Origin of the sequence: Streptomyces griseorubiginosus, from assembly GCF_001514195.1 — a bacterium.
GTDB classification, from domain to species: domain Bacteria; phylum Actinomycetota; class Actinomycetes; order Streptomycetales; family Streptomycetaceae; genus Streptomyces; species Streptomyces griseorubiginosus.
The window spans coordinates 226,050-282,762 of sequence record NZ_KQ948740.1 but is presented as its reverse complement, the minus strand read 5'-3'; the positions used below and the strand labels follow the sequence as shown (position 1 = coordinate 282,762).

Genomic DNA, 56,713 nt, shown 5'->3' with positions numbered 1-56,713 from the left:
CGCCGACGGCCGCCGCGTCCACGAATGGGACGTCGGCCCCGGCAGCGTCATCCGCTTCGGCAGCCCCTCCGACGGCCCCTGCGCGGTCCTGCTGGGCCTGCCCACCCCCGAGCGCCCCTCGGCCGTGTCGATGCCCGGCCTGACCGGCACCTTCCGGCAGCCCACCGCCGTACGCCCGCTGCCCACCCGCACCGTCCGCATCGGCCGCGCCGACGACAACGACCTCGTGGTCGACGACCTCGTCGTCTCCCGCCACCACGCGGAACTGCGCGCCCTGCCCGACGGCGGCTACGAGATCGTCGACCTCGGCAGCCACAACGGCACCTACCTCAACGGCCGCCCCGTCACCAGCGCCCCCCTCGGCCCCGGAGACATCGTCGGCATCGGCCACTCGGCGTTCTGCCTCGTCGGCGACACCCTCCAGGAGTACGTCGACACCGGCGAGGTCTCCCTCGACGTACAGGACCTCACGGTCGCCGTCGACCACGGCCGCAAGACCCTCCTCGACCACGTGTCCTTCCCGGTCGGCGAGAAATGCCTGCTCGCCGTCGTCGGCCCGAGCGGCGCCGGAAAGTCCACCCTCCTGAACGCCCTCACCGGCCAGCGCCCCGCCGACCACGGCACCGTCCTCTACGACGGCCGCGACCTCTACCGGGACTACGCCGAGCTGCGCCAGCGCATCGGCCTGGTCCCGCAGGACGACATCCTGCACGCCCAGCTGACGGTCCGCAGCGCCCTGTCCTATGCCGCCGAACTGCGCTTCCCGCAGGACACCGCGAAGGCCGAACGCCGCGCACGGGTCGACGAGGTGATCCGGGAACTCGGTCTGGAGCAGCGCGCCGGTCAGCCCGTGCACAGCCTCTCCGGCGGCCAGCGCAAGCGGGTCAGCGTGGCCCTGGAGCTGCTCACGAAACCCTCCCTGCTCTTCCTGGACGAACCGACCTCCGGTCTCGACCCGGGCATGGACCGCTCGGTGATGCACATGCTGCGCGGCCTGGCCGACGACGGCCGCACGGTCATCGTGGTCACCCACAGCGTCCTGAGCCTCGACGTCTGCGACCGCCTCCTGGTCCTCGCCCCCGGCGGGCGGATCGCTTACTACGGCCCGCCCGAGGACGCCCTGTCCTACTTCGGCTTCACCCAGTGGCCCGAGGCCTTCGAGGCCTTCGAACGCGACCAGGACCGCGACTGGGCGGGCGACTTCCGGCTGTCGGCCTTCCAGCACCAGTACGTCGCCGAGGCCACCGCCCAGCCCCGCACCCCACGCTCGGAACCGGTCATCATCGCGCCGCCGCCGAGGCCCCGCAGCCGGGGCGCCCAGCTCGGCACCCTGATCCGCCGCTACGCCGCGGCCCTGAGCGCCGACCGCACCTTCCTCGCCATCATGATCGCCCTGCCGTTCGTCATGGGGGCCATGGCCCGGGCCCTCGCGGGCAGCCGGCTCACCCAGGACACCGCGATGAACGCACTGCTCATCCTCTGCGTCGGAGGCGTCCTCACCGGCGCCGCGAACGCGGTGCGCGAGCTGGTGAAGGAGCGGGTCATCTACCAGCGCGAACGAGCCGTGGGCCTGTCCAGATCGGCGTACCTGATGTCGAAGGTCGTGGTGCTGGGCACGATCACCGTCGTCCAGGCGGTCGTACTGACCCTGGTCGCCCTGCTCGGCGTCGACCTCAACGCGCCCGGCGGCGAAGGTGTGTTGATGCCGCCCCTTGTCGAAATCACGATCGCCGTCGCCCTGTTGGCGTTCACGGCGATGATGCTCGGCCTGCTGGTCTCCGCGCTGGTGCGCAAGGAGGAGGTGACGATGCCGCTGCTCGTCCTGCTCGCCATCGTCCAAGTGGTCTTCTGCGGCGCCCTGCTGAAGCTCCACGGCGTGCCGGGCCTGGAGCAGCTGTCCTGGCTGGTGCCCTCGCGCTGGGCGCTCGGCGCGATGGCCGGCACCATCGGACTCGCCCGGATCGTGCCCGGCGACCTCACCGGCGACCCGCTGTTCAAGCACTCGGCGGGTGTGTGGCTGCTGAACATCGGCATGCTCGTGGTGCTCTCCGCGCTCTTCGGATACGTCGTCTCGCGGCTGCTGCGCCGCCACGAACCCGCGGTCATGCGGAAGTAGGCCGCCCATGACGAGCCCCGCGTTCCGGCCCACCCATGTCGTCCCCGGCCCCGGCATGCCCGCCTGGGAGGTCCCCGACCCGGCCCGCCCCACCGTCCCCCTGGACCCGCTGCTGCCCGTGCAGCTGCTGGAACGGCGCGGCGACTGGGCGTACGTCCTGTGCGCCAACGGCTGGGCGGCCTGGGTCGACGGCCGCCTCCTGATCGCCGTACCGCAGGACCCGCCCGCCCCCGAGGGCCCGCTCACGCGTGCCGCCGACCCCCGCCCCCTGCTGTCCCGCGCCTCCGACGCCCTCGCCCGCTACCGGGCCGCCGTCGAGGAGCTGGCCGGCGGCGGGCTGGACGGGGAGGCGTTCCGCGGGCGCACCCGGGGGCTGCGGATCGGGGTGATCGTCGACGGGGAGGACGTGTGGCTGTACGACGCCGCACACGGGCGGTGGGTGTACGCGGAGGGCACCCGGCTCAGCACCTACGCCACCGACGAGGGGCCGCAGGCGGGCGGTCACGCCCCGACCGAGGTGGTGCAGGCCGACGGAAACCCCCCGACCGAGGTGGCGCAGCCCGGCGGGCACCCTCCGACGCAGGTCGTGACGCGCGATGGCCCGTGAGACCAGCCTCTTCTCGGGCCGTCCCTCCGAACTGGTCGGCCGACAGGTCGCGAGCTACCGGATCGAGCAGGAGATCGGCCGGGGCGGTATGGCCGTCGTCTACCGGGCCCGGGACCTGCGCCTGGACCGCACGGTGGCGCTGAAACTGCTGGCCCCCGAGCTCGCCCGCAACGACACCTTCCGCAACCGCTTCAGCCACGAGTCCCGGGTGGCGGCCGCGATCGACCACCCGCACATCGTGCCCGTCTTCGAGGCGGGCGAGACGGACGGCGTGCTGTACATCGCCATGCGGTACGTCGCCGGCAGCGACCTGCGTCATCTCCTGGACCGTCAGGGCCCGTTGGCGCTTCCCACCGCGCTGCGGATCGCCGCCCAGGTCGCCTCCGCGCTCGACGCGGCCCATGAGCACGGGCTCGTCCACCGGGATGTGAAGCCCGGCAACATCCTGGTCGCACGCGGCACCGACAGCGACCATCCCGAGCACACCTACCTCACCGACTTCGGCCTCACGAAGAAGTCCCTGTCGCTGACCGGGTTCACGACGGTCGGCCAGTTCGTCGGCACGCTCGACTACGTGGCCCCCGAGCAGATCTCCGGCCGCCCGGTCGACGGCCGCTGCGACGTCTACGGGTTCGCCTGCGTGGTCCACGAGACCCTCACCGGCCACCCGCCCTTCCGCCGCGACGACGACATGGCCCTGCTGTGGGCCCACCAGTACGACGAACCCCCGGCGATCTCCCGGTCCCGCCCCGGCCTCCCCACCGGCCTCGACGACGTCTTCGCCAGAGCCCTGGCCAAGACGCCGGCCGACCGCCACGACTCCTGCCTCTCCTTCGTCGCGGCCCTCCGTTCGGCGGCGACGGGCGACCACGGGCCCTCTGCGGCCGCCGCGCGGGTCGCGTACGCGGAGGCCGCCGTGCGGGTCGCGCAGGCGGAGGAGACACGGCCGAAGCCACCGCCCCACTGGGCCCGGCCGGTGGTCAGGGAGCGGTAGTCAGCCCTGGCCAAGGCCGTTCAGCGGCACCCGGCGGGCTCGTAGCGTGCGGTGGCTGATGCGCCAGACCCCGGTGCCGACCCGGACCACGGTGTCCTCGTAGGTCACCGACCCGCACGAGCCGTTCGCCATGACGCCCAGCCCCTTGGAACGCGCGCGGACCCGGTCGGGGGCGACCTCCTCGACCACCACGTTCGTCACGTGGTGCGCCACCGGGTTCCCCGCGCCCAGCACCAGGGCCGCCTCCCGCAGCGCGGCCAGGCCGGACAGCTCTCCCTGGCCGAAGTCGGACAGGTCGTAGCCGACGTCCTCGGTGAAGACCTCGTCCAGCCGGTCCAGTTCCCCGGCGTCCACCAGGTGTCCGTGCAGGGCGATCAACTCGGTGACGGCAAGGCGGTCCTCGAGTGTCAGCGCCATGTGTCCGTCCCTTCCTCGACTGAGCGCACCTTCCCACCTCCCGCCTCATCCGGTGCCCTGTTTGATCTCCCCTTTGCGGCGGACCGGTCGGGCCGGCAGCGCGCCCAGGAAGCCGGTGACCAGGCCCCACAGGGCCCCCAGGCCGACCGCGGTCCAGAGTTCCGGCTTCAGGAACAGCTGTCCGCCCAGGCCGCCGCCGAGGTCGCCGATGCCGAGGACCGACAGGCCGAACCGCGCGGAGATCCGGCACAGCAGGCAGATCATCAGGACGGTGAGGGCCAGGGCGACCGCCAGATGCACGGCGTGACGCCAGGCGGGGACGCGGGCGGGGGAGCGGGCCGCCATCAGGAAGGCGACCGCGAGCAGCAGGACCGCGTCGAGCACCAGGAGCCACCAGACCCGGCCGTCGTGTGCGGCGAGGGTGTGGAGATTGAGCGCCTGGGTGTCCTTGGACCGCAGCACCTCGTCCAGCACGTGCGGCATGGGCAGTCCGAAGGGCCCCTGCACCTTGCCGTTCCAGGTGGCGCCGAGACCGAGCGTCAGCGTGAGCCAGACCAGGTTCGGCATACCGAGCAGGATCACCGCGAAGGTCTCCGGCACATGGCCCCGCGTCGCGGCCACGACCAGGGCGACGAGGGTGCCGAGGACGACGTACGCGAGCAGCAGGATCACCATGGCGTGCGCCGCCGGCCGCACCGACTCCTGGAACGGCAGCAGCCGGCCGGGCAGGGGAGCCCGGCGCGACACCAGCAGTGCCAGGACCAGCACCCCGGCCAGCCACAGCAGGCCGAAGAACAGGGTCGGCGGCACGTCGGTCGTGAAGCCGACCTCGGGCGAGACCCCGAACAGATCGCCCAGGTCACCCAGCGTGTCGTCGCCGAGGGAGAGCTTGAACTTCTGCCGGGCCGTCAACGCCAGTACGACGAGTGCCACCAGCCACAGCACGGCGATCCTGGCGGCCCACCCGGCCAGTTCCCGGCCGCCGGCGACCGCGCGGTGCCGCAGCGGCCGCAGGAAACCCGCGCCGAGCACCAGGGCTCCGGTGAGGGTGACGGAGAGCGGGATCACGGTCAGTCCGGCCTTGCTGTCCGCGAGCCCTCCCGCGCTGCCGGACAGCTTCACGGTGCCGCCGACGGCCGTGACCACGGTCGCCATGACGACCCGCGGGAACGCCCCGTCCGGGAGATCCGCCGCGCCGGCCCCCCACAGCCCCAGCGCGGCCACCAGCACCATCGCGGCCAACGCGCTCAGCACCGCGGTGACGGCCTGCACCCAGCCGTGCCGAGCGACGACTGCCTGGTCGGAGGGGAAGAGGGGGCTCACCCCGCCACGCTAAGCAGCCCCGCGACCGCCCGCCTGCCGGGAGGGCCGTCCGCGTCCGCTTGCGGGCGGCGACGGACCGGTGCAGACAATAGGTATGTCGCGGAGAAATGCGGCTGAATCGGGGCATTGGATCACGCGCCGCAGGAGTCCCGCGCCGGGAAGAAGAGCTCGTGAGCGTCGAACCGCCGTCGTCGGGCCGCCCCACCGGGCCGCCCTCGGGCCCGCTGTCGGGTCCCTCGCAGCCGCCTTCGGGCCCGCCGTCACAGCCGCCTTCGGGCCCGCCCTCGCAGCCTCCGGGCGGTGGCGGAGGAACCTCCGCACCCGAGCCGCGCCGCCCCTGGTGGGGATCGGCACCCCGGGTCGCCCTGATCGCGGCCGCGGTGGTCGCCGCCGTGGTCCTCGCGGTGGTCTTCACCCGCTCCGGCGGGGGTTCCGGCACGGCCGCCGGCAAGGGCGAGATCTTCCTCCAGGCCGCCGGAAAGACCGGTCCCGAGCCGTTCACCGAGTCGACCGCGAAGGACAGCTCGATCCCGCCCGTCACCGCCTCCCCGGCCGGCTCGTCCGAGCAGGCGAACGCCGTCCGCGGCGTGGACGGCTCCGCCCCTGGTCTCTACGGCGGCACCCGCAACGTCTCCAGCTGCGACGTCGAGAAGCAGGTCAGGGCCCTCCAGGCGGACCCCGCCAAGAACGGTGCCTTCGCCGCGGTCGCCGGTGTACGGCCCTCCGAGGTCCCGGCGTTCCTGCGCGGGCTCACCCCCGTCCAGCTGCGCATGGACACCCGCGTCACCAACCACGGCTACCGCGACGGCGCCGCCACCAGCTACCAGGCCGTCCTCCAGGCCGGCACCGCCGTCCTCGTCGACGACCGCGGAGTGCCCCGCACCCGCTGCGCCTGCGGGAACCCGCTGACCCCGCCGATCGCCCAGCAGACCGCGCCGAGGACCACCGGCGACACCTGGTCGTCGTACCGCCCCTCGAACGTGGTCGTGGTCGCGCCCTCGACGACGGTCATCAACGTCTTCGTGATCTACGACGCCGACCACCACGACTGGATCGGCAGGCACCGCGGCGACACCGGTCACAAGGACCACAAGACGGAACCGCCGGTACGGCCCTCGCCCTCGGTGACCGTGACGACGCCGACCCCGCCGACGAGCCCCGGCACCTCGACCTCGCCGTCCTCCCCGCTGCCGTGTGTCTCCCTGTCGCCCGGCGTCGGCGGAACCCCGTCCGCGCCGCCCTCCGGATCCGCGAGCCCGTGCCCGCCGAGTTCCAGCGCCCCGTCCTCGTCAGCCCCGTCCTCGTCACCGCCGAGCCCGCCGTCCTTGCAGCCGCCCAGCAGTGCGTCCTCAGGAGAGCAGCCCCTCGCACCCGACTCCTCGGCACCGGAGTCCCCGGTGGTGTGACGCGTCTCCAAGACTGCGCCGCGTGGCTCGGGGTACGAGCACTGGTGCAGCAGCGTCCGGCCAGTCCGGCATCCGAGAGAGAAACGCATGATCGATCACCTGGACGGGGCAGTGATACCGACTGGTTTCGACGTGCCCGTCGAGCCGCTACGACAGGCGGCGCACTACACGGGCGAGCCGGGATGCATCGCCGAGGCCCGCGCCTTCGCCGCGGACTTCCTCGGCCGGCTCAGGACCGAGTGGTGCGCGGCCATCGACGACCGTGTGCAGGAGGAGGTGCTCCTCGTGGTGAGCGAACTCGTCACCAACGCCGACCGGCACAGCAACGGGCCGTACATCCTCGAACTGGAGGGCACCGACAGCGCGGTCGTCGTCACGGTCTACGACAGCAGCGCCGCCCTGCCGCGCCGGTTCCCCCGGGATCCCGAGCGGATCGGGCGGCACGGTCTGGAGATCGTGCACGTCCTCGCGCGGGAGGTGGCGGCGGAACGCGTACCGGTGGGCAAGCGGGTCCGCGCCGTGCTCGGCCTCGGCGAGAAGAACTGACGCTCGGCGAGAAGAGAAGAACTGACGCTCGGCGAGCAGAACTGACGAAAGACACTGAGCGGAGAACTGACAGAGCGGGTGCCGTCCGTGGACGGCACCCGCTTCGCGTGTTCTCGTCAGGCGCAGCCCAGCTCGCCCAGCATGCCCTCGCGCAGCCGCGTGATGATCCGCTTGATCAGCCGGGACACGTGCATCTGGGAGCAGCCGAGCCGCTCACCGATCTCCGACTGGGTCGCCTCCTCCACGAACCGCATGTGGATGATCTCCCGGTCGCGGTCGCTCAGCTCGGCCATCAGGGGGGCCAGCGACTGGAAGTCCTCGACGAGCCGCAGCCCGTCCTCCTCCACGCCGATGAAGTCGGCCAGCACCGATTCGCCGCCCTCGGGTCCGTCACCCGTGAGGGCCGCGTCCAGGGAGGAGGAGTTGTAGCCGTTCGAGGCGATCTGCGCCTCGACGACCTCCTTCTCGGAGATGTTCATCAGGGTGGCGAGTTCGGCCACGGACGGGTCCCGGTCCAGGCGGCTCGCGAGTTCCTCGCGCGCCTTGGCCAGCTCGACACGCAGCTCCTGGAGGCGCCGGGGGACGTGCACCGCCCAGGTGGTGTCACGGAAGAACCGCTTGATCTCGCCGACGATGTAGGGCAGCGCGAACGACGTGAACTCGACCTCGCGCGACACCTCGAACCGGTCGATGGCCTTGATCAGGCCGATCATGCCGGTCTGGACGATGTCCTCCATGTCGTCCCCGCGGCCCCGGAACCGGCCGGCCGCGAACCGCACGAGGGACATGTTCATCTCGATGAGGGTGTTGCGCGCGTACTGGTACTCGTGCGTGCCCTCCTCGAGTTCCGTGAGGCGCTGGAAGAACTGGCGGGACAGCTCCCGCGCGTCCCGCGGGGCCACGGCCCGCGGTTCCTGGACTCCCGGCAGCGGTGTCCCACCCGTCCTGGTCCCGCTTGCGTGCCCGGCGACCTCTGTCTCCGGGCGGTTCACGGCGGTGACGGCGGTATGCATTGCCTCTCCCACGAAAGTCACGGCTCGACGTCTGCCTCTTCGGCCTTGGTTGTCTCGGGTGCTGAAAGCGATCAGCGGCCTCCCGGGTACCCGGAACGCGCCGACCTATGCATCGCCGCTTCACCGGCTTCACGAAATCTACCCACAGCTCCCTCGGCCTGCGCCTACCCGGGGAGTCACCACGCATGCCCGCTGGGTTCGGAGGCGGCGCAAAATCGCTGGTCGCGGCTGGGGTGATGGGTGATCGAGGCCGTGACGGCGGGCTGTCGAGCAGCCGTTCCGGAACCACGTGGCCGGATCTCGACGCTCGGGACGGCGCCGACGGGCCGTGTCCACTCAGGGCGGAACGCCGCCCCCTTCCCCTCGTCGCCGCGCCACCTAGGCTGATCAGGTGAGCAACGAAGCGCCGAACCAAGCCCGCGTCATCCCCCTGCGCCCGCACCCCGCGCGCCCGGGGACCGCCCGCCCGGTGTCCGAACGCCCCGCCCCGGCACCGCCGCGTCCGACCGCCCCCGCGGACCCCGTCCCGAGCCGGGCCAGGGAACCCCTGTGGCGCGACCTCGTCGGGGACGTCCTGCGTCGTGAGCGCCTCGCCCAGGAGCGCACGCTCAAGGACGTCGCCGACGCGGCCCGGATCTCGATGCCCTACCTCTCCGAGGTGGAGCGCGGCCGCAAGGAGGCCTCCTCCGAGGTCCTCGCGGCCGCCGCCCACGCCCTGGGCCTCGGCCTCGGCGATCTGCTCTCCCTCGCCCAGGGCGAGCTCACCCGGCGCTCCGCCCGCACCCGGCGCACGGTACCGGGAGCGTCGTACGACGGGATGTGCCTGGCGGCCTGACGCACCTGGCGGCCTGACGCCGCAGCCGGCGCCTCAGACCCCCACGAGGCGCCGGCTCACCACCTCGTCGGCCAGCCCGTACGCCACCGCCTCCTCGGCCGTGAACACCTTGTCGCGGTCCATGTCGGCGCGCAGGGTCGCGACGTCGTGGTGGGTGTGCCGGGCCAGCACCTCCTCCACCTGGGAGCGGATGCGGACCATCTCCTTGGCCTGGAGGGCGAGGTCGGAGATCGAGCCGCGGTTGCCGCCGGAGGCGGGCTGGCCGAGCAGCACACGCGCGTGCTCCAGCACCAGCCGGCGCCCGGGATCCCCGCCGGCCAGCAGGACGGCCGCCGTGGAGGCCGCCTGCCCCACGCAGAGCGTGGAGATCGGCGCCTGCACATAGGTCATGGTGTCGTAGATCGCCATCAGTGAAGTGAACGATCCGCCGGGCGAGTTGATGTAGATCGCGATCTCGCTCTCCGGAGCCGACGCCTCCAGGTGCAGCAGCTGTGCGATCACCACGTTGGCCACGCCGTCGTCGATCTCGGTGCCGAGGAAGATGATCCGCTCGGACAGCAGGCGGCTGAACACGTCGGAGGAGCGCTCGCCGTGCGCGGTCCGCTCGACGACGTACGGAATCGTGTAGTTCGCCATGGTCACAGTCCCATCCGTCGCCTGGAGGCGGTCGGGCGGACGTCCGCGAGGGACTCCAGGACCCGGTCCACCATGCCGTACTGCCTGGCCTCCTCGGCCGTGAACCAGCGGTCGCGGTCGCCGTCCCGGGCGATCGTCTCCGGGCTCTGGCCCGTGTTCTCGGCGAGCAGCCGCTCCATCGTCCGCTTGCTGTGGTCCAGGTTCTCCGCCTGGATCTCGATGTCGGCGGTGGTGCCGCCGATGCCCGCCGAGCCCTGGTGCATCATGATCCGCGCGTGCGGCAGGGCGTACCGCTTGCCGGGTGCGCCGGCGCAGAGCAGGAACTGGCCCATGCTCGCGGCGAACCCCATGGCGAGCGTCGACACGTCGTTGGGGATGAGCCGCATCGTGTCGTAGATGGCGAGCCCGGCGTACACCGAGCCGCCGGGGCTGTTGATGTACAGGCTGATGTCGGTGCGCGGGTCCTCGGCGGACAGGATCAGCAGCTGGGAGCAGACCCGGTTCGCGGAGACCTCGTCGACCTGGGTGCCCAGCAGCACGATGCGCTGGGCGAGCAGCTGGGTCGCCAGGTGGTCGTCGAAGCGGGTGGGAGGGGTGTCCCCCTCCTCGGCCCGGATGGTGGTCATGGGCGGTCCTCGGGGTCGTAGGGATGCCGTCGGATCCACTGTTGACCTGGGACGTCGCCCCGATGCGGTTTCTCTGCCCGGAGCAGATCCGCCACGGGCAGAGCGCGGGCCCCGGCGCGTGCCCCGGGGGAGCGCTCAGTCCTTCTCGCGCAGTTGCCGGAAGAACGCCCGGATGTCCTCCACCAGCAGGTCGGGCTCCTCCATCGCCGCGAAGTGCCCGCCCCGGCCGAGCTCGGTCCAGCGCACGATGTTCTCCGTGCGCTCCGCCTTGTGCCGCAGCGGGATCTGGAGCTCCGCGGGGAACAGGGCGAGGGCGGTGGGCGCGGTCGACGGCGCGGTGGGCCGGGCCGCGCTCTCGCCCGTGGCGTGTGCCCGCTCGTAGTAGATCCGGGCGGCCGAGGCGGCGGTCCCGGTCAGCCAGTACAGCATCACGTTGGTCAGCAGGCGGTCCCGGTCCACGGCCTCCTCGGGCAGCTCTGCCGAGTCCGTCCACGCCTGGAACTTCTCGACGATCCAGGCGAGTTGGCCGACCGGGGAGTCGGTGAGCGCGTAACCGACGGTCTGCGGCCGGGTCGAGTTCAGCACGGCGTACCCGGTGCCCTCGCTCGACCAGTCCCGCCACCGGCGCCACGACTCCAGGGTCCGCTCCCGCTCGCCGGGTTCCAGCGCGGCGAGCTCCTCCTCGGTCGGTTCCCGGGTCGCCTGCGCGCCCGGCAGCAGATTGAGGTGGACGCCGACGACCCGCCCGGGGTGGGCCCGGCCCAGCTCCCGGGAGATCGCGGCGCCCCAGTCCCCGCCCTGTGCGCCGAACCGCTCGTAGCCGAGCCGGGTCATCAGCTCGGCCCAGGCTCCCGCGATCCGGCCCGCCTCCCAACCGGTGTCCGCGGGCGGCCCGGACAGTCCGAAGCCGGGGATGCTCGGCACGACGACATGGAAGGCGTCGGCCGGGTCGCCGCCGTGCGCCGCCGGATCGGTCAGGGGGCCCACCACGTCCAGGAACTCGACGATCGAGCCCGGCCAGCCGTGCGTGAGGATCAGCGCGGTGGCGTCCGGCTCGGGGGAGCGGACATGGGCGAAGTGGACGGTCGTCCCGTCGATGACGGTGGTGAACTGCGGCCACGCGTTGAGCTCGGCCTCGGCCGCGCGCCAGTCGTAGGAGTGCCGCCAGTGGTGCGCGAGTTCGCGCAGATAGGCGGCCGGGACGCCGTACGCCCAGCCGGTGGCCGAGAGATCGTCCGGCCAGCGGGTGCGGTCGAGCCGTGCGTGGAGGTCGTCGAGGTCGCGCTGCGGAATGTCGACACGGAACGGCGTGATGCTGTCGGTTGACGTCATACGGGGATGCTAGGTCGCACCGGTGTATGGGCCACCTGGATTAACCGGCCCTCCGACCGATGAGTTCCGCGCCGAGGATCGGTCCACAGAGATGACCGCACCACGACGCTTCAGGAGGAACCCATGGCGAGCAGGCCTTTCACCACATGTCTCTGGTTCGACGGCCAGGCCGAGGAGGCCGCGCACTTCTACGTCTCGGTCTTCAAGGACGCCACCGTCGGGCGCGTCACCCACTACCCCGAGGGCGCGATGCAGCCCGCCGGGACCGTCCTGACGGTCGACTTCACGGCCAACGGGCAGAATTTCGTCGCCCTCAACGGCGGACCGCAGTTCACGTTCACCGAAGCCGTCTCCTTCCAGATCTTCTGCGCGGACCAGGAGGAGATCGACTACTACTGGGCCAAGCTCACCGAGAACGGCGGCGAGCCCGGCCCCTGCGGCTGGCTCAAGGACCGCTACGGGCTGTCGTGGCAGGTCGTGCCCGAAGGGCTGGCCGACATGGTGGGCGACCCGGACCCGGAGAAGGCGGCCCGTGTCACCAAGGCGTTCATGGCGATGGGCAAGTTCGACCTCGCCGCCCTGGAGAAGGCGTACGCGGGCGAGTGAGCGTCAGCCGGCGGGTGTCCGGCCGACCACCCGGGTGATCTCCCGGGCGATCCGCAGGATGCCGGGGGAGCGGACCGGGCACGGCCGGGGCGTGGACGTCGTCGGTGCCAGGCAGAAGTGCAGGTAGTCCTTGTCCAGGTGGAGGGCGGTCCGGTCGCGCTCCGGCTGGGTGCAGTAGACCGGGTGCTCCTTCTCGTACGCGGTGCAGGGCAGGTACTGCACCCAGGACCAGCGGGCCCCGGCGGGCGCCACGGTGGCCCCCGCGTCGGCCACCGCGTCACCCGAGGCGGCCGCCTGCTCCTCGTACAGCTCGTTCACGCGCCGGACCCGGTCGGGGGTGATCGGGTCCGGGCCCTGCGCCACCCATACGATCCGCGGCCGGTGCCGCCCGCCCGCCGCGGCGATCTGGTCGGTCAGTCTCCGCAGGTCCGCCCGGTACCTGCGGAAGTACCTCTGCGGTGCGCCGGCATGACTGATGCCGTCCATGCACCAGGTGTAGCCCCACGCGTTGCCCCAGAACTGCATCACCACGTAGTCCGGGTGCAGCGCCCGGACCAGCGCGGCCGCCTTGTCCCGGTCGGGCACCAGCGACTTCTTCCCGGTGCCCTCCAGGTAGTCGCACAGGGTCGTGCCCGAGTAGGGCGCGCTCGTGTACGTCGCCCGCAGCTCGCGGCGCAGCTCCTGCCCGAGCACCCGCTGGGCCTCCATGGCGAGGGAGTCGCCGAGATAGAGCACGCGCGGGGCGACGACCTCGGGGGCGGCGCTCGGCGAGGCCTGGGAGCGCTGGTGCGTCGTGGCCGCGCGCGGGACGTCCGGGGTCGGCGGGGCCTTCTCCGGCCCGTCCGAGGGGTCGCTGCACGCGCCGAGCAGCAGCACTCCGGCCAGCACCGCCACGATCCACGGTCTGCGCATGTGCGACTGCCGTACCGCCACGATCCACGGTCTGCGCATGTGCGACTCCCGCCCCGGTCGCCGAGAAACGGTTCCCCAGGCAAGCACAGCCGCGGGCAAGGGGGAAGACGCCCGGGCCGGTTCAGTCGGCGCCCTCGCCGGGCTCCTCCAGGAACTCCAGCAGGTCGGTCAGCGGAAGCGGCTTGGTCAGATGGGCGTCGAACCCGGCCGCCCTGGACAGCGCCCGGTCCGTGCCCCGGCTGAAGCCGGAGACCGCGATCAGACGCGGTCGGCCGCCGTCGGGCCGGGCCCGCATCCGGCGGGCGACCGTGTAGCCGTCGATGTCCGGCAGTCCCAGATCGCACAGCACCACGTCGAAGGACCCGCTCTCCGTCGCGGCGAGCGCGTCCGCACCGGTGTGCACGGTCGTCACCCGGTGGCCCTGCCGCTCCAGCAGGGTGTGATACGTCGCGGCCAGGTCCGCGTTGTCCTCCACGATCAGCACGGACAGCAGCGGGGACACCGGCCGGGCCGCGGGCCGGGGCGGACGCGGGACCGCCGAGGCGAGGACCGGCAGCGCCACCGTGAACGTCGCCCCCTTGCCGGGCCCGTCGCTGTGCGCGCCGATGCGGCCCTGGTGGAGCTCCACGACGGTCCGGGCGACGGCGAGCCCGAGACCCAGGCCCTCCGGGGTGTCGGGACCGGCGGGGGCCGCCCGCATGAACACCCCGAACAGCTCCTCGGCCTGACCGGGCTCGAACCCGATGCCGTCGTCGCGCACGGTCAGCCGCGCCTCGCCGCCCCCGGCCACCAGCTCCACCTCGGTGAGCCCGCCCGGCCGGGTGTACTTGAGCGCGTTCGAAAGCAGGTTCGTCAGCACCTGCGCGAGCCGCAGCCGGTCGCCGTCCACGAGCAGCGGCGCCCCGGGCAGCCGTACGTCGAGCGTGCGGCCGTCGTGCGCGAACAGACCACGGATGTCCGCGCAGGCCCCTTCGACGACCGAGCGCACGTCCACCGGCTCCCGCACCAGCTCCAGGCGCCCGGTCACCGCCCGCGTGCCGTCCAGCAGGTCGTTGCTCATCCGCGCCAGCGTGCCGAGCTGCCGCTCCAGTACGGCCAGAGCCGGATGCCCCTCCGGCATGTCCAGGGCGAGGAGTTCGGTGGCGGCGGTCGCGGCCGCGAGGGGGTTGCGCAGCTCGTGCGAGAGCGTGGCGATGAACCGGTCCTTGGCCCGCTGCTCCTCCCGGAGGCGACGCCCCGCCGCGTCCAGCTCGGCGTTGGCCCGGCTCAGCTGTTCGTTCACCTCGCGGATCTCCCGCGCACGGACGAACAGATCGATCTCCATGCCCTCCGCGCGCATCTGCGCGTCGGCGGCCGCCCGCCGCTGCTCCCGCCCCACCCGCCGCAGATGCACGAACTCCGTGACGTCCTCGACCCGGTGCACGACATGGGTCACCCGCCCCTCGTCGTCCAGGACCGGCGCGTTGACCGGGCTCCAGTACCGCTCGGCGAAGACCCCTTCCTCGGCCGTCGGGATGTCGTACCGCTGAAGGGCCATCGTGTCCGTACGACCGCTCGCCACGACCGTCTCCAGAGAGCGCCGCAGATTGGCCACGCCGTCGGCGGTGGGGTCCTCGGGGTTGTCCGGGAACACCTCGAACACCGGCCGCCCCACGATGGATCGGTCGGTGCGGGTGGCCGTCAGATAGGCGCGGTTGGCCTCGACGATGACGAAGTCGGGGGTGAGGACCAGCAGCGGGGAGAGCAGGGAGTCGAACAGGCGCCGGAAGTCCGGGGCGTCGGGCATGGGCGGCCCTCCTGGCCGGGGGACGTCAGGGGTCGAGGCGGTAGCCGTAGCCGCGGAGCGTGGTGATCCGTGGTGCGGGGGCGGGGAGTGCGCCGAGTTTGCCGCGCAGCCGGTACACGTGCTCGACGACGGTCGCGGGCTGCTGCCAGGACGCGCCCCAGATCCGCTCCAGGAGCTGGTCCGCGGAGAAGACCCGGCCGGGGGCCCCGGCCAGCAGCTCCAGCAGGGCGAACTCCTTGGGGCGCAGCGCGAGCGGGATGCCGTCCACGGAGGCCTGTCGTGCGGCCGTGTCGATCGTCAGCGCGCCGGCCCGGACCACCGTCGGCGCGTCCGGGGGCTGCGAGCGGCGCAGCACGGCGTGGATCCGGGCCACCAGCTCCCGCTGCGAGAACGGCTTGACCAGGTAGTCGTCGGCGCCGATCTCAAGGCCCGCGACCCGGTCCGCCTCCGCGCCGCGGCCCGAGACGACGATCACCGGAAGCCGGCTGGTGGAGCGCAGCGCCCGCAGCAGTTCCAGTCCGCTGCCGTCGGGAAGGCCCAGGTCCAGGACGGCCAGGTCCACGCCGCTCTCGTGGAGCACGGACTTGCCTGCGCGGGCGTCCATGGCCCAGGTGACGGTGAATCCGGCCCGCTCCAGATAGGAACGGCACATCAGTGCGAAGTCGGGGTCGTCCTCGATCAGGGCGAGGTGCGGGCGCATTCCCCATCACCTGGCCCGCCCGGCACCCGCCCGTTGTGTCGCTGATGAGCGGGCGTTGATGCCCAGACCATGTGGCGAAGGTAGAACAGGAGACACCACGGTTCAAGGGGGGAGCCGTCCGGGGGAGTTCCGGCGCGGACACGTGCGGTGCGGGGATGTCGGCACCTGCGCACGCGTCCGCGCCGGAGCATGGGCCCCGGCCCGGACGACGGTCACGACAGCTCGGGACAGGGCCCGGCCGCCACCCGGGAGGCGGCGACCGGGCCCTGACTCACACCCGGTCGGCCGCGATGAGCAGGTACTGGAAGCTGCCGTTGCGGTAGGCGGTCAGGAAGGTCTCCTCGATGCCGGTGACCAGGTGGTCTGCCTCCTTGCGCAGCTCCCAGTAGGGCATGGCCGCCTCGGTGAGGTCCTCCACGTGCACCGGCACCAGCCGGTTGCGGGCCAGCGCGCGGAAGTACGCCGAGCGCGGGTGGATGTCGCAGATGTAGTGGGCGTTGATGAGCGAGACCTCGCGGGACGCCCTGCCGTAGGTGTCGTTGTAGCAGCCGGTGATGACCACGTAGCGTCCCCCGCGGCGCAGCAGCCGCGCGTGCTCGGCGAACAGCAGGTCCAGTTCGACGTACATCGTGGACTCGTTGTTCCAGGACGCCGCGTAGGCCCCGGAGGCGAGCCCGGTGTCGAGCATGTTGCGGTGGTGGTAGCGCACCCGGTCGTCGATGCCCCGCTTGCGGGCCTGCGCGTTCGCGAACTCGGCCTGCTTTTCGGAGATGGTGACCCCGTCGGCCTGGCAGCCGTAGCGCAGATGGGCCACGACGCTTCCCCCGCCGCGCCCGCACCCGGCGTCGAAGACCCGGTCCTCGGGAACGAGCGGTCCGAGCCGGGCGGCGAGGAGTTCGGCCTGGGTGTGTTCGAGACGGTGCAGTTCGGCGGTGATGCGCTCACGCCGCCGTACCGGATCCGGTTCCTCGAGGACGGCACGGTCCGCCTCCCCGAGGCCGTAGTGGTGGTGGTAGAGGTCGTCGAGCCTGCCGAGTTCCAGGTTGACCGGGTTCTCCTCGGCGTTCCAGTAGTCCGCGACCCGGTTCTGGTACGTCGACTGGGTCGGCACCTGGGCGGCCCTGGTGCCTGCGTGGGGGGCGATGGTCAACGGTGACTCCTCGTGCTGGTCGTTCTGACGTTCCGTCATGCGGTGGCCCGTCACCAGTAGTTGGGCAGGTGGTAGCGGTGGCTGTTGGTGGCGTGCCACTCGTGGTTCCCGGCCACCCAGTCGGACAGGCTCCGGGTGTAGCGCTCCACCAGCGGTGAGCCGGCGGACAGCAGGGCGGACTGCTCGTCGAAGGCGGCCATGATCCGGTTGTGGATCTCGACGGACTTGAGGTAGGCGGCCTTGAGCCCGCGCTTGTCGTTGGCGGCGACCACCTGGGGCAGGTTGAGGTGGGTGGGGTCGCTCGCCAGTTCCTTGGTGAAGGAGTAGAGGTCGTTGACGATCGTGGTGGCGTTGCAGGCCAGTGCCGTGACCCGCTGGATCTCGGGACGGGCGTAGAGCGCCTCGGGCAGTTCGTAGCCGTCGACGGCGTCCACGATCGACAGACAGGGCCGGAAGTTGTTGAACTGCCGCATCACCAGGTACTCCCAGACCCGCGGCACGTGCCGGGTCTCCGCCCAGGCGGCCTCGGCCAGGTAGCCGAGGTGCAGCCGGGCGATGTCGTGCACGAACCGGTCGGTCTGGCTCGGGGTGGCGAGCGCGGCGTAGTCCCTCAGGGCGAAGTGGTAGGAGCGCAGCGGGCCGTCGGCCTGGACGCCCTCGCGCCACTCCTCCTCCAGCTCGGGGACGCCGTGGTACGGGTCGATCGCCGACTGGGCCATGATCAGCCGTCCGCCCAGGCCCCGGCGGGCGCCGCCGCGCCCCTCGTCCTCCTCGCAGTAGCAGGAGTCGACGACGTTCTCGGCGAGCAGCAGCTCCCCGGCGACCGTGAGCCGGTCGAGGTCGGCCGCCTCGGGGTGCTGGAGGACCACGGCCCGGCCGAACTGGAACCCCGAGAAGTCCCCCTTCCAGGCTTCCGGGAACAGGTCCAGGCGCCGCGCCCAGGCCTCCAGCCTGCGGTCGACCTCCGCGGCCTTCACGGGGTCGGCGGGGGCGACCTGCCGGTACCTCAGGCCCGGGATCGCCCCGCCGCGCCGGGGCGTGCGCAGACGGCTCGCGATGTCGGGGGGACCGGGCAGGGACCGGGAGCTCGTCGCGGTCACTCGGCCGTCCGGCCGATCTGGGCGTTCTCCAGGATCCCCACCGCGTCGGGGACGAGGATGGCCATCGAGTAGTACGCGGTGACGAGGTAGCTGATGATCGAGTTGGCGCCGATGCCCATGAACCGCACGTTCAGGCCCGGTTGGTACTCCTCCGGGATGCCCGTCTGGTAGAGCCCGACGGCACCCTGGTCGCCCTCCCCGGTGCGCAGCGCGATGATGCTGCTGGTGTGCTGCCCGCTGACCGGGATCTTGTTGCACGGGAAGATCGGCACCCCGCGCCAGGCGGGGATCTCGTGCCCCTCGACGCTCGCCGTGCCCGGCACAAGGCCGCGCCGGTTGCACTGCCGGAAGAACGCCGCGATCGCCTTCGGATGGGCCAGGAACAGCTTGGTCTTGCGGCGCATCGCGAGCAGTTCGTCCATGTCGTCCGGGGTGGGCGGGCCCGTGAAGGTGCTGATGCGCTGGCCGTGGTCGGCGTTGTGCAGCAGCCCGAACTCCCGGTTGTTGACCAGCTCCCACTCCTGGCGTTCCCGGATCTCCTCGATGGTCAGGCGGAGTTGCTGCTCGGTCTGGTCCATCGGGTGGTTGTAGAGGTCGGCGACCCGGGTGTGCACCCGCAGCACGGTCTGGGTCAGCGACAACTCGTACTCGCGCGGGGAGAGTTCGTAGTCGACGTAGCCGCCGCCGATCGTCGGCTCCCCGACGTGGCCCGCCTGCACGGGGACGTCGGCCTCGCCCTTGCGGTTCATCGGCAGGCTCTGCCGGCGCGCGTAGGCCTCCAGATGGGCGGCGAGGGAGGGCACCCGACCGGTGAACTCCGTGACCACGGACCACGGCAGCACCAGCACGGTGGCGGCGGTCTCGGCCCGGACCGAGCTCAGCCACAGCGGGTCCGGCTGCCCGATGGCCTCGTCGCCCAGCTGCGCGCCGTCGGTGACGACACCGACGATCTCCTCCTCGCCGTACTTGCCCTCCGTGAAGCGGGTGAAGCGGCCGTGCACGACGAGGAAGGCCTCCGTGACCGGCTGCCCCGCCTCGACGAGGACCTGGCCGGCGCGGACCTCCCGGACGTGGAAACGGGTCGCGACCTCCTTCAGCACCTCGAGGTCGGAGTAGCCCCGCAGGGCCGGGAGCTCGGTGAGCGTGCGGGGGATGACCCGGATGTCGTCGGCGCCGTTCTGCTCGAACTCCACCCGGCCCCGGCCCACCTTGAGCTGGAGGCGCCGGTTCACCCGGTAGGTGCCGCCCTTCACGTCCACCCACGGCAGCATGCGCAGCAGCCAGCGGGAGCTGATGGCCTGCATCTGGGGTTCGGTCTTGGTGGTGGTGGCGAGCTGCCGGGCGGCCTGGGTGCCGAGGCTGGTCGGTTCGGCTCGGGCCGGGGGCTCCGGTTCGTCGACGGCGGCGCCGGTGGCGCTGTCCGGTGTGGACACGTTCCCTCCTGGGAGGTGAGTGGGCTGGCCGTACGCAGGACAAGCCAAACAGCCGCAGTGCCTGTCGATCAGGGCGTGAAGAGGGCGGCTTCACGACAGGGAAGGTGTAAACCTGCCTGGTGAGGCAGTCGGCACACCATGAGTGCCCGCGCGCTCCTCGGGACTGCCCGTGCACCGGGGACCCCGCTTCGAGGGGCGCTCCGCACGGGGGACCCCGCATCTAGGGGCACTCGGCACTGGGGACCCCGCTTCGACGCGCGCTCGGGCCGACCGGTGGCTAGCGTGAGGAAACGGACCTGCCACCGATTCGGGAAGGCCGCGATCATGGCCGTACGACCTGAGGGAACCCCCTGCTGGGCCGATGCGATGTTCGGCGACGTCGAGGGGGCCAAGAGCTTCTACGGAGACGTCCTCGGCTGGACCTTCGGCGAGTCGTCGTCGGAGTACGGCAACTACACCCAGGCCTACGCCGCGGGGAAGGCCGTGGCCGCCGTCGTCCCGCCCATGCCCGGTCAGGAGGGGCAGTCGCAGTGGTGCCTGTACCTCGCCTCGCCGGACGCGGCCGCGACCGCCGCCAGGATCCGTGAGCACGGCGGCGAGGTGCTGATGGAGCCCATGCAGGTGGGCGACTTCGGCACGATGTGCCTGGGCCGCGACCCGGGCGGGGTCGTCTTCGGGGTGTGGCAGGCGGGGGTCCACGAGGGGTTCGAGGCCCCGCCCGAGCAGCCCGGGGCGTTCTGCTGGGCCGAGGTCTACACCCGCGAGCCCGGGAAGTCCGACGCGTTCTTCCCGGCGGTGTTCGGCTACACCGCCAAGCAGATGGAGGGCGAGGCCATGGACTTCCGGATGTTCAACGTCGGCGACGACACCGTCCTCGGCCGCATGAAGATGGGCGAGGAGTTCCCGCCCGAGGTCCCCGCCTACATCAACGTCTACTTCACCGTCGACGACTGCGACGGTGCCGTCGCCCGCGCCACCGGGCACGGGGGCGTCCTGCGGTTCGGCCCGATGGACACCCCGTTCGGCCGCTTCGCGGCGCTCAGCGACCCGCAGGGCGCGAGCTTCTCGGTCATCGACGTGACGAGGACGCAGGGCGAGATTCCCCAGATCTCGGACGTGCCCTAGCCGACCTGTGCCGTAGCCGACCTGTGCGTGGCCGCTTGATCGGTACGTGGGACGTCGGACATCGGACATCGGACGTCGGCCGCTGTCGTCGCGGCGGGGGCCGTCGTCCGCTCATGGCATGATCGGGCGCATGCGTGAACGACTGGTGGCCGCGTGCGACGGGGCTTCGAAGGGAAATCCGGGACCCGCGGCCTGGGCCTGGGTGCTTGCCGACGCGAGCGAGACCCCGGACCGCTGGGAGGCAGGGCCGCTCGGCAAGACCACCAACAACGTCGCCGAACTGACCGCGCTGGAGCGGCTGTTGGCCGCGACCGACCCGGACGTGCCGCTGGAGATCCGGATGGACTCCCAGTACGCCATGAAGGCCGTCACCACCTGGCTGCCCGGCTGGAAGCGCAACGGCTGGAAGACCTCGGCGGGCAAGCCGGTCGCCAACCAGGACCTCGTGGTCCGCATCGACGAACTGCTCGACGGCCGTACGGTCGAGTTCCGCTACGTCCCCGCCCACCAGGTCGACGGGGACCCGCTCAACGACTTCGCCGACCGCGCGGCCAGCCAGGCGGCCATCGTCCAGGAGCCGGCGAGCAGCGCCCTCGGCTCCCCGGAGCCGCCGCCGTCGCCGGACACCCCGAAAGCCGACCGCCCCGCCCGGGCCAAGTCGCCCAGGCGGAGCGGTGGTTCGTCCTCAGGTACGTCCGGTTCGTCCTCCCGCACGATCAAGGCCAAGTTCCCCGGCCGGTGCCTGTGCGGACGCTCCTACGCGGCGGGCGAGCCCATCGCCAAGAACGCCCAGGGCTGGGGGCACCCGGAGTGCCGTACGGAAGGCGCCGGTTAGCCCGCGGCGGTCAGATCACCGCCCCGCGCCACTCACCGGTCTCCCGGCCGCGCTCCTCGATGAACGTCTTGAAGCGCTCCAGGTCACCCTTGGTCTGCCGCTTCACGAACCCGAGCTTGTCGCCGACCTTCTCGGTGATGCTGTCCGGGTGGAAGTCCATCTGGAGCATCACCTTGGTGTGACCCTCGTCGAGGCGGTGGAAGGTGACCGCACCGGCCTGCTTGGCCTCACCGGCGATCGTGGTCCACGCGACCCGCTCGTCCGGGATCTGCTCGGTGATCTCCGCGTCGAACTCCCGGTGCACCCCGTTGACGTTGGTCACCCAGTGCGTGAGCGTGTCGGTCCGCTGCTCGATGCGCTCGACCCCGCTCATGAACTCGGGGAAGGTCTCGAACTGTGTCCACTGGTTGTAGGCGGTGTGCACCGGCACGCCGACCTCGATGGATTCCTCGACCTGCGACACGGGTGAATCCCTCCTTCGTCCTCTCGGTGTGTACGGCGCGGGTACCGCACGCTCCGCGGGGCAAACCGGAGCAAGGCCACTCTTATTCGGTGTCGAAGGTGTAGTGGCTCCTGTGGTCCAGCAGGTCGGCGGGCCGCACGTCGTTCCACGGCCGCATGGTCTCGTCGAGGTCGACGACATCCGGGGTGCCCGCGGCGGGCAGGTACGGGGAGTCCGGATGGCGCCGCTGCCACTGGGCCCACAGCTTGTCCACGTACGCGTGGTGCAGCCAGAACACCGGGTCGTTAGGGGAGACGCCGGTGGCCATCTGCCCGCCGACCCACACATGGACCCGGTTGTGCAGATTGACCCCGCGCCAGCCCTCCAGATGGTTGCGGAACCCGTCCGAGGCACTGTTCCAGGGCGCCATGTCGTATGTCGGCATCGACAGCACGGAGTCCACCTCGGCCCGGGTCGGCAACTCCCGCACCCCGGCCCCGAGGGCACGGCGGAGATACGTACGGCCGTCGACCCGCACGGTGATCGGCCAGTTGCCGCTGTCCGCGGCGAACGGGCCGTCCATCACCCGCCCGTCCCGGCTGCGCCCGGTGCCGCCGAGGAAGTCGGGCGCCCACAGCGAGGCACGCGTCGAGCGGTCGCTGCTCCAGTCCCAGTAGGGGAGCGCGACCGAGGCGTCGACGGACTGGAGGGCTCGTTCGAAGTCGAGCAGGAATCTGCGGTGCCAGGGCAGGAAGGAGGGCGAACGGTGGCCCGTGCGAGCGCCGTTGTCGGTGTCGGCCATGATGAAGCCGTTGTGGGTGGTGACGAACGTGTCGTAGCGGCCGGAGCGCTTCAGCTCCAGGACTGCGGCGGTGAAACGCCGCTTCTCGTCGGCGGACAGGGTGGCCTGGTTCTTGCGGACGGTCATGTGTGCGGATGCTCCAAAGAGGCGTACAAGGCGGCCTGGAAGGCGGCCTGCAAAGCGGCGTACGAGGCGGTCAGTTGGCGGGGAACGGCAGCAGTCGTGCGCCCTGGAGCTCGTCCACGGCGGCCCGTGCGGCCGCCCGCGGGGTGGGCACCGGGTCGTAGTGGCTGACGACGCTGATCCAGGTGCCGTCGGCGTTCTGCATCAGGTGCAGTTCCACGCCGTCGACCGTGACGAGCCAGCCCCCGTGGTGACCGCCGGTGGCCCGGCCCCGTATCCGGCGCCCCCGGTAGACCTCGTCGAAGGCCTCGGGGGAACCGTGGTCGTGGCCCTCGGCGGACGCGCGCGGCGCGGCGACGGTCGCCGCGGCGAGGGCGGCCGTAACGGTGAGCGCGGTACGGCGGGTGAGTTCCGGCATGCGGTGTTCCTCCTGTGTTGACGGACTCCGCATGCCTATCGGCCCTGCCGAGAGCGGGAGAAATCGCTCGAGACGGGTTGGCTGCGATCCAGACAATTCCCTACATGTCGTACAGTGTTGAACAAAGATGATCTTGCTGTGGAGGGGGCTCTCCGGGACCCGGACGGAGGAATTCCTTCGCTCGCGGACCGTGGATTCGATGATCCTTTGCGGGCGGACCCGCAGGCAGTGGCCCGCCTCACGTGCGGAAAGTGACGCGATCCGGAGCGCAGGCCCCGCGGCCTCCGGCTGCTACCCTGCGTTGCCAATTAATCGCTTTGCGTCATGACTAGGGGTGCGTGTGAAGGTCGCCTGCGTCGGCGGCGGGCCCGCCGGCCTGTATCTCTCGATCCTGCTGAAGCAGCAGGACCCGTCCCACGACATCACCGTCCACGAGCGCGACCCGGAGGGCTCGACCTACGGCTGGGGCGTGACCTACTGGCGCGGACTGCTCGACAAGCTGCACGCCCACGACCCCGAGTCGGCCCGCGCGATCGAGGAGGCCTCGGTCACCTGGAGCGAGGGTGAGGCCCGGGTCCGTGACCTCGTCACCCGCCGCCCCAGCGACCTCGGCCACGGCATCGGCCGGCACCGCCTCCTGGAGATCCTCGTCGCCCGGGCCCGCGCGCTCGGTGTCCGGGTGGAGTTCGAGCGCGGGATCACCGCCGCCGACCTCACCGCCGGTGACCTCGCCGGAGCCGACCTCGTCGTGGCCGGCGACGGCGTGAACAGCGCCCTGCGCTCCGCACATGCCGACGACTTCGGCGCCGAGGTCAAGGAGGGCCGCAACCGCTACATCTGGCTCGGCACCGGCAAGGTCTTCGACTCCTTCAGCTTCGCCTTCGTCGAGACCGAGCACGGCTGGGTCTGGTGCTACGGCTACGCCTTCAGTCCCGAGCGCAGCACCGTCGTCGTCGAGTGCGCGCCCGAGACCTGGACCGGTCTCGGCCTCGACCGCGCCGACGAGGCCGAGGGGCTCGTCCAGCTGGAGAAGCTGTTCGCCGACATCCTCGACGGCCACCCGCTGATCGGCCGCTCCGCGGGCTCGGGCCGCGCCCAGTGGCTGACCTTCCGCACCCTGACCAACAGGACCTGGCACCGCGGCAACCTGGTCCTCCTCGGGGACGCCGCCCACACCACCCACTACTCCATCGGCGCCGGCACCACCCTCGCCCTGGAGGACGCCATCGCGCTGGCCGACGCCCTGCGCGAGCACGCCGACCTGCCGGAGGCCCTGGCCCGCTACCAGCGGCAGCGCACCTCGGAACTGCTCTCCGTGCAGAGCGCGGCCCGCTACAGCGCCCAGTGGTACGAGAACCTCACGCGCTACATCGACCTCCCGCCGGAGCAGATGTTCGCCCTGCTCGGCCAGCGGCACTCACCCCTGCTGCCCTATGTCCCGCCGCAGCTGTACTACCGCATCGACAAGGCCGCCGGACAGCTGGAGGCCCTGCGCCGCTTCAAGCGCTGGCTCGGGCCGAAGCTGGCGCGCAGCGTGCACGCGCGGGAGCTGTCCTCCCGCAAGTAGCTGCCGTCCCACAAATAGCCGCCGGCCTCGGAGAAGGGTTGGGTGAATGACGATTCACCGATAGAGTGAATTGTCATTCACCCGCTGCTTTCCCTGTCGAATGCGGAGCGCCGATGGACCAGCAGGGCCCGATACCCCCGCCACGCGGAACCGGCCCGAGCGCCAGACCGACCGTGCCGGTGCTCGCGATGTGCGGCACGCTCATGGCCGTCATGCAGACCGTGGTCGTCCCCCTGCTGCCCGACCTGCCCCGGCTCACCCACTCCTCCGCCGCGGCCGTCTCCTGGATGGTCACCGCGACCCTGCTGTCCGGAGCGGTCCTCACCCCGGTCCTCGGCCGGGCCGGTGACATGTACGGCAAGCGCAGGGTGCTGACGGCGTCCCTGGTCCTGATGACGGTCGGCTCGGTGATGTGCGCGCTGTCGTCCGACATCACCGTGCTCATCGTGGCCCGCGCCCTCCAGGGCGCCGCCGCCTCCGTGGTGCCGCTGTCGATCAGCATCCTGCGCGACGAACTCCCGCCCGAGCGGCGGGGTTCCGCCGTCGCGATGATGAGCTCCACCGTCGGCATCGGGGCCGCCCTCGGCCTGCCGCTGGCCGCGATGGTCGTCCAGTACGCCGACTGGCACACCATGTTCTGGATGACCAGCGCGCTGGGCGCCCTGGGCGTGACCGCCGTGACCTGGGCGGTCCGCGAGTCGCCGGTACGGCAGCCCGGCCGCTTCGACCTGTGGGGCGCCCTCGGACTGGCCGTGGGCCTGGTGAGCCTGCTCCTCGGGGTGTCCCAGGGCGGCCAGTGGGGCTGGGGGAGCCCCCGGGTGCTGGGACTGTTCCTGGGCTCCGCCGCCGTACTGGCGCTGTGGTGGTGGCGCCAACTGCGCACCGAGCAGCCCCTGGTGGACCTGCGGCTGGTCACCCGGCCACGGGTGGGCCTGTCCCATGTGGCGGCCCTGCTCACCGGCTTCGCGTTCTACGCCAACTCCCTGGTGACGGCCCAGCTGGTGCAGGCGCCGAAGGCCACCGGCTACGGACTCGGCCTGTCCATCGTCGCCACCGGCCTGTGCCTGCTGCCGGGCGGCGTCACCATGCTGCTGTTCTCACCGCTGTCGGCCCGCATCTCCACCGCCCGCGGCCCGCGCGTCACGCTCGCCCTCGGGGCCGCGGTCATCGCGTGCGGCTACGCCCTGCGCATCGCCGACAGCCGCGACCTGTGGATGGTCATCCTGGGCGCGACCGTGGTGTCCACCGGCACCACCCTCGCCTATTCGGCCCTGCCCACCCTGATCCTGCGGGCCGTCCCCGCCGAGCAGACGGCCTCCGCCAACGGCGTCAACGTCCTGATGCGCACCATCGGCCAGGCCGCCTCCAGCGCGGCGGTCGCCGCGGTCCTGGTGCACCACACCAGTCTCGTCGGGGGCGCTCCGGTGCCCACCCTGCACGGCTATCTCCTCGCCTTCGCGATGGCCGGCGCGGTCGCCCTCGCGGCCTGCGCTGCGGCCCTGACCATCCCCGGTGACACCGCCCCCGAGGGCACCCGGGAGACCGGGGACCGCACCCGGGGTGCGCGGGGCGGGGTGCGGGAGGGAGCATGAGTGCCGTGAGCACGCAGCCCCCCACCGCCGCCCCAGCCCGCCGGGACGCCGAGGAGACGAAGGCCGCGATCCTCCGCGCGGCCCGGTTCCTCCTGGCCCGCACCCCGCACGCCGACATCACCCTGAAGGCGGTCGCCGACCGCGCCGGTGTCAGCCCGCCTTTGATCGTCAAGTACTTCGGCAACAAGGACACCCTGTTCGCCCGCGTCATGTCCTTCGAGTCCGACGCGACGGCCCTGCTCGACGCTCCCCTGGACGAGCTGGGCCGGCACATGGTCCGTCATGTCCTCACCGGCCAGCTCGAACGCGGCGCCGACCCCCTGCTGCGGATCGCCTTCGCCCCCGTGCAGGGGGAGCACGGCGACATCCTCCGGGTCAACTTCCGTACCCAGGTGGTGGAACGGCTCGCGGAACGCCTCGTGGGCCCCGAGGCCGGCCTGCGGGCCGAACTGGCGGTGGGCACCCTGCTGGGCCTCGGCGTGATGTACGGCATCGCACGGGGCACCGAACTGAGGGCGCGCGCGGTGGAGGACGTGGTGGACCGCTACGCCCCGACCGTGCAAGGCCACTTGACGCCTTGAGCTGTGACGGCCCATCCGGCGCCCCTTGAGTCGTGACGGCCCACCCGGCGCCCCGAGCCGCGCGGCCCGTCCGGCGCTCTAGCGGAAGAGCCGGTCCAGGAAGGCGTTGCCGAACACGCGGTGCGGATCGAGCCGGTCCAGCACCCCGGACGCCTGCCCCCACACCGCCTCCCCGAACGACCCCGGAATCGTCGTGCCGAGCACCTCCTCGTCCTCCCACGCCGCGTCGTCCGTGTACGCCCACCCCTTGGACCACTCGACGCGCGTCCCGTCGTAGCCCTCGAAGAGGAACTGCTCGATCTCCCGCAGGAAGGCCTCCGCGTACGGCGTCCCCGGCAGTGTGAGGATGTCCAGCCACACCGCCGTGTCCCGCTCGGGACGCGCCGCGTCCGGACGCAGCGCCGACAGCAGCGGAGCCCGCGCCCCCGCCACCCCGGCCTCGTCCGGATCGTCGAGCCCGGTCACCCGGATCTCGACGGTCCCGTTGACGGGGAAGCGCCCCCGGGCCGTGTACGCGGCCAGGCGCTCCCGGTAGAAGTCCGTGAACTCCGAGACGATCTGCTGCACCTGGTCCCGCGAGGTGAGGACCGCGTAGCCGTTCGCGGTCACCCGGAGCGTGGTCGGCCTGATGTACAGCAGCGTGTTCTTCGACGGCCCCCAGATGTCCGCCGACAGCGTCGCCGTGAGCCCCACGGTCGCCACGTCCAGCTGCGCGTTCCCGAGCACCGGCGCCAGGTACCAGGCCGCGTCCGACACCATCCGCCCGGCCAGATCGGCGACGAGAGCCGGCACGTTGTCGGAGAAGGGGTAGTTGTACGGCGAGGTCACGCGCCGTGAGGTCAGCGGCCTGGTGGGCGCCACGCTCCACACCTTCAGCCAGGGGAACTCCGTGTAGGCGAACCAGATCGCCTCCACCCGCCCGGACTCCTCCAGGAAGCTCGCGAAGGTCCGCCCGTCACCCCCGGGAGCCGCGAAGAGCTCGGCGGCCGGAATGTCGACCCGGCTCACGCACCGCAGATTGCTGTTCGCCCCGACCCGCAGCACGACCTCGGTGACGAAGGCCCGTCCCAGATGCGTGAGCAGGGCTGCGCTGTCGGCCTCCGTACGGTCGAACTCGCGCAGGGCGTAGGCCCCGCTGCCCTCGTCCCACACCACCGCCGTCAGTGACAGGATCCGGTTGCTGAGCGAGCCGTACGTCTGCCCCGGCAGCCGCTGCTCCCCGGCCGCCGGGACGGCCGTGCCGTGCGCGTCGATGGCGAGCGCCCCGCCCAGGGTGAGGTCGCCGGGCGCGGGCGCGGCGGTGACCCCGAGGCCGTGGCCCTCCAGATAGGTCAGCAGCGCCTCCAGCGTGACGCCGGTGCCCGCCCGCACCGCGGAGGCGGAGTCCAGGGACAGGCCGGTGAGGTGGGAGGCGGTGTCGACGAGCAGGACGGGCGCGTCCGAGGCCGTGCCCTCGGTGATCGTGAGGGGCGACCAGCCGTGCGAGGAACCCCGGGCGCGCACCCGCCAGCCGTGCCGCCAGGCCCAGTTGACGACCTCGACCACCTGGTCGGCGTCCGTGGGCGCGCAGGCCCACAGTCCGTCGGCGGTGATCTCGCCGACCCAGTTCCGGTACGCGGAGCGGTAGAGGCCGACACCGGCCGGGAAACCGGGCAGTTCCTCGGCCGCGGCCGCCGGATCCGCCGGCAGCAGAACCGGTACGGCGGCCAGGGCCGCGGCACTCATGAGGAAGCCGCGACGGGACCAGGGCGGAGTGTTCTGCGGGTGGTTGCTCACGAAACGATCAGTCACGGGGTCACGCTAGGCCGATGTTGACACGTGCATGCCTTACGTCGAGACGTGTCACCCGTGCGAGTGAACAATGCACAGGTCCCGCCCCGGAGCCACCCGTTCCGCGCATGTCGGTGACGGATGACAGACTGCCCCCATGGACGAGCGCACATTCGGCAGGTCGCAGCAGCACGCATCCGTCATCGGCCTCGGCACCTGGCAGCTGGGTGCCGACTGGGGAGACGTCGACGACAAGGAAGCCCTCGCGGTACTGGAGGCGGCGGCCGAGTCCGGCGTCACCTTCTTCGACACCGCCGACGTGTACGGCGACGGACGCAGCGAGCAGACCATCGCCGCCTTCCTGAGCGGCAGGCCCGATCTGCACGTGCTGGTCGCGACCAAGATGGGCCGCCGCGTCGACCAGATCCCCGAGAACTACGTCCTCGACAACTTCCGCGCCTGGAACGACCGTTCCCGCCGCAACCTCGGCGTCGACCGCATCGACCTGGTCCAGCTGCACTGCCCGCCCACCCCCGTCTACTCCAGCGACGAGGTGTTCGACGCCCTCGACACCCTGGTCGAGGAAGAGCGCATCGCCCACTACGGCGTCAGCGTCGAGACCTGCGAGGAGGCCCTGACCGCGATCGCCCGGCCGGGCGTGGCCAGCGTGCAGATCATCCTCAACGCCTTCCGGATGAAGCCCCTGCTGGAGGTGCTGCCCGCGGCGCGCGAGGCGGGCGTCGGCATCATCGCCCGCGTCCCGCTGGCCTCCGGCCTCCTGTCCGGCAAGTACACCCGGGACACCGTCTTCCCGGAGAACGACCACCGCGCCTACAACCGGCACGGCGAGGCCTTCGACGTCGGCGAGACCTTCTCCGGTGTCGACTACGCGACCGGCGTGGAGGCCGCCGCCGAGTTCTCCGCGCTCGCCCCCGACGGCTACACCCCGGCCCAGCTCGCGCTGCGCTGGATCGTCGAGCAGCCCGGCGTCACCACCGTCATCCCCGGCGCCCGCTCGCCCGAGCAGGCCCGTGCCAACGCCGCCGCCGCCAAGCTGCCGCCGCTGTCCGAGGAGACCCTCGCGGCGATCCGCGACCTCTACGACCGGCGGATCAAGGACCAGGTCGAGAACCGCTGGTGAGGCACGCGCGGCTCCGGGACCCGGTCCGCGGTTCCCGGAGCCGCACGGTTGTTTGAACGATCAGTCACCGGATACCCGTAGCGCATGGTCGACACGGTGACACGGACAGGCCGCGACGAGACCGAGGAAGAGCGCGCGGACCGCATGTGGGGCGAACTCATCCAGGAGATACGCGTCGCGCAGACAGGTGTGCAGATCCTCTTCGGCTTCCTGCTGACCGTGGTCTTCACACCGAAGTACGCCAACCTGGCCCACACCGACCAGGTCATCTACATCGTGACCGTGGTCCTCGGCTCCTGCGCCACCGGCGCCCTCATCGGACCGGTGTCCCTGCACCGCCTCGTCTCCGGGCGCCGTATCAAGCCCCAGGCCGTGCGGATCGCCTCCCGGCTGACCTTCGTGGGACTGGTCCTGCTCCTGACGACGATGACCGCGGCGCTGCTGCTGGTCCTGCGGGTCGCCACCCACGACTCGTGGGTGCCCTGGCTCGTCACCGCAGTCGTGGCCTGGTACCTGCTGTGCTGGTTCGTGCTTCCGCTGTGGACCCGGCGCCGCTACACGACCCAGTGAAGCCCTGAGCGGCCAACTGCCGGTCGTGCAGGCGGCTCAGGAGCAGCACCGACACCGTGGCACCGATCAGCGCGCAGAGCATGTCCCACTGGGTGTCCCAGACATCGCCCTGGGTGGCCAGGAAGGCGTCCGCCGCCTGGCCGCCGATCACCGCGGCCGCCCACTCCAGCATCTCGAAGACGGCGCTGAACGCCAGACACGCGCACACCGTCAGCGGCGCCAGCCAGCGGCTGCCCCGCAGCGGTGAGGTACGGCTGAGCAACTCCCGCACCAGGACAGCCGGCACGAAGCCCTGCATCAGGTGGCCGAAGCGGTCGTACGGATTGCGGTCGAGCCCGAACGTGTCGCGCATCCAGTCGCCGAGCGGGACCTGCGCGTAGGTGTAGTGACCGCCCACCATCAGCACCAGCGCGTGCACCGCGAGCAGAGCGCACAGCAGGTCGGTGAGCGGAAAGCGGCGCCAGGTCAGCGCGATCAGGGGCAGCCCGACGAGGACCCACACGGTCTCCAGGAACCAGGTGGTGCGGTCGCGCGGGCCCCAGGCGGAGAGGGCCAGCGCGGCGACCACGGCCCACGCGAGCAGAACGGGCAGCGGCCTTCGCACAGCGGTCATGAGGTGCTCCTTCTCGTAGGAGCCCTCATCGTCGGGGAACCCCGCCGGCGGTGGCATGAGTACGGCTACTCAAGCGGTGTGCGTACCGGCTCGAGCGGCGTGCGTACCGGACCCGGTCCGGGCCCCTGGCTCAGCCGCCCGCGATGACCGAGGCCAGGAAGTCGTCGACGCTGACCTCCTCCTGGCCCGGCGGCACGACCTCACGGGTCTCGCGCAGGAAGGAGGCCATCGCCGGCGCCCAGGCGAAGACCACCGCGTGCTGGCGGCCCCCGTCGGAGCGGGCCTCGCCGTAGAACTCCATGCGCAGCTCTTCCCACACGCCGGTCGACACGGGGCTCAGCCGCACGTCCCCGACGCCGACCGGGCCGCTCAGGCCCTCGGTGAGCATCTCCCGGTCCAGCCGCCAGCGCGCCAGCACCCGGCCGTCATGGCTGAACACCGCGGTGACCGCGAACGGGTCCGCCGCGTCGTACCCCAGGTGGGCGAGCACCGGACATCGGTCCGTGCCGCCCGCCTGGAGTTGCACGACGAGGGTCTTGTGCGCGGTCCTGCGGACGAAGGAGTTCACCTGGAGGCCTCCGGGGGGAACGGGGTAGAGCCCTCTAGTACCCCTCATTCGGCCAAGATGCTCAGCCTTCCGGGTGATTCCCCTTCGCACCGCGCAAGGACGTGATGCAGGAGGCGATGGCGCGCTGGAGTTCCTCCAGTTGCTGGACCATGTCGTCCTCGTAGAAGTCCTGGGCGTCGTCGAAGGTCAGCTCCTCGAACGCCTTGGTCGCCTTCTGGAGGCTGCTGTAGAACTTCGTCCGCCGCTCCTGGACCCGGAGTTCGGGATCGGCCTCCACGGCCTCGGCGACGAGCGACTTCATGGTGTCGAAGGCCTCGGCCGCCCACTCGCCGGTGTCCTCGTCCTCCTCCAGTTCCGCGAGCAGCGACAGATGGCGCTCGGCCTCCTCGCGCAGGTCCGCCGGGGCGTCGATGGTCTGCCCGGCCGGGGTCTTCACCTGACCCGACTCGGCGATCTGCCGCACGTACCCGATCCGGTCGGCGGCCCGGCTCTCGGTGGCCACGGCCTTCTTCAGGTCGTCCGTGCGCACGACGTCCCTGGCCAGCGAGGCCTGGAGCTCGGGGTCCTCCTTGATGCGGTCGAGCAGCGCGCTGCGCGCTGCCCGGGCGGTGGAGGGGTCGGCGAGGATCGCGGCGCGCAGCGCGGTCGGGTTCTCGGCGACCTCCAGGGCCTTCGTCGGGCGGATGCCCTCGGCCTCGGCGGCCTCCGCGATGGCGGTGCCGCGGTCGGAGCCGGCGCTGCTGCGGGAGGAGTAGTAGCTCAGCCACACGTCCGCGTCCGGCAGCTCCACCTCCTGCCCCGGGGACAGCGCCTCGAAGTGCGGCACCATCCCGTCGTCGGCGGCCCGGTCCCAGGCTTTGTAGTAGCGCATGACCCGCTCGGGGGAGCAGCCGGCGAGCTCGGCGAACTCCTTCGCGGATACCTTCGGCGTCTCGTCCGCGCCCTGGCCGCCGGGCCGCACGCTGCGCGCCACCATCAGGCCGAAGGCCCAGCCGCCGGTGCGCGCGTACACCCCGAACTCACGGGCGTCCCGCGCGACGAGGTCGGACAGCGGGGCGGCGGACGGCGCGGCCGAGGGCTCCACCCAGATCTCGGCCGGTGTGTCGACCGGGGTCTCCGCGGGCGTCTCGGACGGGTCGATCGCTGTGGTCACGGGTGCGTCTCCTGGGCAGGCTCGTACGGACCGCACAGGGCCGTGGCCACCACCTTCGGGGCCGCGTCCTGTGCAGCACAGTGCCGCGGCACCATCCTTCGACCGCGTCCTGTGCAGCTCGGAAGCCTATTGCACCCCCGGGTGCCGCCCCGGCAAGCCTCCCGCTCAGGCGAACGCGTCGCGCAGCGCGGGCAGCAGGGTCTTCTCGGACCAGTCCAGGAACTCCGGCTGCGAGTCCCCGCCGATCTGGACCATCGCGATCTCGGTGAACCCCGCCTCCGCGTACGGCCGTACCGCCTCGACGAAGTCGTCCGGGTCGTCCCCGCAGGGGATCGACGCCGCCACGTCGTCGGGGGTGACGAACTGGGTGGCCGCCTCGAACGCATCGGGGTGCGGAAGCTCGGAGTTGACCTTCCAGCCGCTTCCGAACCAGCGGAACTGGGAGTGCGCCCGCTTGATCGCGGTGTCCCGGTCGGGGTCGTAGCAGACGGGCAGTTGGCCCACGCGCGGCTTGCCCTCACCGCCGTGCCGGTCGAACGCGTCGAGCAGGCCCGCCTTGGGCTCGGTCGCGATCACCAGGTCGGCGAGCCGCCCGGCCAGGGCGCACGACTGGTCACCGGATACGGCCAGACCGATCTGCGGCGGCTCGTCCGGCAGGTCCCACAGCCGGGCCGACTCCACGTCGAAGTGCTTCCCGCGGTGGTTCACATGACCGCCCTCGAAGAGCGCACGAATGATCTCGACGGCCTCCTCCAGCATCTCGTGCCGTACGTCGGCCGCCGGCCAGCCGCCGCCCACCACGTGCTCGTTGAGGTTCTCGCCCGAGCCGAGGCCCAGCCGGAACCGGCCCTCCGAGAGCAGCTGCATGGTCGCTGCCTTCTGCGCCACCACCGCCGGGTGATAGCGGAAGGACGGACACGTCACGTAGGTCATCAGCGGGATGCGCGAGGTCGCCTGCGCGGCCGCCCCGAGCACGCTCCACGCGTACGGCGAGTGTCCCTGCGACCGCAGCCACGGAAAGTAGTGGTCCGAGGTCACCGAGAAGTCGTAGCCGACCTCCTCGGCCCGCACCACATGGCTCACGAGGTCACGCGGCCCGGCCTGCTCGGTCATCATCGTGTATCCGATTTGCACCATGGGTTCCGGGTCCCCGCCGACCGCCGGCGAAAACGGGTCTTCCTCGGCTTCCCGATCACCCGGGGCCCTCTCGATCAAGAGCGTCGAACGGGGCAGGATGCCGGCATGACTTCCCTGCCCCCGAGCACCCCCGCAGCCCAGGGCGTCGACGCCGCCGGCGTACAGGCCTTCCTCGACGCCCTCGAATCCGACCCGCGCATCGAGCCGCACAGCCTGATGCTGCTGCGTCACGGCAAGGTCGTGGCCTCGGGCTGGTGGTCGCCGTACGCCCCGGAGCGGCCGCAGCTCCTCTACTCGCTCAGCAAGAGCTTCACGGCCACCGCCGCCGGGCTCGCCGCGGCCGAGGGGCTGATCCGGCTGGACGACCCGGTGATCTCGTACTTCCCGGAGTTCGAGGCCGACGTCACCGACCCGCGCAGCTGCGCGATGCTGGTACGGCACGTGGCGTCGATGGCCAGCGGGCACGAGGCCGAGACGGTGGACCGCGCGCTGGCACGGGACCGTGACGAACTGGTCCGGGGCTTCCTGCTGATCCCGCCGGACCGCGACCCGGGCACGGTCTTCGCCTACAACCAGCCCGCCACCTATACGCTCGCCGCGATCGTGCAGCGCGTCACCGGGCAGACACTCACCGGGTACCTGCGGCCCCGGTTGTTCGAGCCGCTCGGCATCGGCGACACGGCATGGATCCGGGACCGGACCGGCCGCGAGATCGGTTTCAGCGGTCTGCACGCCACCACCGACGCGATCGCCCGGCTGGGCCTGCTGTATCTGCGCGGCGGTGTGTGGGAAGGGGAGCGGCTGCTGCCCGAGTGGTGGGTCGCCGAGGCGACGCGCACCCAGATCGCGCACGAGGCGGATCCCGAGGTTGGTTGGCCGGACTGGCAGCAGGGGTACGGCTTCCAGTTCTGGATGGCCCGCCACGGTTATCGCGGGGACGGGGCGTACGGGCAGTTCTGCGTGGTCCTGCCCGAGCAGGACGCGGTGCTGGCGATCACCTCGGAGACCGAGGAGATGCAGCAGGTCCTGGACCTGGCCTGGGAGCATCTCCTCCCGGCCTTCGGTTCCGGCCCCCTGACCGGCCGGGACGCGGCGGACGCGGCCCTCGCCGACCGGCTGACGCGGCTCGCACTGCCGCCGCTCGGGGGCAAGGCGGTTGCCGCGGAGGGCACCACCGTGTTCACCCCCGCCAGCGGCACCTGTGCGGAGCAACCGACCCTCGCCGCGGTCGAGGTGGGCCCCGGGGGCCGGGTGACCCTGGTCGACGACGGTGAGCGGCTGGACCTCGGGGACGGGCTCGGCAAGGACGGCTGGACGGTCGTCGACGAGCCGCTGCCCGTCGCGGTGAGCGGCGGCTGGACCGACGCGCAGACCCTCGTCGTCGACCTGGCCTTCCTGGAGACCCCGCACCATCTGCTGGTGACGTGCTCCCCGGACGACCGGACGTTCACCGCGCGCTGGCGCACCCGGCCCCTGCACGCCGGTCCGCTGCGGCGGATGCGGGCACCGCGCCAGGTGGGGTGAGGCGCGCGGCCGGGAAGCCGGACGGAACGGCGGTGCGGTTCAGGCCTGCGGCACCCGGAAGGTGCTCAGGAAGGTCTTCAGCGCCTGCTGGTTCGCGTCGTCGTTCCAGTCGTCCGCCGGGGTCGTCCAGCGCAGTGAGTAGCCCTCGCCGCCGCCGATGAGGAAACCGCGGCCGAAGGTGCGCACCCGGGTGCCGTCGACCTCCTCGACCCACTGCATGTCGGCGGCCTCGTGGCCCTGGTAGGTCAACGCGCGGATGTCGCCCAGACGTTCGTAGCCGGGATGCTGCTCGAGGCCCGGCTCCACGTCGTCGCGCCACACGGCCACCGCGTCCGAGCCCACGGCCTTGCTGAACGTCACGGCGAGGGTCCGCGGGTCGCCGGCGGCGCCGAAGGTGACGCGGTAGGCCAGGTCCTCCTGGCGCTTGGTGGCCAACGGCTTGAAGCCCTTGGGCAGCGCGAGGGAGAACCCATAGGGGGAGTGGTACACGCGGAACCCGGCGGGCAGGCCGGTGCCCGCGGTGGCGGACTTGGTCGGCGTGGGCGTCGGCGGCGCGGCGGGGGACTCGTCCACGCGGTTCCCGGGCGTCGAGGCGGACGAGGACGGCGTCGGGGAGACCGACGGGGACGGCGGGGCCGGGGCGGGCGCGGAGGCCGAGGCGGAAGGGGCGGGCGGAGCGGGCGCCTCGCCGGTCGTCGTGGAGTCGCTGCCGGGCAGCGCTTTGGTGACGGTGAGGACGACGGCGGCCACCGCGACCACCGCCAGGGCGGTGCCCGCGATCAGGAGGCGGCCGCTGCGGCTCGGAGCCACGCCGGGCAGCCCGCGCAGCCGCTGCCTGGGCTCCTCGGGCGGTTCCGCACCCGGATCCTCGCTGAGGACCCTGAGGAGGGCGTTGCGCACGGCCCAACGGTTCAGCCGTTCCTGGGAGTTCTTGCGCAGCAGCGCCTGCAAGGTCGGGGTGAGCGGGCCCGCCCGCACCGGGGCGCGCAGCGGCAGCCGGTCGACCCCCTTCAGGGTGGCCGCGGGACGGTCGCGGTCCCGGAAGGGCGGCCGTCCCTCCACCAGCGTGTAGAGGATCGCGCCGAGCGCCCACAGGTCGGAGGCCGGCCCGATGCGCTCGTCACGGGCCTGTTCGGGGGAGGCGTACGAGGGTGCCGACAGCCTCGGGGCGAGGGTCGCGCCGGCCAGCCCGAAACCGGTGACCACGACCGAGCCGTCGTCGCGCACGAACACCTGGCCCGGGCTGAGTTCGCCGTGCGTGATGCCCTCGCCGTGGGCCGCCTCCAGCACCTCCAGCAGTTCCAGGCCCATGCGTGCCGCCCGTGCGGGGTCGAAGGTCCCCTGCTGGGCGAGGAGTTCACCCAGCAGGACGCCGTCGACGGGTTCGGTGACCGTCCAGAGGGCGCCGTCCTGCACCATGGCGTCGACGACCGTGGCGATCCGGCCGGGGGCGACCACCCGCATGGTCTTGGACATCCGTACGACGCCCCCGGCGGTGCGCAGCGCGGTCTCCTCGTCGGTGGAGGCGGGGAGACCGATCTCGGTGAGCAGACAGGGGCGTTCGGTCGAGACGTCCTCGCCGTACCAGCAGATCCGGTTGGTCTCGCGATGCAGGACGTCCAGGGGCCGGTACCGTCCGGCGAGCAACTCGTGTGCGGAGACGTGCGCCTTGACCATGGTCATCCTTCGCTGAACCCCTGGCTCTCACCTTTCACAGAGGTACGGCGGGTGCGGCGGGGTCTGTTCAATCAATTCCCCAACCGGTGGAATCCGCTTTCTGGCCGGTCGGCACCCGGTCGATATCTGACTCAGAAGTCAGTACAGCGAACGGAGTCGGGCAGCTCCCTCACCGCAGTCCGAACCGCTCGGCCCACGCCATGACGTCGGTGGTGGTCGTGTTGCCGCCGCACACCACGAGACCCAGTCGGCAGCTGTCGCCGACCCGCTCCAGCACCCGCCGGGCGGCGGGCAGGAGACAGCCGGCCGCGGGTTCGCCCCACACCTTGGCGTGGTCGGCGAGGTCCAGGCAGCCCTGGACGGCCTCCCGGTCCGGCACCACGAGAACCTCGGTGACCAGCGCCGCCGCGTGCTCGTACGTCAGCTGCGAGACGGCGGGGGCGCTCAGCGTGGACACCACCGAGGACAGCGCGACCGGGACCGGCCCGCCCGCGGCGAGCGCCCGGGACATGGCCTCGGCACCCTCGGTCTCCACACCCCAGACCCTGACCCCCGGACGGCGGGCCCTCAGCGCCGCCGCGACTCCGGCGATCAGACCGCCGCCCCCGACGCTGACGAGGACGTCGGTGAGGTCGTCCGCGTCGTCGGCGAACTCCAGTCCGACCGTGCCCTGTCCGGCGATCACCAGCGGGTCGTCGAAGGGGTGGACCAGTGTCAGCCCCTCGTCCCGCAGCCGGTTCACGAGCGAGAACGCGCCGTCCATGTCGTCCGTCAGCCGCAGTGACGCACCGGAGGCCGCCACGATCTCCACGGACCGGGCGGGCGCCGACCGCGGCATGACCACCGTCGCCTTGACGTCCAGCGCGGCGGCCATGTGGGCGAGGGCGATCCCGTGGTTGCCCCCGCTGACCGCCACCACCCCGGCCGCACGCTCCGCCTCGCTCAGCGACAGCAGCTTGGCGGTCGCCCCGCGCGCCTTGAACGAGCCGGTGCGCTGGAGCAGTTCGAGCTTGACGGTGACGGGAGCACCGAGCAGCGCGGACAGGCCGGGGCTGGGCAGGGTCGGCGTGCGGACGACGTGCTCGGCGATCCGCCCGGCCTGCCGCTCGATGTCCGTGATCCCGATCAAGACGGTGTTCCTTCCGAGAGAGGTCCTCTCGAACCCTGTCCCGGCGGACTGCCACCGGTCAACTCGGCGTGCGGGGCGTCAGAGGTCGCGCCGCAGCAGGTGGTCCAGGAGCGGCCGCAGCGCCTCCACGCTCTCGGCCGACGCCATGTGACGGCGCGCCTCGACCAGTGCGGCGGCCCTGCCGCCGCACTTCTCGACCAGGGCCGCGACCTCCTCGGGGTCGGCGTCCGACGCGAGGAGCCGGGTCAGCCGCGCCGCCGCGGGGGTCGGCGCGGCCAGCGCGGCCAGGACCGGGAACGTCTTCTTCCGCTCCCGCAGATCGCCGTGCACCGGCTTCCCGGTGACCAGGGGATCGCCCCAGATGCCCAGGACGTCGTCCACGATCTGGAACGCCACCCCCAGGTGCCGTCCGGCCCGGTCGAGCGCGGCCACATCGGCGGGCGGTGCTCCGCCGAGCAGGGCGCCGAGCGCGGCCGCGCAGCCCAGCAGTGCCCCGGTCTTGCCCTCGGCCATGACCCGGTACTCCTGCGTGCCGACCTGCTCCGGGCCCCGCCAGGGACGCGTGGCGAACAGCAGGTCGTCGGCCTGACCGCGGACCAGGTCCCGGAGCGCGGTGGACAGCAGGCGCACGGCCCCGGCGCCGGAGTCGGCCAGGGTCTCCACGGCCAGCGCGAACAGGGCGTCGCCGGTGAGGACGGCCGGACCCGTGCCGTACGCCTTCCACACCGTGGGGCGGCCGCGCCGGGTCGCGTCGGCGTCCATGACGTCGTCGTGGAGCAGGGAGAAGACGTGCACCAGCTCCACGGCGACCGCCGCCGGCACCCCGGCCTGCGCGGGCGCACCGGCCGACTCGGCGCCCAGCACGGCCAGTGCCTGCCGTACGCCCTTGCCGCCGGACGCGTCGGCCGGAGTGCCGCCGACCTCGCACCAGCCGAAGGAGTAGGCGGCCATCTCCCCGACCCAGGGGTGCAGCCGGCCGACGGCCTCCCGGAGCGCGGGCCGCACCAACGCGCGGCAACGGGTGAGGACTTCGGGTGCGGTCAGGGTCGTCACCGGACCGCCTCCGCCCGCACACCGAACTCCTCCTGGGCCCGTGCCACCATCTCCCGGGCGTGCCGCAGCCCGGTCCGCTCCAACACTCGTGCCAGATCGTCCAGTTCGGCAGCCGTCTCGGCCCGGTCGCGGCCGAGGCGGGCCAGGGACTTGGCGAGCCCCAGCCGCGCCAGCGCCTCCCCGCGCGGCTCGCTCATGGCGCGGAACTCCGCCAGCGCCTCCTCGTACAGCTCGCGCGCCTCGGCGTGACGCCCGGCCCGGTAGAGGACGTTGCCGCGCATCTTGTGGTTGTAGGCCAGCGCGCTGGAGAGGTTCATCGCGCGGCAGGTCGACTCCGCCTCCGACAGCAGGGCGAGGGCCCGTTCGGTGTCGCCGTCGCGCACCGAGGCGAGGTCCGCGAGCCCGCGCAGTGCCCAGGCGTGACCGCGCCGGTCGTCGGCGTCCGCGGCGATCCGGGCCGCCTCCTCGAACATGGCGAACGCGGTGTCGTAGGAGCCCGTGTTGCGGTGCATCTGTGCGATGCCCGACAGCGCCCACACCGTGTGCCGGGCCTCGCCGCGCCGCCTGGCCTCGGCCAGCAACTGCTCGTGCAGCCTGCCGACCGCCTCGTAGTCGCCCTGGATGCGGCCGGTCTCGGCCAGCCCCGCGAGCGAGTAGCCGCGCACGACGACATCCCCACCGCGCTCGCCGAGTTCGGCCGCGAGCCCCAGCAGCCGCCGGGCGAGGGCGAATTCACCGCGCTGCCGGGCCAGGGTGCCGCCGCTCCACAGCGCCCACGCCCTGCCCGCGGTGTCCTCGGCCCGGCGGGCGGCCCGGTAACTGGCCTTCCACGCCAGGTCGGCGTCGGCGATCCGCCCGAGCCGGCGCTGCGCCTCGGCGACCGCGAGCCCGGAACGCGCCGCCTCGGCGTGCCGCCCGGCCCGCTCGGCCGCTCTCAACTGCTCGATGCCGGCGGCCAGTACGTCCTCCAGCGAGGAGTTCACGGAGAGGGAGGTGAGGGCGCCCTGGTACTCGGGGGCGAATGCCTTGCCGTACATGCATGCCTTTCCGTCGGTATACACCCCATCTATACATGCCGCGTATACATGGTGCGTATAGTGCCTTGAAAAGTGAGCCCCGGCCCGGGGGCCGGGGCTCACCTGTTGCCGATCAAGACGTGGACGGAGCCGGACGGGTTGCCTGTGAGGCGCAGATCACCGTGCGGGCGGCGCGTGTCAGTGCTGCTGCGCCTTCTGCGGGGTCGCCTCGCTCGGGCGCACGACGACATAGCCCGACCCCTGGAGCATCAGCTGCACCGCCTCGCCGGAACCGCCCCGCAGCATCGAGCCGATGGACTGCGAACGGTGCAGCGAGGTGCCCAGGCCCGCGGTCCAGCCGACGACCGCGTCGGTGTCGACGTACACCGGGAACTCGGGGGCGACCGGAATCACCAGCGGATTGCCCTCGCAGACCAGACCGAGCCGGCCGTGGCCGGTGAACACACTGTTGAAGAGACCGCCACCCGCTATGCCCGCGCCCTTCACGGTCGAGATCCGGTACGCCAACGAGGCGTCGAAACACAGGACGTTGCGGCCGTTGACCGTGAACTCGTCACCCTGTTCCACGTCGACGATGAAGCAGTTCTGCGCCTCGTGCGCGAACCAGGCCTCACCCTGGCCGCGCACCGCCATCAGGGGCAGTCCTTCACCGGTGACGGCCCGCTTGAGCATGCCGCCGACGCCCTGGCCCTTGCGCTCGAACTGGAGATTGCCGCGGTAGGCGACCATCGCCCCCTGGCGGGCGAGCATCTCGCCGTGCACCGCGTACCGGATGCACTTCGCGTTCTCGACCGTCATGCCCGGCGCGGTGGCCGGCTGCACCATGTGCTCACTGGAAAAGAGGTCACCCTTCATGGGGGCATCCTGGCCCGGAGCGCTTCCCTCCGCCAAGATCCCGACCCGGATCCTGTCCGGCGCGGGAATCAGCCGCCGAACAGCTGCGTCCAGTACGTGCCCGCCGGACCGCCGCCCGCGAAGCCGACGCCGATGTGGGTGAAGCCGGGCTTCAGGATGTTGGCGCGGTGCCCGGGACTGTTCATCCAGCCCTCGACGACCTCGGCGGCCGAGCGCTGTCCGCACGCGATGTTCTCCCCGATCGAGCGCCGGGTCGAGCCCGCGGCGGCGGCCCGGTCCCAGGGCTGGGTGCCCTCGGGCGAGGTGTGGGAGTAGAAGGCGCGGGCCGCCATGTCGGTGCTGTACGCCTGCGCGGCACGGGCGAGATGCGGATCGGCGGCGAGGGGCGGCAGGCCGGTCCCGGTGCGCTGACGGTTGGTGAGGACGACCACCTCGTCGACGGCACGCGCGAGATCGGCGGTGGTGAGGGGCCTGGCCCACAACGCCGTCCAGTAGGTGTCGCCGGAGCGGCCCCCGGAGACGTACGCCAGGCCGGCGTCCGTGAAGACGGGGTCGTGCAGCGTCCGCCGGGGCTGCTCGGTGCGCAGGCAGTACTCGACGAACTCGGGCGGGTTGCGCGGACCGGAGACGAGGTGCTCGCCGACGGTGACGTACGTGTACCCGGAGGCGGTGACCCGCTGGAACACGGAGACACCGTCCGGCCCCTCGACACCGAGGCGTCCCGCGGAGGCCATCGCGCAGGCGTGCGCGCGGGCTGCTCGGGTCAGGCGGGCGTCGAGGGCGACCGGGCGTGAACCGACCTTGCCGCGGGCCGAGTTGACCAGGGTCAGGAAGGTGTCCAGGTCGGGGGAGAGCGCGGGGGAGGGGGACGTGGGGGCGAGGCGGGGCGCGGGTGGCCCGGGCGGAGCGGGCGGCGCCCAAGGGGCCGGAGGTGCCGCTGGTGTGGGAGATGCGGCAGGACCCGGATACGGCACCGACGCGCCCGTCCTCGTGGTCGCCGGTGTCCCGTCCGCCACCTCCACGCCGAAGTCCCGCGCCAGACCCCCGAGTCCGTCCGCGTACCCCTGCCCCAGCGCCCGCAGCTTCCAGCCGTCACCCCGGCGGTAGATCTCCGCGAGCAGCAGCACCGTCTCCTGCCGTGGCCGCGGTGGGGTGAACCGGGCCAGCGCCCCGCCGCCCACGCGGGAGATCTCGAGAACCGGGACGGGCAGCCGGCCCAGGTCGGTGGCGGGGTCGGCCGGGCTCACGACCACCGTGACCCGGGCGGCGCCCGCACGCAGACGGCGCGGATCGACGGTCAGCGTGTCGCCCGAGAGCCGGGCGCCGGGAGCCGAGGGCTGGTTGTAGAAGACGAAGTCGGCGTCGCCGCGGACCTTGCCGCCCTCGTCCGTGACGAGTGCGGACACGTCGAAGGGGCCGGTCACCCGCACGGTGACGGCCCCCTCGGGAAGGGGCAGATTGCCCCCGGGTACCAACTCGCTCATCGTGCCGCCCTGGTGTCGTCGTCCGCAGGGAGCAACGGGCACCAGGCACCGGGGGTTCCCCGCCCGGCCTCGGTCCAGGAGCAGCGCCCACCAGGCCCCCGGGGTTCGGTCCAAGAGCGGCGCCCACCAGGCCCCCGGGGTTCGGTCCAAGAGCGGCGCCCACCAGGGCCCGGGGTTCGGTCCAAGTACAGCGCCCACCAGGCCCCCGGGGTTCCCCGCCCGGACTCAGTCCAAGGGGACCGCCGGCGTCATGTCCTCGTGCCGCTCGACCGGCGCCGCCTTGCCCCGCGGAGCCCTGCTCGCCGGGCTGCCCACGGCCTTCGTCGCCTTGCCGCAGAACGCCGGGTCCAGGGTGCGCAGCATGGTGGTGAGGACGGTGCCGTTGTTGGACGTGTTGGCAACCGCGGCCAGCGTCCGCTTGCCGTCCTTCGAGGCGAACGCGTAGGTGTAGAAGCCCTGCACGGCGCCGGTGTGGCCGTACACCGAGACCCCGCAGGACAGATCGCGGCGGCGCAGTCCCAGGCCGTACGCCTGTCCGGTCCCGGAGGACGGCAACCACTTCTCCATCTGGGCCAGTTGCGCCGCCGAGGTGAGCCGCCCCCGGAGCAGCGCGGACAGGAAGGTGTTCAGGTCCCGGGTGCTGGAGATCAGCGCGCCCGCGCCCTGCGCCCACGACACGGTCTGCTCGGTGGCGTCGACGAGCGGCGCGCCCGCCTGGTCCGGGGTGAGATACCCACGTGCGTACCGGCCCGGGATCTTCGTGCCCGGGTGCACGTAGAACGTGTCGTTCAGCTTCAGCGGCGCGATGATCCGGTTCTGGTACTCGGTGCGCACCGGGTTCCCGGTCAGCTTCTCGACCAGCATCCCGGCGATCACGAAGTTGGTGTTCGAGTACGAGTACACCGCGCCCGGCGCGCTCGTGCGCGGCTTGCGCAGCGAGAGCTTCACCAGCTCCTCGGGGGTGAAGACCCGCTTGCGGACCGCCTCGAACCCCGGGACCGTCCTGGCGAACATGTCGTTGGTGTAGTCGTACAGCCCACTGCGGTGGCCCAGCACCTGCCGCACCGTGATCCGGTCGTCGGGCAGCAGCCCCGGCAGATAGCGGTTGACCGGCGCGTCGAGCGTCAGCTTCTTCTCGTCGACCAGTTGGAGCAGCACCACGGCGGTGAACGTCTTGGTGACACTGCCGATGCGGAACCGGTCGGTGTCGTCCATCGCCCGCGCGCTCCCGCGGTCGGCGACCCCGGCGGCGGCCCGGAACACCGTGCCCCGGTCCTCGACGCGGACCATCGCGCCCGGCGCGCCCTGGGCCAGCGCGGAACGCAACACGCCGCGCAGACCAGCGAGATCCACCGCGGGTCCGGTGGGCGAATCGGCCTGCGCGGGGCTCGCGAGCAGGGGCAGCAGGACCGCCCCGGCCACCGTCCCGACGAGCACTCTCACTGATGTCATCCGGCTCTTCTCCTTGGCTGAGCACAGCAACGGCACAGGCGATTCTGCTTCTTTTATTGACGTCGGAAAAGAATCCCCCTAGGTTCCCGACCATGCGCCCCACCTCCAGCGCCGAGACCTTTCCCGCCAACACCCCAGCCGCCTCGCAGGTGTTCACCGCCGTCCTCTCGCACGGGCCCCTCGCCCGACTGGAGGTGTCCCGGCGTGTCGGACTGTCACCGGCCGCCGTCACCAAGGCGGTCCGCCCCCTCATCGAGGCCGGCTACCTGGTCGAGGGCGCGGACGAGGAGGCCCGTCCCGCCCTCGGCCGGCCCGCCAACCTCGTCCGGGTGGACGGCGGACGGGCCCTGTTCATCGGCGTGAAGGTCACCGGTGACGAGATCATCGGCGTCCTCACCGACCTGTGCTGCCGTGTCCGGGTCGCCCGGCACCTGCCCCTGCCGGACCGTGATCCCCGGACGGTGCTCTCGGGCATCGCGGAACTCGTCGAGCAGCTCCTGGCCGAGACGGACGGCCCCGCGGCCCCCGTCCTGGGCCTGGGCATAGCCGTCTCCGGCGACGTCGACCGGGGCGAGGGCACCGTGCGCTACTCGCCCTTCCTGGAGTGGCGTGACGTGCCGCTCGCCGAACTCGCCGCCATGACCACGGGGTTGCCGGTCACCGTCGACAACGACGTACGCGCCCTGACGGTCGCCGAGCAGTGGTTCGGCGCCGGTGCGGGACTGACCGACTTCGCCGTCGTCACCGTCGGCGCCGGCATCGGCTGCGGACTCGTGGTGCACGGCCGCGTGGTCGCCGGGGCCCATGGAGTAGCCGGCGAGATCGGCCATGTGACGGTCGACCCGGCCGGCCCGCTCTGCCACTGCGGCAACCGCGGCTGCGTCGAGGCGATCGCGGGGGAGGCCGCGATCGTCCGGCAGGTCCACGAGGCCACCGGCGTTCGACTCACCCACCCGGGAGAGGCGTTGGCCCTGGCGCGCGAGGGCGTCGCCGGAGCCCGGGAGGTGTACGCCCGCGCCGGCGAGGCGATCGGCCGGGGGATCGCCACCGTCGCCAACCTCCTCGGCCCCGAACGCGTGATCATCTCCGGCGAGGGACTCGCCGCCTACGACCTGTTCGCCGAGCAGATCCGCGACGCCTTCGTCACGGCCGCGTTCGGCTCCGCCGCCCAGTGCGACGTCCGCACCCGTCCGCTGCCCTTCGAGGAGTGGGCACGCGGGGCCGCCGCCACCGCCATCCAGTCCTTCATCACCCCGGACACGAGCCGATAAGAACCCGCACCCCATTGGAGGTACGACCCATGCGGTCATCCTCGTACTTCGCCATGCCCACGCGAGCCCTGCTGCCCGCCAGAACCCTGCTGGTGCTCGCCCTCACCGCGATCGCCGTCCCCACGGCCCACGCCGCCGACGCTCCCGCGACCAACGCCGCGGACACCCACGCCGTCACCCCCACCACCCCCGCCGCCAAGCCCTACATGGGCTGGTCCAGCTGGAGCATGCAGTCCTCCAAGTACCCCGGCCTCAACCCGGACGGCGACTACAGCTACCTGACCGAGGCCAACGTCCTCAAGCAGACCGACGCCCTCGCCGCCAAGCTGAAGAAGTACGGCTACGAGTACGTCAACATCGACGCCGGCTGGTGGATGGACAAGACCTGGAAGTCCGGCTTCGACGGGTACGGCCGCCAGAAGCCCGACCCCGTCCGCTTCCCCAGCGGCATGAAGGCCGTCGCCGACCGCATCCACGCCAAGGGCCTCAAGGCCGGCATCTACCTCCCGGCCGGCCTGGAGAAGGGAGCCTACGGCGACGGGAAGACGCCGGTGTGGAACGCCGGGGGCTGCACCACCGGCGACATCGTCTACGACGACCTGCGCACCACCAACGGCTGGGACAGCGCCTACAAGCTCGACTTCGCCAAGCCCTGCACCAGCAAGTACATCGATTCCCAGGCCCGGTTGATCGCCGACTGGGGCTACGACTTCCTCAAGCTCGACGGTGTCGGCCCCGGCTCCGGCAAGAGCGGCGACCAGTACGACAACGTTGCCGACGTGGCCGCCTGGCACCGGGCCATAGCGGACACGGGCCGCCCGATCCACCTCGAACTCTCCTGGTCCCTGGACATCGGACACGCCGCCGACTGGAAGAAGTACTCCCAGGGCTGGCGCGTCGACACCGACGTCGAGTGCTACTGCAACACCCTCGTCAGCTGGGAGAACTCGGTCGACGACCGCTGGGACGACACCCCGGCCTGGACCCGGCACGCGGGTCCCGGAGGCTGGAACGACCTCGACTCCCTCGACGTCGGCAACGGACAGATGGACGGCCTCACCAAGGCCGAACGGCAGAGCTACGCCACCCTGTGGGCCATCGCCAAGTCCCCCCTCTACACCGGCGACGACCTCACCCGCCTCGACCCCTACGGCCTCTCCCTGCTGACCAACCGCGAGGTCATCGCCCTGAACCAGGGCCCCAACCCGCCGGCCCACCCGGTCACCCCGTCCGACCCCCAGCAGGTCTGGGCGTCGAAGAACCCCGACGGCACCTACACCGTCGCCCTGTTCAACCTCGCCGACGCCCCCGCCGCCGTCACCGCCGACTGGACCGCCCTCGGCTTCACCGGCAAGGCGTCCGTCCGCGACCTGTGGAACCACGAGAACCTCGGCACCTACCGGAACAAGGTCACCCAGGCCCTGCCCGCCCACGGCTCCCGCCTCTTCACGGTCACCCCGCGCGGCACCGCCCTCACGTACACCGGCTACGAGGCCGAGTCCGCCGCGAACACCCTCGCCGGCAACGCCTCCGTCGCCGACTGCTCCGCCTGCTCGAACGGAAAGAAGGTGGGCAACTTGTACCTCGGCGGCAAGCTGACCTTCAACGACGTGACGGTCGCCAGGGCCGGCACCTACCAGATCAAGATCTCCTACATCAGCGGTGACGCCCGCTCGGTGGACGTCTCGGCCAACGGCGGCGGCGCCACCCGCCACAAGCTCCCCGCCACCGGCGACTGGGGGACCGTCGCGAGCGTGTACGTGCCCGTGACGCTGAGGGCGGGCGCCAACACGATCACCTTCGACAGCGGCACCGACGGCTACGCGCCGGACCTCGACCGGATCGACGTCCCGAAGTCCTGACCGACGTTCCGAAGTCCTGCTCGACGTCCCGAAGTCCTGACCGAGCCACCAGGAGCCGCCATGACCTCTGCCCCTTCCCGACGCGGTGTTCTCGGACTGACCGCCGTGCTCGCCGCCCTGCCGACCTTCCGGGCCACCGCGGCACCCCGCAGACCCGCCGCCGAAGCCGCCCCCGTCGCCGACCCGCGGCACCGGCTCTGGTGGCAGGCCCCCGCCGACGAGCACTCGATGCTCGAACAGGGCCTGCCCGTCGGCAACGGCCGCCTCGGCGCCCTCGCGAGCAACGACCCCGGCCACGAACTGCTCCTCGTCACCGACGCCACGATGTGGACCGGCGGCCTCAACGACACCCTCGACGCCGACGGCCAGTTCCCCTACGGCCGCCAGGACTTCGGCTCCTTCACCCTGCTGGCCCGGCTCACCGTGGACCTCCCCGACCACGACCTGTCCACCGTCTCCGGCTACCGCCGCACCCTCGACCTCGACCGGGGCGTCAACGGCACCTCGTACGTCCGCTCCGGCGTCACCTACCACCGGGAGATCTTCGCCAGCCACCCCGACGACGTCATCGTCCTGCACTTCACCCAGAGCGGGGGAGGCCACTACACCGGCACCATCACACTGGAAGGCACACACGGCGAACAGCCCGCGGTCTCCTTCGGGGCGGCCCTTGCGAACGGACTGCGCTACGGCGCCGCGATCACGGCGTACGGCAGCGGCGGCCGCGTCCGGGTGAACGGCCCGGACATCACCTTCGCCGGGTGCCGGGAGCTGACCGTGGTGCTCAGCGGCGGCACCGACTACGCGCCCGACGCGGCCGCCGGCTTCCGCGCCCCGTCCCTCGACCCCGAACGGCTCGCCCGCACCAAGGTGCAGGCGGCAGCCCGGCACTCGGCGGCCACCCTGCTCCGCACCCACACGGCCGACCACCACGCCCTGTACGGGCGCTTGGGCCTCTCCCTCGGCACCTCCTCCGCCGACCAGCGGGCCCTCGACACCTGGGAGCGACTCCGGGCGCGCGCCCGTGACGGCGTGCCCGACCCCGAACTGGAGGCCCAGTACCTCCAGTTCGGCCGCTACCTGATGATCGCGGGGTCGCGCGGCAGCCTGCCCCTCAACCTCCAGGGACTGTGGCTCGACGGCAACGACCCGGACTGGATGGGCGACTACCACACCGACATCAACCTCCAGATGAACTACTGGGCGGCCGACCGGACCGGCCTCTCCGCGTGCTTCGACGCGTTCACCGACTACTGCGTGGCCCAACTCCCGTCCTGGACCGAGCTCACCCGCAGGCTGTTCAACGACTCCCGCAACCGCTACCGCAACTCGACCGGGAAGAACGCCGGCTGGACGGTCGCCATCTCCACCAACCCGTTCGGTGGCGGCGGCTGGTGGTGGCACCCGGCGGGCAACGCCTGGCTGTGCAACTCCCTCTACGAGCACTACGAGTTCACCGCCTCCCGGGACCATCTGGAGAAGATCTACCCGCTCCTGAAGGGCGCCTGTGAGTTCTGGGAGGCACGGCTGCTGACCATGACCCTGCCCGGCACCGCACGGGAGGTCCTGGTCGCCGACAGCGACTGGTCGCCCGAGCACGGCCCCCTCGACGCCAAGGGCATCACCTACGCCCAGGAACTCGTGTGGACCCTGTTCGGCAACTACTGCACGGCCGCCGCCGAGCTGAAGAAGGACGCGGGGTTCGCCGCCACGATCGCCGGCCTCCGCAAACGCCTCCACCTCCCCGAGGTCAGCCCCACCACCGGCTGGCTGGAGGAGTGGATGTCCCCCGACAACCTCGGCGAGACCACCCACCGCCATCTGTCCCCGCTCGTCGGACTGTTCCCCGGCGACCGCATCCGCCCCGACGGCTCCACCCCGGCCGACCTCGTCGAGGGCGCCACCGCCCTGCTCACCGCCCGCGGCATGGAGAGCTTCGGCTGGGCCAACGCCTGGCGCGCCCTGTGCTGGGCCCGGCTGAAGGACGCGGACAAGGCCTACCGGCTGGTGGCGACCAACCTCCGCCCCTCCACCGGCGGCGGCAACGGCACCGCCTTCAACCTCTTCGACATCTACGAAGTGGAAAAGGGCCGCGGAATCTTTCAGATCGACGCGAATCTGGGTACCCCCGCAGCGATGATCGAGATGCTGCTGTACTCCCGCCCCGGCCACCTGGAACTCCTGCCCGCCCTGCCCGACGCCTGGGCCGCCGCCGGCTCCCTCACCGGAGCGCCGGTCCGCGGCGGATTCGTCGTGGACCTGCACTGGCGTGAGGGGAAGCCGACCGAAGCCCGGATCCGCAGTACCGGCGGCCGCACCACGACGGTCGCCCACGCGGGAAGCACCCGGACGGTGACGCTGAAGCCGGGGACCGCCGTCACCCTGAGGGGATTCGGCCGATGAGGCGCCGGACCGTCCGCCGCGCCCGCCTGCTCGCCGTCACGGTCGCGGCCGCCACGCTCCAGGCCACCCCCGCCCCCGCCGCGGTCGGCCCGCCCGACGGCGTGATCACCTGGGGTGCCAGTGCCTACCGCATCGGCGACTCGACCGCCGACCGCGGCTACCGCATGGTCGTGCACACCAGCGCCGGCGGCCGCGACCCGCGCGTGCGGCTCTCCAACGCCTTCGGCGACCGCCCGGTGACCTTCGACAGCGTCTACGCCGGCCTCCAGCTGAAGGGAGCCGACCTGGTGCACGGCAGCAACCGCCGGCTCACCTTCGACGGCGAGGCCTCCACGGTCGTGGAACCCGGCTCCACCGTGTACAGCGACCCGCTGCCGGGCAGCCTGCCCGCCGGCTCGGACCTGGTCGTCAGCCTCCACACCCCGGACGCGGCCGGCCCGGTCACCGGCCACGGCATGGCCCTTCAGACCTCGTACGCCACCCAGGGCGACCACACCGCCGAGGAGAGCGGCGCGCACTGGACCGACACCATCGGGTCCTGGTTCTACCTCGACGCCGTCTCGGTGCGCACGCCCGGCGCCACCGGTGCGGTGGCCGCCCTCGGCGACTCCATCACCGACGGCTGGCACTCCACCGGCGACCGGAACCGCCGCTGGCCCGACTACCTCGCCCGCCGCCTCCAGAAGGCGCACACCACCGTCAAGGGCGTGGCCGACGAGGGGATCTCCAGCAACAAGGTGCTGGCCGACGGCGGCGGGCCCAGCGCCCTGAACCGGCTCGACCGGGACGTGCTGTCCCAGCCGGGCGTACGCACCGTGTTCCTCTTCGAGGGCGTCAACGACCTCAAGGCCCACAGCGGCGTCACGGCACAGGACCTCGTCGGCGGCTACCGCCAGATTGTCGACCGGGCCCACGACGCCGGAAAATGCGTCGTCGTCTCCACCATCGCCCCCTTCAAGGGCTGGTCCGAGTGGGACCCGCCCGCCGAGGCCGTACGGCAGCAGGTCAACGACTTCATCCGGGGCCACCGGGAGGAGTTCGACGGCGTCACCGACTTCGACCGGGTCCTGCGCAGCCCCTACGACCCCGAGCGGATGCTCCCGTTCCTCGACGGCGGGGACCACATCCATCCCAACGACAAGGGAATGCAGGCCATGGCGGACTCCGTCGACCTCAACTCCCTGGAATGCGACCGCCGTTAGTCCCGGACCGTCGTCTCCGGGACGATCAGTCCCTGCCGGTAGGCGACCGCCACGGCCTCGGTGCGGCTCGCCGCGCCCAGCTTGGCGAGGATGTTGGAGACATGGACGCTGGCCGTCTTGCCGGTGATGAACAGCTCCTCGCCGATCTGCCGGTTGCTGCGCCCCCGGGCGAGCAACCGCAGCACGTCCTGCTCACGCGCCGTGAGCAGCGACGCGCCGGGGGCCGGGGCCTCGGCCAGCCGGCCGCGCCGGATCAGCTCGTCCACCCGATCCAGCAGCACCTTGGCGCCCAGCCGCGCGAACACCTCACGAGCGGCCAGCGCCTCGGCAGCGGCCTCCGCACGCCGGTCGGCCGCGAGCAGCGCCTCCGCGTACCACAGCCGGCAGCGCGCCGGTTCGTACACGTCACCGAAGTCGAACGCGGCGACCGCCTTCGCCCAGGCCTCGGGATCGGGCCCCGACACGGCCCGCGTCCACTCCGCCTCGGCCCGCGCCAGCCACGCCTGGCCTTCCGGACCCTGCGGTACCCCACCGTGCACGGCGAGAGCCCTGGCCGACTCCACCAGCTCGCTCGCGGTCTCCGCCCACCGGCGCGCCCCTTCCTGGTCTCCCTTGAGACGAAGGTCGGCGGCCCGGTCGGCGACCGCGGACAGGGCGAGGGCCGCCAGCCGGACGGTGACGTGGGGACGTGTTCCGGCGTCGTCGGTGAGGACGTCGACCGTGGACCGCATCCGCTCCACAGCGGCCTCCGCGTCGCCTTGCAGCGCCGCCGCCTCGGTGAGCGCGATGCCCGCGACCAGCGCGGCCATCCAGTCGAACGGCCCCTCCAACAGGCTCCGAGCCCGGTCGGCGGCCCTGAAGTCACCGCGCGCGAGCGCCACATAGAGCGCGGGCCCGACCCGGTACCCGCCGGCCGCGGGCAGCACCTGCGCATCGTCGGCCGCCGCGCGGACACAGTCGTCCCAGCGGCCCAGCGTGTACAGCACCAGCAGCTGGAGATAGCGCATCTCCATCGGGTACGGCGACGACAGCAGCCCGGCCCGACGGGCGCGGTCCAGTCCCTCCGTGATCCAGGGCAGGGACTCCTCGAGGTGCCCGGACTCGTAGGTGCCGACGGCGAGGTTGAACAGCGCGCGCATCTCCACCGGGGCGTTGCCGGAGCTGCGCGCCAGGTCCCGCGCCCGCCGCAGCCGCTCCCGCCCCTCCACCGAGCGACGGCCGTCGCCCTCGATGACCGCCAGGGAGATCAGCAGATCCGCCTGGGCGTCGGCCACGTCCAGCTCCTCCGCCCTGCTCAGGGCCTGCCGGGCGACCCGCCGCGCGGTCTCGTTCTCCCCGACATGGCGGGCGGCCAGCACATGCGTCGCCGCCGCCCACACCCAGGTACGGGACGGCGGCTCGGCGGGGATCATGGCGAGCGCCTCGCTGCTGTAGGCGAAGGCGGCGGTGAGGTTGTCGACGCTCATCAGATTGCCGGCGAGGGTGTACCGCACCCGGGCGGCGAGTTCGGAGTCCGCCTCCTGGCCGGCACCGGCGAGCGCGGCCCGCGTGAGCGAGACGGCCCGGTGCAGTTCTCCGGTGTGCGCGGCGGCGGCCGAGGCCCGCAGCATCAACCGGACCCGGTCCACCCCCTCGCCGGTGGGCCGCGCCGACGGCTCCACCGCCGACCACAGATCGAGGGCCGCCTCCAGATGCCGTAGCTCCTCGGCGGGCGCCCCCACCCGCTGGGCGTGGTCCGCCGCCTCCAGCGAGGCGGCGAGCGCGGACGCCAGGTCATGGCTCTCCCGGTAGTGGTGGGCCCGCTCCGCCGCGCTCTCGGCCCGCGGTCCGCGCCCTTCGATCAGCCGGGCGAACGCCCCGTGCAACCGCGCCCGCTCACCCGGCAGCAGATCGGCGTACACGGCCTCCCGGGCCAGGGCGTGCCGGAACGCGTACGTGTCCCCGGCACCCGGCACCAGCAGCTGCCGTCCGATGGCCTCCCGCAGCGCCCCCTCCAGCTCCTCCTCCGGCAGTCCCACGGCGTCCCGCAGCAGGTCGTGCTCGACGCGCCGCCCGGCCACGGCGGCGGTGCGCAGCACCTGCTGAGCGGTGTCGGACAGCTGCTCGAAGCGGATCAGCAGCACATCGGCGAGCCCGCTGGGCACTCCGCCGTCCCCGCTCCCGGTCGCGGCGAGCAGTTCCTCGGCGTAGAAGGCGTTGCCCTCGGCCCGCTCGACGATCCGCCGCACGGTGGTGTCGGACAGCGGCCCCTCCCGCAGGGACCGCACCAGCCGGGCCACCTCGGCGTCCGGCATCGGCCGCAGCTCCAGCCGCTCCACGGCGGGCAGCCGCACCAGCTCGGCGAGCAGCGGCCGCAACGGATGCCGCCGGTGCAGGTCGTCGGCGCGGTAGGAGGCGAGCACGGCCAGCCGATGCGTGGGCGCCCCGCCCGCCGACCGCTGGAGGATCCCCCGGCTGAGCAGGAACCGCAGCAGATCCCGCGAGGACTGATCGGCCCAGTGCAGGTCCTCCAGGACCAGGAGCAGGGGAGCGAGGTCCGCGAGATCGGCGAGCAGCCCGGCGATCCCCTCGAACAACCGCAGCCGGTCACCGGCCTCGTCGCCGGGACCGCCCCCCATGAGCCGCTCCACCACGGGATACGCACCGAGCACCGGCGCGAACCGCTCGTCCTGAGCAACCGCCCCCAACACCTCGGTGAACGGCAGATACGGCAACCCGACGTCCCCGAGATCAACACAGTGCCCGGTGACCACGGTCATTCCGTCGGCAGTGGCCTGCCCCGTCACCTCGTTCAGCAGCCGCGTTTTACCGACCCCGGCATCCCCGGCGAGGAGCACGGCCCGCGCCTCCCCGCCCCGGACCCGGTCCAGCACCCCGGAGAGCCGGTCGAGTTCGTCTTCGCGCCCGATGAGAGGCGTACTGCTGGAGATCTGCGACACAAGAACATCCTGGCACTCGGCACTGACAGCGCGTCGACCCACCTAGGGGCGCGGGGAACTGCGCGACCAGCCACGACGCACCCGCAGCCGCCATCGGACAGACGGCCCCGGGCTCATCTGCGCAACGTCCGAGCCCAATCAGCCGGAACCCTCCCCTCAGGCCCCGGAGACGGTTGCGACCGAGGGTGACTCTCCGGCGCCGCCAACTGCGGCCCTGCCTCGAACATCTCCTCCGTCTCGAAGTTCCAGAACCACTCCTCACCCGGCTCGAAGCTCCGCGCCAGCGGATGCCCGGTCTCCCGGAAGTGCCCACTCGCGTGCTGACCGGGAGAGGAGTCGCAGCACCCCACATGCCCGCACTGCGCACACCGCCGCAGATGGAACCACCATCCGCCCGCCGCGTCGCACTCCACGCACCCGTCCCCGCTCGGCGGCACGCTCGGGTCGATCCCCTTGATGTCGGTCACTGAGGCTCCTCGGTGGTGTCGTCGGGGTCCACGGCGGTCAGCGGAAGCAGCACCTGGAAGCGGGTGTCACCCGGCGTCGACTCCACCTGGAGCGTCCCGTGGTGCTTGTTGACCACGATCCGCCAGGAGATGTCGAGCCCGAGCCCCGTCCCCTCACCGACCGGCTTGGTGGTGAAGAAGGGGTCGAAGATCCGCCCGCGGATGTCCGCCGGCACCCCCGGCCCGGTGTCCCGGAACTCCACCAGCAGCCGGTCGTGCTCCAGTGCGGTCCGGACGGTCAACGTCCCTTCCCCGCCTACGCTGTTGATGGCCTGCACCGCGTTGTCGATCAGGTTCGTCCAGACCTGGTTGAGCTCGGCGGGGTAGGCGGGGATCCTCGGCAGTGTCCGGTCGTACTCCTTGACGACCTTGATCTGCTGCCCGATCTTCCCGGACAGCATCAGCAGGGTGCTGTCGAGGAGTTCGTGGACGTCGGCCACCTGGTAGGGCGCCCGGTCCAGCTGGGAGTACTGCTTGGCCGCGTCGACGAGATGTGAGATGCGGGCCGTGGAGTCGTTGATCTCGTCCATCAACAGCTCGGTCTCGACGGTGTAGTTGAGCCAGCCGATCGCGTTCGGCAGCATCTCCTCGTCGAGGGCGGCCGCGACCTGGTCCAGCCAGTCGACGTCCAGCCCGGCCTGCACGAAGGTTGGCGCGATCCGCCAGCCGTCCTGGATGCCGTGGTCGTCGAGCCAGTCACCGAGCGCGTCCTCCCGGTCGGAGGCCTCCAGCGGGCTCAACGTCGGCGCTTTGGCGACGCGTTCGGCCGTGCGCTCCTGGATGTCGATGAGGTTCGCCATCACCTCGGGGCTGTACGAGCCCTGGGCGATGATGCCGAGCTTGTGGCGCATCTTGCCCACCCGCTCGCGCAGGGTCGCGGTCGCTCGCACGGCCGCCGCGGCGGGGTTGTTGAGCTCATGGGTCAGTCCGGCCGACAGGGAACCGAGCGCCAGCAGCCGCTCCCGCTGCCCGATGGCCCGCTGGGTGTTCTTCGAACCGAAGAACAGCCCCTCCAGCAGGTGCACGGCCATCGGGAACCATTCCTGCATGAAGTCCGAGAACGTCTCCGCGGGCAGCACGAAGAACCGCGAAGGCTCCGTGACCCGCATGGAGTTGTTGTAGGTCTGCTGCACCCGGTCGCCCAGGTACGCCTGCATGGACCCCGAGTACACCCCGCGCTGCGAGGTGCGGCTGACCTCCACGTCGTCGCCGCCGACCCGGCGGGAGAGCACGACCGTGCCCTCGATCATCACGTAGAAGCAGGTGGCCGGTTCACCCTCGGTGTACACCGGACCGGGCTCGAACCTCTCGACCCGCCCCGCCGCGCACAACTGCCCCAGTTGCTCGGGGGACAGCTTCTCGAACAGGAACAGCGACCCGATCTCCCCGGGGCTGCACGGCATCAACTGCCCGCTCACGACTGCTCCAGATACCGGTGGACGAGCATCACGGCCATGGCTCCCTCTCCGACGGCGGACGCGACCCGCTTCGCGGACTCGGCGCGCGCGTCGCCCGCGACGAACACGCCCGGAATGTTGGTCTCCAGGTGGTACGGCGGCCGGTCCAGCTCCCAGTCCGCCGGCGGTCGCCCGTCCGGGGTGAGGTCCGGCCCGGCCAGGATGAACCCGTGCTCGTCGCGCAGCACCGTGCCGTCCAGCCAGCCGGTCAGCGGGGCCGCTCCGATGAACACGAACATCCACTGCGCGTCGACGCGTTCGGTCTCGCCGGTCCGGGTGTCGCGCAGGGTGAGCTGTTCCAGGTGGTCGGAGCCGTGCGCGGACTCGACGACGGTGTGCGCGCGGACCGAGATGTTGGGGGCGTCCTCGATCTGCTGGATCAGGTAGTACGACATCGACGCGGCGAGGTCGGGGCCGCGCACCAGCAGGGTCACCGACTTGGCGCCCCGGGACAGGTACATGGCCGCCTGCCCGGCCGAGTTGGCGCCGCCGACGATGTAGATGTCCTGGCCCTGGCAGGAGGCCGCCTCGGTCAGCGCCGAGCCGTAGTACACCCCGCAGCCGGTCAGGTCGGTGCAGCCGGGCGCCTCCAGCTGCCGGTAGGAGACACCGGTCGCCAGGATCACGCTGTGCGCGGCCACCGCCGACCCGTCCGTGAAGCGCACGGTACGGGCCGCGCCGTTGATCTCCAGGCCCGCCACCTCACGGGCGGTGAGGATCTCGGCGCCGAACTTGGTGGCCTGGCGCCGGGCTCGGTCGGTGAGCTGGCCGCCGGACACGCCGTCGGGGAAGCCGAGGTAGTTCTCGATCCGGGAGCTCTGGCCGGCCTGCCCGCCGGTCGCCGAGCGCTCCACGAGTACGGTCCGCAGCCCCTCCGAGGCCCCGTA

At 72.1% G+C, this 56,713-nt stretch carries 50 protein-coding genes (2 of these 50 only partly in view); 19 read left to right on the top strand and 31 right to left on the bottom strand.

Going from position 1 to position 56,713, the window contains the following annotated elements; genetic code table 11:
* The 3 genes in view from AQJ54_RS29310 to AQJ54_RS29300 are tightly spaced (at most 7 nt apart) and all read left to right on the top strand, a layout consistent with a single transcriptional unit that may run on beyond the window.
* Window positions 1–2,116, top strand: the 3' portion of a protein-coding gene (locus AQJ54_RS29310; protein ID WP_062242217.1) for an ABC transporter ATP-binding protein/permease. The gene continues 218 nt to the left of window position 1, outside the view; only the last 2,116 of its 2,334 coding nucleotides appear in the window; its start codon lies off the left edge, out of view; its stop codon occupies window positions 2,114–2,116.
* Window positions 2,117–2,123: 7 nt separating this feature from the next.
* Window positions 2,124–2,723 (top strand): SH3 domain-containing protein, encoded by a 600-nt coding sequence (locus AQJ54_RS29305; protein ID WP_062032096.1) that lies wholly within the window; start codon window positions 2,124–2,126, stop codon window positions 2,721–2,723.
* On the top strand, window positions 2,713–3,717 hold the full coding sequence (locus tag AQJ54_RS29300) for a serine/threonine-protein kinase (protein ID WP_062242215.1): 1,005 nt from the start codon (window positions 2,713–2,715) through the stop codon (window positions 3,715–3,717). Before AQJ54_RS29305 ends, AQJ54_RS29300 begins: the two co-directional genes overlap by 11 nt.
* Here AQJ54_RS29300 and AQJ54_RS29295 read toward each other — a convergent pair whose 3' ends face one another.
* Both AQJ54_RS29295 and AQJ54_RS29290 read right to left on the bottom strand, forming a co-directional pair.
* On the bottom strand, window positions 3,718–4,134 hold the full coding sequence (locus AQJ54_RS29295; protein ID WP_062032101.1) for a nuclear transport factor 2 family protein: 417 nt from the start codon (window positions 4,132–4,134) through the stop codon (window positions 3,718–3,720).
* A gap of 45 nt (window positions 4,135–4,179) precedes the next feature.
* Entirely contained in the window at window positions 4,180–5,457 is a 1,278-nt protein-coding gene (locus AQJ54_RS29290) for a streptophobe family protein (RefSeq protein WP_062242213.1), read from the bottom strand.
* A gap of 170 nt (window positions 5,458–5,627) precedes the next feature.
* Between AQJ54_RS29290 and AQJ54_RS29285 the strand changes: the two genes are divergently transcribed.
* Together AQJ54_RS29285 and AQJ54_RS29280 are read left to right on the top strand one after the other, a co-directional pair.
* Window positions 5,628–6,863, top strand: coding sequence for a DUF6777 domain-containing protein (locus AQJ54_RS29285; protein ID WP_062242211.1), 1,236 nt, complete (start codon window positions 5,628–5,630; stop codon window positions 6,861–6,863).
* Between the two features lie 87 nt (window positions 6,864–6,950).
* On the top strand, window positions 6,951–7,409 hold the full coding sequence (locus AQJ54_RS29280; protein WP_062032109.1) for an ATP-binding protein: 459 nt from the start codon (window positions 6,951–6,953) through the stop codon (window positions 7,407–7,409).
* Between the two features lie 116 nt (window positions 7,410–7,525).
* On the opposite strand, the gene AQJ54_RS29275 is transcribed toward AQJ54_RS29280, so the two are convergent.
* Window positions 7,526–8,422 (bottom strand): RNA polymerase sigma factor SigF, encoded by an 897-nt coding sequence (locus tag AQJ54_RS29275; RefSeq protein ID WP_028809808.1) that lies wholly within the window; start codon window positions 8,420–8,422, stop codon window positions 7,526–7,528.
* Between the two features lie 391 nt (window positions 8,423–8,813).
* On the opposite strand from AQJ54_RS29275, the gene AQJ54_RS47430 reads away from it, so the two are divergent.
* On the top strand, window positions 8,814–9,257 hold the full coding sequence (locus AQJ54_RS47430; RefSeq protein WP_062032112.1) for a helix-turn-helix domain-containing protein: 444 nt from the start codon (window positions 8,814–8,816) through the stop codon (window positions 9,255–9,257).
* Between the two features lie 33 nt (window positions 9,258–9,290).
* Here the strand turns inward: AQJ54_RS47430 and AQJ54_RS29265 are convergent, their stop codons facing one another.
* From AQJ54_RS29265 to AQJ54_RS29255, 3 genes are all read right to left on the bottom strand, one after another.
* Window positions 9,291–9,893, bottom strand: coding sequence for a ClpP family protease (locus tag AQJ54_RS29265; RefSeq protein ID WP_062032280.1), 603 nt, complete (start codon window positions 9,891–9,893; stop codon window positions 9,291–9,293).
* A gap of 2 nt (window positions 9,894–9,895) precedes the next feature.
* Entirely contained in the window at window positions 9,896–10,519 is a 624-nt protein-coding gene (locus AQJ54_RS29260; protein ID WP_062032114.1) for a ClpP family protease, read from the bottom strand.
* A 135-nt stretch (window positions 10,520–10,654) separates the two neighbouring features.
* Window positions 10,655–11,851 carry an epoxide hydrolase family protein gene (locus AQJ54_RS29255; protein WP_062032117.1) on the bottom strand — a complete coding sequence of 399 codons (1,197 nt, stop codon included), beginning with the start codon at window positions 11,849–11,851 and terminating at the stop codon, window positions 10,655–10,657.
* 123 nt (window positions 11,852–11,974) lie between these two features.
* Between AQJ54_RS29255 and AQJ54_RS29250 the strand changes: the two genes are divergently transcribed.
* Window positions 11,975–12,457 (top strand): VOC family protein, encoded by a 483-nt coding sequence (locus tag AQJ54_RS29250; RefSeq protein ID WP_062242209.1) that lies wholly within the window; start codon window positions 11,975–11,977, stop codon window positions 12,455–12,457.
* Window positions 12,458–12,460: 3 nt separating this feature from the next.
* On the opposite strand, the gene AQJ54_RS29245 is transcribed toward AQJ54_RS29250, so the two are convergent.
* The 6 genes from AQJ54_RS29245 to AQJ54_RS29220 form a co-directional block, all read right to left on the bottom strand.
* A complete protein-coding gene (locus tag AQJ54_RS29245) occupies window positions 12,461–13,369 on the bottom strand; it encodes an SGNH/GDSL hydrolase family protein (RefSeq protein WP_062242439.1) in 909 nt (302 codons plus the stop codon).
* Window positions 13,370–13,490: 121 nt separating this feature from the next.
* Entirely contained in the window at window positions 13,491–15,155 is a 1,665-nt protein-coding gene (locus AQJ54_RS29240; RefSeq protein ID WP_062242207.1) for a hybrid sensor histidine kinase/response regulator, read from the bottom strand.
* A gap of 25 nt (window positions 15,156–15,180) precedes the next feature.
* Window positions 15,181–15,855: a response regulator transcription factor gene (locus AQJ54_RS29235; protein WP_062242205.1), complete on the bottom strand. Its 675-nt coding sequence runs from the start codon at window positions 15,853–15,855 to the stop codon at window positions 15,181–15,183.
* A 271-nt stretch (window positions 15,856–16,126) separates the two neighbouring features.
* Entirely contained in the window at window positions 16,127–17,005 is an 879-nt protein-coding gene (locus tag AQJ54_RS29230; RefSeq protein ID WP_062242437.1) for a geranyl diphosphate 2-C-methyltransferase, read from the bottom strand.
* Window positions 17,006–17,055: 50 nt separating this feature from the next.
* Window positions 17,056–18,105, bottom strand: coding sequence for a family 2 encapsulin nanocompartment cargo protein terpene cyclase (locus AQJ54_RS29225; protein WP_062242203.1), 1,050 nt, complete (start codon window positions 18,103–18,105; stop codon window positions 17,056–17,058).
* A complete protein-coding gene (locus AQJ54_RS29220; protein ID WP_062242201.1) occupies window positions 18,102–19,538 on the bottom strand; it encodes a family 2B encapsulin nanocompartment shell protein in 1,437 nt (478 codons plus the stop codon). Before AQJ54_RS29220 ends, AQJ54_RS29225 begins: the two co-directional genes overlap by 4 nt.
* A 324-nt stretch (window positions 19,539–19,862) precedes the next feature.
* Between AQJ54_RS29220 and AQJ54_RS29215 the strand changes: the two genes are divergently transcribed.
* The gene (locus AQJ54_RS29215; RefSeq protein WP_079070047.1) at window positions 19,863–20,663 is read left to right on the top strand and encodes a VOC family protein; all 801 of its coding nucleotides are present in this window, start codon (window positions 19,863–19,865) and stop codon (window positions 20,661–20,663) included.
* Between the two features lie 118 nt (window positions 20,664–20,781).
* Entirely contained in the window at window positions 20,782–21,498 is a 717-nt protein-coding gene (locus AQJ54_RS29210; protein ID WP_062242199.1) for a ribonuclease H family protein, read from the top strand.
* A 10-nt stretch (window positions 21,499–21,508) separates the two neighbouring features.
* Here AQJ54_RS29210 and AQJ54_RS29205 read toward each other — a convergent pair whose 3' ends face one another.
* From AQJ54_RS29205 to melC1, 3 genes are all read right to left on the bottom strand, one after another.
* A complete protein-coding gene (locus tag AQJ54_RS29205) occupies window positions 21,509–21,961 on the bottom strand; it encodes an SRPBCC family protein (RefSeq protein ID WP_062032140.1) in 453 nt (150 codons plus the stop codon).
* An 82-nt stretch (window positions 21,962–22,043) separates the two neighbouring features.
* On the bottom strand, window positions 22,044–22,868 hold the full coding sequence (gene melC2 / locus AQJ54_RS29200; RefSeq protein WP_062242197.1) for a tyrosinase MelC2: 825 nt from the start codon (window positions 22,866–22,868) through the stop codon (window positions 22,044–22,046).
* Window positions 22,869–22,938: 70 nt separating this feature from the next.
* Window positions 22,939–23,283: an apotyrosinase chaperone MelC1 gene (gene melC1, locus AQJ54_RS29195; RefSeq protein ID WP_062242195.1), complete on the bottom strand. Its 345-nt coding sequence runs from the start codon at window positions 23,281–23,283 to the stop codon at window positions 22,939–22,941.
* Between the two features lie 334 nt (window positions 23,284–23,617).
* Here melC1 and AQJ54_RS29190 point away from each other — a divergent pair, with 334 nt between their 5' ends.
* The 3 genes from AQJ54_RS29190 (at window position 23,618) to AQJ54_RS29180 (ending at window position 27,023) form a co-directional block, all read left to right on the top strand.
* Complete coding sequence (locus AQJ54_RS29190; protein ID WP_062242193.1) at window positions 23,618–24,850, top strand: FAD-dependent monooxygenase; 1,233 nt, start codon at window positions 23,618–23,620, stop codon at window positions 24,848–24,850.
* Window positions 24,851–24,963: 113 nt separating this feature from the next.
* The gene (locus AQJ54_RS29185) at window positions 24,964–26,442 is read left to right on the top strand and encodes an MFS transporter (protein ID WP_062242191.1); all 1,479 of its coding nucleotides are present in this window, start codon (window positions 24,964–24,966) and stop codon (window positions 26,440–26,442) included.
* Complete coding sequence (locus AQJ54_RS29180; protein WP_062032153.1) at window positions 26,439–27,023, top strand: TetR/AcrR family transcriptional regulator; 585 nt, start codon at window positions 26,439–26,441, stop codon at window positions 27,021–27,023. The genes AQJ54_RS29185 and AQJ54_RS29180 overlap by 4 nt, the downstream gene beginning before the upstream one ends.
* Before the next feature lie 78 nt (window positions 27,024–27,101).
* Here the strand turns inward: AQJ54_RS29180 and AQJ54_RS29175 are convergent, their stop codons facing one another.
* Window positions 27,102–28,748, bottom strand: coding sequence for a cholesterol oxidase substrate-binding domain-containing protein (locus AQJ54_RS29175; protein WP_248845459.1), 1,647 nt, complete (start codon window positions 28,746–28,748; stop codon window positions 27,102–27,104).
* Between the two features lie 202 nt (window positions 28,749–28,950).
* On the opposite strand from AQJ54_RS29175, the gene AQJ54_RS29170 reads away from it, so the two are divergent.
* Both AQJ54_RS29170 and AQJ54_RS29165 read left to right on the top strand, forming a co-directional pair.
* Complete coding sequence (locus AQJ54_RS29170; RefSeq protein ID WP_062032158.1) at window positions 28,951–29,934, top strand: aldo/keto reductase; 984 nt, start codon at window positions 28,951–28,953, stop codon at window positions 29,932–29,934.
* Between the two features lie 84 nt (window positions 29,935–30,018).
* Complete coding sequence (locus tag AQJ54_RS29165) at window positions 30,019–30,504, top strand: DUF6328 family protein (protein WP_062242188.1); 486 nt, start codon at window positions 30,019–30,021, stop codon at window positions 30,502–30,504.
* Here the strand turns inward: AQJ54_RS29165 and AQJ54_RS29160 are convergent.
* From AQJ54_RS29160 to AQJ54_RS29145, 4 genes are all read right to left on the bottom strand, one after another.
* Entirely contained in the window at window positions 30,425–31,117 is a 693-nt protein-coding gene (locus AQJ54_RS29160) for a DUF2238 domain-containing protein (protein WP_062242435.1), read from the bottom strand. The two genes, AQJ54_RS29165 and AQJ54_RS29160, sit on opposite strands and share 80 nt — an antisense overlap.
* A gap of 130 nt (window positions 31,118–31,247) precedes the next feature.
* The gene (locus AQJ54_RS29155; protein ID WP_062032160.1) at window positions 31,248–31,685 is read right to left on the bottom strand and encodes an SsgA family sporulation/cell division regulator; all 438 of its coding nucleotides are present in this window, start codon (window positions 31,683–31,685) and stop codon (window positions 31,248–31,250) included.
* A 61-nt stretch (window positions 31,686–31,746) separates the two neighbouring features.
* Window positions 31,747–32,838, bottom strand: a complete 1,092-nt coding sequence (locus tag AQJ54_RS29150; protein ID WP_062242186.1) for a hypothetical protein — start codon at window positions 32,836–32,838, stop codon at window positions 31,747–31,749.
* A gap of 165 nt (window positions 32,839–33,003) precedes the next feature.
* Window positions 33,004–33,975 carry an LLM class F420-dependent oxidoreductase gene (locus AQJ54_RS29145; RefSeq protein ID WP_062242433.1) on the bottom strand — a complete coding sequence of 324 codons (972 nt, stop codon included), beginning with the start codon at window positions 33,973–33,975 and terminating at the stop codon, window positions 33,004–33,006.
* A gap of 105 nt (window positions 33,976–34,080) precedes the next feature.
* On the opposite strand from AQJ54_RS29145, the gene AQJ54_RS29140 reads away from it, so the two are divergent.
* A complete protein-coding gene (locus AQJ54_RS29140; RefSeq protein WP_062032168.1) occupies window positions 34,081–35,499 on the top strand; it encodes a serine hydrolase domain-containing protein in 1,419 nt (472 codons plus the stop codon).
* A gap of 39 nt (window positions 35,500–35,538) precedes the next feature.
* Here the strand turns inward: AQJ54_RS29140 and AQJ54_RS29135 are convergent, their stop codons facing one another.
* From AQJ54_RS29135 to AQJ54_RS29105, 7 genes are all read right to left on the bottom strand, one after another.
* Window positions 35,539–37,182 carry a serine/threonine protein kinase gene (locus AQJ54_RS29135; protein ID WP_062242184.1) on the bottom strand — a complete coding sequence of 548 codons (1,644 nt, stop codon included), beginning with the start codon at window positions 37,180–37,182 and terminating at the stop codon, window positions 35,539–35,541.
* A gap of 163 nt (window positions 37,183–37,345) precedes the next feature.
* Window positions 37,346–38,305: a threonine/serine dehydratase family protein gene (locus AQJ54_RS29130; protein WP_062242182.1), complete on the bottom strand. Its 960-nt coding sequence runs from the start codon at window positions 38,303–38,305 to the stop codon at window positions 37,346–37,348.
* Window positions 38,306–38,383: 78 nt separating this feature from the next.
* Window positions 38,384–39,358: a polyprenyl synthetase family protein gene (locus AQJ54_RS29125; protein WP_062242180.1), complete on the bottom strand. Its 975-nt coding sequence runs from the start codon at window positions 39,356–39,358 to the stop codon at window positions 38,384–38,386.
* Window positions 39,355–40,395, bottom strand: coding sequence for a tetratricopeptide repeat protein (locus tag AQJ54_RS29120; RefSeq protein WP_062242178.1), 1,041 nt, complete (start codon window positions 40,393–40,395; stop codon window positions 39,355–39,357). The genes AQJ54_RS29125 and AQJ54_RS29120 overlap by 4 nt, the downstream gene beginning before the upstream one ends.
* Before the next feature lie 177 nt (window positions 40,396–40,572).
* Window positions 40,573–41,250: an AIM24 family protein gene (locus AQJ54_RS29115; protein ID WP_062032185.1), complete on the bottom strand. Its 678-nt coding sequence runs from the start codon at window positions 41,248–41,250 to the stop codon at window positions 40,573–40,575.
* 68 nt (window positions 41,251–41,318) lie between these two features.
* Window positions 41,319–42,734, bottom strand: a complete 1,416-nt coding sequence (locus AQJ54_RS29110) for a CAP domain-containing protein (protein ID WP_062242176.1) — start codon at window positions 42,732–42,734, stop codon at window positions 41,319–41,321.
* Between the two features lie 225 nt (window positions 42,735–42,959).
* Window positions 42,960–44,186 carry a serine hydrolase domain-containing protein gene (locus AQJ54_RS29105; protein WP_062242174.1) on the bottom strand — a complete coding sequence of 409 codons (1,227 nt, stop codon included), beginning with the start codon at window positions 44,184–44,186 and terminating at the stop codon, window positions 42,960–42,962.
* 92 nt (window positions 44,187–44,278) lie between these two features.
* On the opposite strand from AQJ54_RS29105, the gene AQJ54_RS29100 reads away from it, so the two are divergent.
* The 4 genes from AQJ54_RS29100 to AQJ54_RS29085 are packed head-to-tail and all read left to right on the top strand — an operon-like array spanning window position 44,279 to window position 50,924.
* Window positions 44,279–45,457 (top strand): ROK family transcriptional regulator, encoded by a 1,179-nt coding sequence (locus AQJ54_RS29100; protein ID WP_062242172.1) that lies wholly within the window; start codon window positions 44,279–44,281, stop codon window positions 45,455–45,457.
* A 29-nt stretch (window positions 45,458–45,486) separates the two neighbouring features.
* Window positions 45,487–47,319 carry an alpha-galactosidase D gene (locus AQJ54_RS29095; RefSeq protein WP_062242169.1) on the top strand — a complete coding sequence of 611 codons (1,833 nt, stop codon included), beginning with the start codon at window positions 45,487–45,489 and terminating at the stop codon, window positions 47,317–47,319.
* 60 nt (window positions 47,320–47,379) lie between these two features.
* Window positions 47,380–49,722, top strand: a complete 2,343-nt coding sequence (locus AQJ54_RS29090) for a glycosyl hydrolase family 95 catalytic domain-containing protein (RefSeq protein WP_062242167.1) — start codon at window positions 47,380–47,382, stop codon at window positions 49,720–49,722.
* Window positions 49,719–50,924: an SGNH/GDSL hydrolase family protein gene (locus tag AQJ54_RS29085; RefSeq protein ID WP_062242165.1), complete on the top strand. Its 1,206-nt coding sequence runs from the start codon at window positions 49,719–49,721 to the stop codon at window positions 50,922–50,924. Before AQJ54_RS29090 ends, AQJ54_RS29085 begins: the two co-directional genes overlap by 4 nt.
* Here the strand turns inward: AQJ54_RS29085 and AQJ54_RS29080 are convergent.
* The 4 genes from AQJ54_RS29080 to AQJ54_RS29065 form a co-directional block, all read right to left on the bottom strand.
* Window positions 50,921–53,863, bottom strand: coding sequence for a helix-turn-helix transcriptional regulator (locus tag AQJ54_RS29080; RefSeq protein WP_062242163.1), 2,943 nt, complete (start codon window positions 53,861–53,863; stop codon window positions 50,921–50,923). The genes AQJ54_RS29085 and AQJ54_RS29080 overlap by 4 nt on opposite strands.
* Before the next feature lie 113 nt (window positions 53,864–53,976).
* Entirely contained in the window at window positions 53,977–54,330 is a 354-nt protein-coding gene (locus tag AQJ54_RS29075; RefSeq protein ID WP_062032207.1) for a UBP-type zinc finger domain-containing protein, read from the bottom strand.
* Entirely contained in the window at window positions 54,327–55,787 is a 1,461-nt protein-coding gene (locus AQJ54_RS29070) for an ATP-binding protein (protein WP_062032209.1), read from the bottom strand. The genes AQJ54_RS29075 and AQJ54_RS29070 overlap by 4 nt, the downstream gene beginning before the upstream one ends.
* Window positions 55,784–56,713: the 3' portion of an NAD(P)/FAD-dependent oxidoreductase gene (locus tag AQJ54_RS29065; protein ID WP_062242161.1), read on the bottom strand. 747 nt of this gene lie beyond the right edge of the window; 930 of the gene's 1,677 nt are visible here — the last part of the coding sequence; its start codon lies off the right edge, out of view; the stop codon is at window positions 55,784–55,786. Before AQJ54_RS29065 ends, AQJ54_RS29070 begins: the two co-directional genes overlap by 4 nt.

Excerpts from the sequence above, each read along its gene's own strand:
- AQJ54_RS29305 (WP_062032096.1), top strand. The coding sequence starts at position 2,124 with ATGACGAGCCCCGCGTTCCGGCCCACCCATGTCGTCCCCGGCCCCGGC.
- AQJ54_RS29300 (WP_062242215.1), top strand. The coding sequence starts at position 2,713 with ATGGCCCGTGAGACCAGCCTCTTCTCGGGCCGTCCCTCCGAACTGGTC.
- AQJ54_RS29295 (WP_062032101.1), bottom strand. The coding sequence starts at position 4,134 with ATGGCGCTGACACTCGAGGACCGCCTTGCCGTCACCGAGTTGATCGCC.
- AQJ54_RS29280 (WP_062032109.1), top strand. The coding sequence starts at position 6,951 with ATGATCGATCACCTGGACGGGGCAGTGATACCGACTGGTTTCGACGTG.
- AQJ54_RS29275 (WP_028809808.1), bottom strand. The coding sequence starts at position 8,422 with ATGCATACCGCCGTCACCGCCGTGAACCGCCCGGAGACAGAGGTCGCC.
- AQJ54_RS29265 (WP_062032280.1), bottom strand. The coding sequence starts at position 9,893 with ATGGCGAACTACACGATTCCGTACGTCGTCGAGCGGACCGCGCACGGC.
- AQJ54_RS29260 (WP_062032114.1), bottom strand. The coding sequence starts at position 10,519 with ATGACCACCATCCGGGCCGAGGAGGGGGACACCCCTCCCACCCGCTTC.
- AQJ54_RS29255 (WP_062032117.1), bottom strand. The coding sequence starts at position 11,851 with ATGACGTCAACCGACAGCATCACGCCGTTCCGTGTCGACATTCCGCAG.
- AQJ54_RS29250 (WP_062242209.1), top strand. The coding sequence starts at position 11,975 with ATGGCGAGCAGGCCTTTCACCACATGTCTCTGGTTCGACGGCCAGGCC.
- AQJ54_RS29245 (WP_062242439.1), bottom strand. The coding sequence starts at position 13,369 with ATGCGCAGACCGTGGATCGTGGCGGTGCTGGCCGGAGTGCTGCTGCTC.
- AQJ54_RS29240 (WP_062242207.1), bottom strand. The coding sequence starts at position 15,155 with ATGCCCGACGCCCCGGACTTCCGGCGCCTGTTCGACTCCCTGCTCTCC.
- AQJ54_RS29235 (WP_062242205.1), bottom strand. The coding sequence starts at position 15,855 with ATGCGCCCGCACCTCGCCCTGATCGAGGACGACCCCGACTTCGCACTG.
- AQJ54_RS29215 (WP_079070047.1), top strand. The coding sequence starts at position 19,863 with ATGGCCGTACGACCTGAGGGAACCCCCTGCTGGGCCGATGCGATGTTC.
- AQJ54_RS29210 (WP_062242199.1), top strand. The coding sequence starts at position 20,782 with ATGATCGGGCGCATGCGTGAACGACTGGTGGCCGCGTGCGACGGGGCT.
- melC2 (WP_062242197.1), bottom strand. The coding sequence starts at position 22,868 with ATGACCGTCCGCAAGAACCAGGCCACCCTGTCCGCCGACGAGAAGCGG.
- melC1 (WP_062242195.1), bottom strand. The coding sequence starts at position 23,283 with ATGCCGGAACTCACCCGCCGTACCGCGCTCACCGTTACGGCCGCCCTC.
- AQJ54_RS29185 (WP_062242191.1), top strand. The coding sequence starts at position 24,964 with ATGGACCAGCAGGGCCCGATACCCCCGCCACGCGGAACCGGCCCGAGC.
- AQJ54_RS29180 (WP_062032153.1), top strand. The coding sequence starts at position 26,439 with ATGAGTGCCGTGAGCACGCAGCCCCCCACCGCCGCCCCAGCCCGCCGG.
- AQJ54_RS29175 (WP_248845459.1), bottom strand. The coding sequence starts at position 28,748 with ATGAGTGCCGCGGCCCTGGCCGCCGTACCGGTTCTGCTGCCGGCGGAT.
- AQJ54_RS29170 (WP_062032158.1), top strand. The coding sequence starts at position 28,951 with ATGGACGAGCGCACATTCGGCAGGTCGCAGCAGCACGCATCCGTCATC.
- AQJ54_RS29165 (WP_062242188.1), top strand. The coding sequence starts at position 30,019 with ATGGTCGACACGGTGACACGGACAGGCCGCGACGAGACCGAGGAAGAG.
- AQJ54_RS29160 (WP_062242435.1), bottom strand. The coding sequence starts at position 31,117 with ATGACCGCTGTGCGAAGGCCGCTGCCCGTTCTGCTCGCGTGGGCCGTG.
- AQJ54_RS29145 (WP_062242433.1), bottom strand. The coding sequence starts at position 33,975 with ATGGTGCAAATCGGATACACGATGATGACCGAGCAGGCCGGGCCGCGT.
- AQJ54_RS29140 (WP_062032168.1), top strand. The coding sequence starts at position 34,081 with ATGACTTCCCTGCCCCCGAGCACCCCCGCAGCCCAGGGCGTCGACGCC.
- AQJ54_RS29135 (WP_062242184.1), bottom strand. The coding sequence starts at position 37,182 with ATGACCATGGTCAAGGCGCACGTCTCCGCACACGAGTTGCTCGCCGGA.
- AQJ54_RS29120 (WP_062242178.1), bottom strand. The coding sequence starts at position 40,395 with ATGTACGGCAAGGCATTCGCCCCCGAGTACCAGGGCGCCCTCACCTCC.
- AQJ54_RS29115 (WP_062032185.1), bottom strand. The coding sequence starts at position 41,250 with ATGAAGGGTGACCTCTTTTCCAGTGAGCACATGGTGCAGCCGGCCACC.
- AQJ54_RS29110 (WP_062242176.1), bottom strand. The coding sequence starts at position 42,734 with ATGAGCGAGTTGGTACCCGGGGGCAATCTGCCCCTTCCCGAGGGGGCC.
- AQJ54_RS29105 (WP_062242174.1), bottom strand. The coding sequence starts at position 44,186 with ATGACATCAGTGAGAGTGCTCGTCGGGACGGTGGCCGGGGCGGTCCTG.
- AQJ54_RS29100 (WP_062242172.1), top strand. The coding sequence starts at position 44,279 with ATGCGCCCCACCTCCAGCGCCGAGACCTTTCCCGCCAACACCCCAGCC.
- AQJ54_RS29095 (WP_062242169.1), top strand. The coding sequence starts at position 45,487 with ATGCGGTCATCCTCGTACTTCGCCATGCCCACGCGAGCCCTGCTGCCC.
- AQJ54_RS29090 (WP_062242167.1), top strand. The coding sequence starts at position 47,380 with ATGACCTCTGCCCCTTCCCGACGCGGTGTTCTCGGACTGACCGCCGTG.
- AQJ54_RS29085 (WP_062242165.1), top strand. The coding sequence starts at position 49,719 with ATGAGGCGCCGGACCGTCCGCCGCGCCCGCCTGCTCGCCGTCACGGTC.